Origin of the sequence: Planotetraspora sp. GP83 (assembly GCF_041262585.1) — a bacterium.
Lineage (GTDB): Bacteria > Actinomycetota > Actinomycetes > Streptosporangiales > Streptosporangiaceae > JAOEGB01.
In genome coordinates this window covers 113,910-171,580 of record NZ_JBGCBZ010000017.1, presented here as the reverse complement: position 1 = coordinate 171,580, position 57,671 = coordinate 113,910, and the positions used below count along the sequence as shown (strand labels likewise).

At 69.2% G+C, this 57,671-nt stretch carries 51 protein-coding genes (2 of these 51 cut by a window edge); 26 read left to right on the top strand and 25 right to left on the bottom strand.

Translation table 11 applies throughout. The annotated features are described in order from the left end of the window. The 3 genes from ABH927_RS23490 to ABH927_RS23480 all read right to left on the bottom strand — a co-directional run. Positions 1 to 558 carry the 5' portion of an ABC transporter substrate-binding protein gene (locus ABH927_RS23490; RefSeq protein WP_370024508.1) on the bottom strand. Its footprint begins 510 nt before the window's first position, so 558 of the gene's 1,068 nt are visible here — the first part of the coding sequence; it begins with the start codon at positions 556 to 558; its stop codon lies off the left edge, out of view. A gap of 269 nt (positions 559 to 827) precedes the next feature. Next, positions 828 to 2,312: an aldehyde dehydrogenase gene (locus ABH927_RS23485; RefSeq protein ID WP_370024547.1), complete on the bottom strand. Its 1,485-nt coding sequence runs from the start codon at positions 2,310 to 2,312 to the stop codon at positions 828 to 830. Between the two features lie 122 nt (positions 2,313 to 2,434). Then, positions 2,435 to 3,538 (bottom strand): ring-opening amidohydrolase, encoded by a 1,104-nt coding sequence (locus tag ABH927_RS23480; RefSeq protein ID WP_370024545.1) that lies wholly within the window; start codon positions 3,536 to 3,538, stop codon positions 2,435 to 2,437. Positions 3,539 to 3,853: 315 nt separating this feature from the next. Between ABH927_RS23480 and ABH927_RS23475 the strand changes: the two genes are divergently transcribed. The 12 genes from ABH927_RS23475 to ABH927_RS23420 all read left to right on the top strand — a co-directional run bounded on the left by ABH927_RS23475 (position 3,854) and on the right by ABH927_RS23420 (position 21,514). After that, positions 3,854 to 5,392: a TIGR02677 family protein gene (locus tag ABH927_RS23475; RefSeq protein ID WP_370024507.1), complete on the top strand. Its 1,539-nt coding sequence runs from the start codon at positions 3,854 to 3,856 to the stop codon at positions 5,390 to 5,392. After that, on the top strand, positions 5,385 to 6,884 hold the full coding sequence (locus ABH927_RS23470; protein ID WP_370024506.1) for a DUF2398 family protein: 1,500 nt from the start codon (positions 5,385 to 5,387) through the stop codon (positions 6,882 to 6,884). Before ABH927_RS23475 ends, ABH927_RS23470 begins: the two co-directional genes overlap by 8 nt. Beyond that, positions 6,881 to 11,107 (top strand): SbcC/MukB-like Walker B domain-containing protein, encoded by a 4,227-nt coding sequence (locus ABH927_RS23465; RefSeq protein WP_370024504.1) that lies wholly within the window; start codon positions 6,881 to 6,883, stop codon positions 11,105 to 11,107. Before ABH927_RS23470 ends, ABH927_RS23465 begins: the two co-directional genes overlap by 4 nt. Next, positions 11,104 to 11,262: a hypothetical protein gene (locus tag ABH927_RS23460; RefSeq protein ID WP_370024502.1), complete on the top strand. Its 159-nt coding sequence runs from the start codon at positions 11,104 to 11,106 to the stop codon at positions 11,260 to 11,262. Before ABH927_RS23465 ends, ABH927_RS23460 begins: the two co-directional genes overlap by 4 nt. 586 nt (positions 11,263 to 11,848) lie before the next feature. Further along, positions 11,849 to 12,757 carry a VOC family protein gene (locus ABH927_RS23455; protein WP_370024500.1) on the top strand — a complete coding sequence of 303 codons (909 nt, stop codon included), beginning with the start codon at positions 11,849 to 11,851 and terminating at the stop codon, positions 12,755 to 12,757. Positions 12,758 to 12,949: 192 nt separating this feature from the next. Then, positions 12,950 to 13,657: an alpha/beta fold hydrolase gene (locus ABH927_RS23450; RefSeq protein ID WP_370024498.1), complete on the top strand. Its 708-nt coding sequence runs from the start codon at positions 12,950 to 12,952 to the stop codon at positions 13,655 to 13,657. Positions 13,658 to 13,769: 112 nt separating this feature from the next. Then, positions 13,770 to 14,552, top strand: coding sequence for an enoyl-CoA hydratase (locus ABH927_RS23445; protein ID WP_370024496.1), 783 nt, complete (start codon positions 13,770 to 13,772; stop codon positions 14,550 to 14,552). Positions 14,553 to 15,291: 739 nt separating this feature from the next. Further along, a complete protein-coding gene (locus ABH927_RS23440) occupies positions 15,292 to 17,097 on the top strand; it encodes an FAD-dependent monooxygenase (protein WP_370024494.1) in 1,806 nt (601 codons plus the stop codon). Continuing rightward, a complete protein-coding gene (locus ABH927_RS23435) occupies positions 17,097 to 17,939 on the top strand; it encodes a fumarylacetoacetate hydrolase family protein (RefSeq protein ID WP_370024493.1) in 843 nt (280 codons plus the stop codon). Before ABH927_RS23440 ends, ABH927_RS23435 begins: the two co-directional genes overlap by 1 nt. Before the next feature lie 770 nt (positions 17,940 to 18,709). Further along, complete coding sequence (locus ABH927_RS23430) at positions 18,710 to 20,614, top strand: hypothetical protein (protein WP_370024492.1); 1,905 nt, start codon at positions 18,710 to 18,712, stop codon at positions 20,612 to 20,614. A gap of 20 nt (positions 20,615 to 20,634) precedes the next feature. Continuing rightward, a complete protein-coding gene (locus tag ABH927_RS23425) occupies positions 20,635 to 21,204 on the top strand; it encodes a hypothetical protein (protein WP_370024491.1) in 570 nt (189 codons plus the stop codon). A gap of 7 nt (positions 21,205 to 21,211) precedes the next feature. Next, positions 21,212 to 21,514: a hypothetical protein gene (locus ABH927_RS23420; protein WP_370024489.1), complete on the top strand. Its 303-nt coding sequence runs from the start codon at positions 21,212 to 21,214 to the stop codon at positions 21,512 to 21,514. 60 nt (positions 21,515 to 21,574) lie between these two features. On the opposite strand, the gene ABH927_RS23415 is transcribed toward ABH927_RS23420, so the two are convergent. Together ABH927_RS23415 and ABH927_RS23410 are read right to left on the bottom strand one after the other, a co-directional pair. Continuing rightward, positions 21,575 to 22,393, bottom strand: coding sequence for an SAM-dependent methyltransferase (locus ABH927_RS23415; protein ID WP_370024487.1), 819 nt, complete (start codon positions 22,391 to 22,393; stop codon positions 21,575 to 21,577). A 287-nt stretch (positions 22,394 to 22,680) separates the two neighbouring features. Further along, a complete protein-coding gene (locus ABH927_RS23410; protein WP_370024485.1) occupies positions 22,681 to 23,397 on the bottom strand; it encodes a hypothetical protein in 717 nt (238 codons plus the stop codon). Positions 23,398 to 23,549: 152 nt separating this feature from the next. Here ABH927_RS23410 and ABH927_RS23405 point away from each other — a divergent pair, with 152 nt between their 5' ends. Next, entirely contained in the window at positions 23,550 to 23,945 is a 396-nt protein-coding gene (locus ABH927_RS23405; protein ID WP_370024484.1) for a hypothetical protein, read from the top strand. Further along, on the top strand, positions 23,932 to 26,574 hold the full coding sequence (locus ABH927_RS23400) for a tetratricopeptide repeat protein (RefSeq protein WP_370024483.1): 2,643 nt from the start codon (positions 23,932 to 23,934) through the stop codon (positions 26,572 to 26,574). The genes ABH927_RS23405 and ABH927_RS23400 overlap by 14 nt, the downstream gene beginning before the upstream one ends. On the opposite strand, the gene ABH927_RS23395 is transcribed toward ABH927_RS23400, so the two are convergent. The 3 genes from ABH927_RS23395 to ABH927_RS23385 are packed head-to-tail and all read right to left on the bottom strand — an operon-like array spanning position 26,543 to position 29,586. Beyond that, the gene (locus ABH927_RS23395; RefSeq protein WP_370024482.1) at positions 26,543 to 27,730 is read right to left on the bottom strand and encodes a glycosyltransferase; all 1,188 of its coding nucleotides are present in this window, start codon (positions 27,728 to 27,730) and stop codon (positions 26,543 to 26,545) included. The genes ABH927_RS23400 and ABH927_RS23395 overlap by 32 nt on opposite strands. A 13-nt stretch (positions 27,731 to 27,743) precedes the next feature. Continuing rightward, positions 27,744 to 28,976: a glycosyltransferase family 2 protein gene (locus ABH927_RS23390; protein WP_370024543.1), complete on the bottom strand. Its 1,233-nt coding sequence runs from the start codon at positions 28,974 to 28,976 to the stop codon at positions 27,744 to 27,746. Continuing rightward, the gene (locus ABH927_RS23385; RefSeq protein ID WP_370024480.1) at positions 28,858 to 29,586 is read right to left on the bottom strand and encodes a class I SAM-dependent methyltransferase; all 729 of its coding nucleotides are present in this window, start codon (positions 29,584 to 29,586) and stop codon (positions 28,858 to 28,860) included. Before ABH927_RS23385 ends, ABH927_RS23390 begins: the two co-directional genes overlap by 119 nt. 383 nt (positions 29,587 to 29,969) lie before the next feature. Between ABH927_RS23385 and ABH927_RS23380 the strand changes: the two genes are divergently transcribed. Together ABH927_RS23380 and ABH927_RS23375 are read left to right on the top strand one after the other, a co-directional pair. After that, a complete protein-coding gene (locus ABH927_RS23380; protein WP_370024478.1) occupies positions 29,970 to 30,650 on the top strand; it encodes an FkbM family methyltransferase in 681 nt (226 codons plus the stop codon). Between the two features lie 87 nt (positions 30,651 to 30,737). After that, the gene (locus ABH927_RS23375) at positions 30,738 to 31,550 is read left to right on the top strand and encodes an SAM-dependent methyltransferase (RefSeq protein WP_370024476.1); all 813 of its coding nucleotides are present in this window, start codon (positions 30,738 to 30,740) and stop codon (positions 31,548 to 31,550) included. A 68-nt stretch (positions 31,551 to 31,618) separates the two neighbouring features. On the opposite strand, the gene ABH927_RS23370 is transcribed toward ABH927_RS23375, so the two are convergent. Together ABH927_RS23370 and ABH927_RS23365 are read right to left on the bottom strand one after the other, a co-directional pair. Further along, a complete protein-coding gene (locus ABH927_RS23370) occupies positions 31,619 to 32,524 on the bottom strand; it encodes a helix-turn-helix domain-containing protein (protein WP_370024474.1) in 906 nt (301 codons plus the stop codon). Positions 32,525 to 32,682: 158 nt separating this feature from the next. Further along, the gene (locus tag ABH927_RS23365; protein WP_370024472.1) at positions 32,683 to 33,357 is read right to left on the bottom strand and encodes a DUF4232 domain-containing protein; all 675 of its coding nucleotides are present in this window, start codon (positions 33,355 to 33,357) and stop codon (positions 32,683 to 32,685) included. Positions 33,358 to 33,864: 507 nt separating this feature from the next. On the opposite strand from ABH927_RS23365, the gene ABH927_RS23360 reads away from it, so the two are divergent. Together ABH927_RS23360 and ABH927_RS23355 are read left to right on the top strand one after the other, a co-directional pair. Continuing rightward, positions 33,865 to 34,638, top strand: a complete 774-nt coding sequence (locus ABH927_RS23360) for a hypothetical protein (RefSeq protein WP_370024470.1) — start codon at positions 33,865 to 33,867, stop codon at positions 34,636 to 34,638. Between the two features lie 397 nt (positions 34,639 to 35,035). Next, complete coding sequence (locus ABH927_RS23355; RefSeq protein WP_370024468.1) at positions 35,036 to 37,114, top strand: hypothetical protein; 2,079 nt, start codon at positions 35,036 to 35,038, stop codon at positions 37,112 to 37,114. A gap of 26 nt (positions 37,115 to 37,140) precedes the next feature. Here the strand turns inward: ABH927_RS23355 and ABH927_RS23350 are convergent, their stop codons facing one another. After that, positions 37,141 to 37,749, bottom strand: a complete 609-nt coding sequence (locus ABH927_RS23350; protein WP_370024466.1) for a flavin reductase family protein — start codon at positions 37,747 to 37,749, stop codon at positions 37,141 to 37,143. 176 nt (positions 37,750 to 37,925) lie between these two features. Between ABH927_RS23350 and ABH927_RS23345 the strand changes: the two genes are divergently transcribed. Continuing rightward, positions 37,926 to 38,447: a hypothetical protein gene (locus ABH927_RS23345; RefSeq protein ID WP_370024464.1), complete on the top strand. Its 522-nt coding sequence runs from the start codon at positions 37,926 to 37,928 to the stop codon at positions 38,445 to 38,447. 145 nt (positions 38,448 to 38,592) lie between these two features. After that, positions 38,593 to 39,189, top strand: coding sequence for a dihydrofolate reductase family protein (locus ABH927_RS23340; protein WP_370024462.1), 597 nt, complete (start codon positions 38,593 to 38,595; stop codon positions 39,187 to 39,189). A 164-nt stretch (positions 39,190 to 39,353) separates the two neighbouring features. Here ABH927_RS23340 and ABH927_RS23335 read toward each other — a convergent pair whose 3' ends face one another. After that, on the bottom strand, positions 39,354 to 40,010 hold the full coding sequence (locus tag ABH927_RS23335) for a 2'-5' RNA ligase family protein (RefSeq protein ID WP_370024460.1): 657 nt from the start codon (positions 40,008 to 40,010) through the stop codon (positions 39,354 to 39,356). A gap of 4 nt (positions 40,011 to 40,014) precedes the next feature. Further along, a complete protein-coding gene (locus ABH927_RS23330) occupies positions 40,015 to 41,514 on the bottom strand; it encodes a hypothetical protein (RefSeq protein ID WP_370024458.1) in 1,500 nt (499 codons plus the stop codon). 254 nt (positions 41,515 to 41,768) lie between these two features. On the opposite strand from ABH927_RS23330, the gene ABH927_RS23325 reads away from it, so the two are divergent. The 5 genes from ABH927_RS23325 (at position 41,769) to ABH927_RS23305 (ending at position 43,842) form a co-directional block, all read left to right on the top strand. After that, positions 41,769 to 41,987, top strand: a complete 219-nt coding sequence (locus ABH927_RS23325) for a hypothetical protein (RefSeq protein WP_370024457.1) — start codon at positions 41,769 to 41,771, stop codon at positions 41,985 to 41,987. Beyond that, positions 41,984 to 42,322, top strand: a complete 339-nt coding sequence (locus ABH927_RS23320) for a hypothetical protein (RefSeq protein WP_370024455.1) — start codon at positions 41,984 to 41,986, stop codon at positions 42,320 to 42,322. The genes ABH927_RS23325 and ABH927_RS23320 overlap by 4 nt, the downstream gene beginning before the upstream one ends. A 126-nt stretch (positions 42,323 to 42,448) precedes the next feature. After that, on the top strand, positions 42,449 to 42,691 hold the full coding sequence (locus ABH927_RS23315; RefSeq protein WP_370024453.1) for a DUF397 domain-containing protein: 243 nt from the start codon (positions 42,449 to 42,451) through the stop codon (positions 42,689 to 42,691). Positions 42,692 to 42,790: 99 nt separating this feature from the next. Then, positions 42,791 to 43,105 carry a hypothetical protein gene (locus tag ABH927_RS23310; RefSeq protein ID WP_370024452.1) on the top strand — a complete coding sequence of 105 codons (315 nt, stop codon included), beginning with the start codon at positions 42,791 to 42,793 and terminating at the stop codon, positions 43,103 to 43,105. A 272-nt stretch (positions 43,106 to 43,377) separates the two neighbouring features. Beyond that, positions 43,378 to 43,842, top strand: coding sequence for a hypothetical protein (locus tag ABH927_RS23305; RefSeq protein ID WP_370024451.1), 465 nt, complete (start codon positions 43,378 to 43,380; stop codon positions 43,840 to 43,842). A 6-nt stretch (positions 43,843 to 43,848) separates the two neighbouring features. Here the strand turns inward: ABH927_RS23305 and ABH927_RS23300 are convergent, their stop codons facing one another. The 12 genes from ABH927_RS23300 to ABH927_RS23245 form a co-directional block, all read right to left on the bottom strand. Next, on the bottom strand, positions 43,849 to 45,930 hold the full coding sequence (locus ABH927_RS23300; protein ID WP_370024450.1) for a DUF6571 family protein: 2,082 nt from the start codon (positions 45,928 to 45,930) through the stop codon (positions 43,849 to 43,851). 406 nt (positions 45,931 to 46,336) lie between these two features. Beyond that, on the bottom strand, positions 46,337 to 46,675 hold the full coding sequence (locus ABH927_RS23295) for a hypothetical protein (RefSeq protein ID WP_370024449.1): 339 nt from the start codon (positions 46,673 to 46,675) through the stop codon (positions 46,337 to 46,339). Between the two features lie 119 nt (positions 46,676 to 46,794). Next, positions 46,795 to 47,814: an N-acetylglucosamine kinase gene (locus ABH927_RS23290; protein WP_370024447.1), complete on the bottom strand. Its 1,020-nt coding sequence runs from the start codon at positions 47,812 to 47,814 to the stop codon at positions 46,795 to 46,797. Next, on the bottom strand, positions 47,811 to 49,073 hold the full coding sequence (locus tag ABH927_RS23285; RefSeq protein ID WP_370024446.1) for a 6-phospho-beta-glucosidase: 1,263 nt from the start codon (positions 49,071 to 49,073) through the stop codon (positions 47,811 to 47,813). Before ABH927_RS23285 ends, ABH927_RS23290 begins: the two co-directional genes overlap by 4 nt. Next, a complete protein-coding gene (locus ABH927_RS23280; RefSeq protein ID WP_370024444.1) occupies positions 49,070 to 49,948 on the bottom strand; it encodes a carbohydrate ABC transporter permease in 879 nt (292 codons plus the stop codon). The genes ABH927_RS23285 and ABH927_RS23280 overlap by 4 nt, the downstream gene beginning before the upstream one ends. Further along, complete coding sequence (locus ABH927_RS23275; RefSeq protein ID WP_370024443.1) at positions 49,948 to 50,922, bottom strand: carbohydrate ABC transporter permease; 975 nt, start codon at positions 50,920 to 50,922, stop codon at positions 49,948 to 49,950. Before ABH927_RS23275 ends, ABH927_RS23280 begins: the two co-directional genes overlap by 1 nt. A 6-nt stretch (positions 50,923 to 50,928) precedes the next feature. Then, on the bottom strand, positions 50,929 to 52,251 hold the full coding sequence (locus ABH927_RS23270; protein ID WP_370024442.1) for an ABC transporter substrate-binding protein: 1,323 nt from the start codon (positions 52,249 to 52,251) through the stop codon (positions 50,929 to 50,931). 67 nt (positions 52,252 to 52,318) lie between these two features. Then, positions 52,319 to 53,494: an ROK family protein gene (locus ABH927_RS23265; RefSeq protein ID WP_370024441.1), complete on the bottom strand. Its 1,176-nt coding sequence runs from the start codon at positions 53,492 to 53,494 to the stop codon at positions 52,319 to 52,321. Positions 53,495 to 53,858: 364 nt separating this feature from the next. Further along, entirely contained in the window at positions 53,859 to 54,146 is a 288-nt protein-coding gene (gene tatA / locus ABH927_RS23260; RefSeq protein WP_370024440.1) for a Sec-independent protein translocase subunit TatA, read from the bottom strand. 112 nt (positions 54,147 to 54,258) lie between these two features. Next, entirely contained in the window at positions 54,259 to 55,275 is a 1,017-nt protein-coding gene (locus ABH927_RS23255) for a hypothetical protein (RefSeq protein WP_370024438.1), read from the bottom strand. Positions 55,276 to 55,396: 121 nt separating this feature from the next. Further along, positions 55,397 to 56,284 (bottom strand): alkaline phosphatase family protein, encoded by an 888-nt coding sequence (locus ABH927_RS23250; RefSeq protein WP_370024437.1) that lies wholly within the window; start codon positions 56,282 to 56,284, stop codon positions 55,397 to 55,399. A gap of 529 nt (positions 56,285 to 56,813) precedes the next feature. Continuing rightward, on the bottom strand, positions 56,814 to 57,260 hold the full coding sequence (locus tag ABH927_RS23245; protein ID WP_370024435.1) for a nuclear transport factor 2 family protein: 447 nt from the start codon (positions 57,258 to 57,260) through the stop codon (positions 56,814 to 56,816). Between the two features lie 379 nt (positions 57,261 to 57,639). Between ABH927_RS23245 and ABH927_RS23240 the strand changes: the two genes are divergently transcribed. Continuing rightward, positions 57,640 to 57,671, top strand: partial view of a carboxymuconolactone decarboxylase family protein gene (locus ABH927_RS23240; RefSeq protein ID WP_370024434.1) — the start only. It continues 502 nt past the right edge of the window; the window shows 32 of its 534 coding nt (coding positions 1-32); it begins with the start codon at positions 57,640 to 57,642; its stop codon lies off the right edge, out of view.

Below are 57,671 nucleotides of genomic sequence, written 5' to 3'. Positions count from 1 at the left end.
CTTGATCCGGGTCACCTGCGAGGCGAGGGAGCTGTCGCCGTTGCCGAAGGTGTCGGCGCCCAGAACCGTGCCGCCCGCCTTCTTGAAGGCCTCGCCGTACCCGTCGCAGAGGTCCTTGCTGTAGTCCGTCGAGGTGTCGATCAGCAGGTATGTCGAGGTGTGGCCCTTGGACTTGGCCCACTGCGCCATCACGGCGCTGTCACTGCCGACCGGGGTGCCCAGGGAGAACACCTGCGGCCCGAACTTGGCCCACTGCGCCGATCCGCCGCCGATCGACATCGCCACCTTCCCGGCCGCCTGCACGACCGAGGCGGTGCCACCGCCGAAGTTCAGGTCGATCGAGGTCAGCACCACGTCGGCGCCCTTGGAGAGGATCTCCTGGCCCGCCGTCGTCGAGGCGTTGATGTCGGAACGGGTGTCCGCGGTGACCAGCTTGAGCTCCCGCCCGAGCACGCCGCCCTTGGCGTTGATCTCCGCGACGGCGATCTTGGCCCCCTCAAGGGCGGCCCCTTCGTAGGGCGCCAGAACGCCGCTGAGGCCCGCGGCGACACCCACCACGATCGGCTTTTCGCTCGATCCGGCGGCATCTCCAGCCGGGGCGCCGGATTCCGCCGTGCTACAGGCCGTCACCGCCAACGCGAGAGCGCCGGCCACCACCGATGCCGGCCATGCCCGCCGGCCAATGTGAGAGCGCCGTTTCCGCGCCCGCCCCGGCTGCCCCGCGATCGAAGTCCGCATCTCCGTTCCGTCCTCTCGGCTCTTGTGACGCCCGATCCCATCAGACATCTGATGACTGGTCAATGCTGGATTCCTGTCTCGAATGTCCTTCACAGCTGCACCCACGTCGTCTTGAGCTGGGTGTACTTGTCGAAGGCGTGAAGCGACTTGTCCCGCCCGAACCCCGACTCCTTGTAGCCGCCGAAGGGCACCGTGATGTCCGCGGCGTCATAACAGTTGACCCAGACCGTCCCGGCTCGAACCGCCTTCGCAGTGCGATGCGCGGTCGACAGGTCCTTGGTCCAGACAGAGGCCGCGAGGCCGTACGGCGTGCTGTTGGCGAGCTCGACGGCCTCGTCGACGGTGTCGAACGGCATGATCACGAGGACTGGCCCGAAGATCTCCTCCTGGGCGATGCGCGTGTCGGCGCGAACCTCGTCGATCACGGTCGCTTCCATGAAGAAGCCCTCGGAGCCGTCCAGGGCCCGCCCGCCGCCGGCGAGCACCGAGGCGCCTTGCCGAACCGCTCCGTCGACGTAGCCCAGCACCCGGCGCATGTGCTCTTCGCCGACGAGGGCGCCGAGCCTGGTGGACGGGTCGAGAGGATCGCCGGCGTGCAGGTTCTTCGCCGCCAGGACGACCGCCTCGGTCAGCTCTTCTCTGCGGGAGGAATGCACCAGCAGCCGGGATCCGGCCGAGCAGACCTCACCCTGGTTGAAGAAGATCCCCCCCGCGATGCCGGCGGCCACCTCCGCGGTGTCGGGAGCGTCGGCCATGACGATCTGCGGGCTCTTCCCGCCGAGCTCGAGAGAGACCTGCTTGAGGTTGCTGTCAGCCGAGTACCGCAGGAACCGGCGGCCGACCGGTCCCGAACCCGTGAACGTGACCGCGTCGACGTCCATGTGGAGCCCGATCGCGGCGCCGGCCGTATGACCGTAGCCGGGGACCACGTTGAGCACGCCGCCGGGCACGCCCGCCTCGGCCGCCAGCTCGGCGAGCCTCAGGACGCTCAACGACGACTGCTCCGCGGGCTTGAGGACCATGCTGTTGCCGGCGGCGAGGGCCGGCGCGATCTTCCAGGTCGCGAGCATCAGCGGGAAGTTCCACGGAACGACCGCGCCGACGACTCCGATGGGCTCCCGGGTGATCGTCGCCAGCGTGTCGTGGCCGGTCGGTGCGACCTCGTCGTACAGCTTGTCGATCGCCTCGGCGTAGAAGTCGAGAGTTTGGACCACCACTCGCATGTCGACGGCCAGCGCGTCCGAGACGGGCTTGCCCATGTCGAGGCTCTCGAGCAGCGCGAGCTCGTGCGCGTCCCGTTCGACGAGCCGGGCCAGCCGCTGGAGCACGACCCTCCGCAGACGTGGCGCCATCCGGCTCCACCTGCCGTCGTCGAAGGCCCGGCGGGCGGCGATCACGGCGAGATCGACGTCGGCTTCGTCGCATGCCGCGATCTCGGCGATGGCGCGCCCGTCCCTCGGTGAGACGGAGGTGAAGCGGGCGCCGCTTCGCGCGCCGACGAACTCGCCGCCGATGAAGGCGTCGGTACGGCTGACGAGCGATTCGATGGTGGCGAGGTTGGCCTCGTACGTCATGGTCACGGTTGTGCTCCTGCCTTGCAGCCTGGCGTCGCGGGTGTCCCGCGGCGTCGGGGGGTCGCGGGTGTGGCAGAGGTCGCGGCTGTCCGGGGTGCGACCTCGCCGGGCGGCGCCCGGGACTACGACTTGTCGACGATCACCGCGACGCTCCCGCCTCCCGGGGGCCCCTGGTGAATGGCGGCGCCCGAGATGTAGACGGCGGGGTCTCCGAGAGCAGCCGCGAAGATGCCCCCGACGGTGGCCTTGACCTGGGCGATGTAGTGAGGGTTCAGGTCCCCCTGCACCTGGCGCCGGCCCCTCAGCGTCTTGACGGGCGTGGCGCACTTCAGGAAGACCGCCACGACTTTTCGCCGGATCTCGTCAGGGACATGGGTCTCCGGCACTTCCAGCCCCGCGTCACGAATCGCGCGATTCAACGAGGACACGTCGAGGACGTCCTCCATGACTGCGCGGCCGATCCGCAGGGAGCCTCCCGCCCCGGGACGGTTTCCGAGGAGGACGACCTGGGTTTCCGCGTTCTCGTGGCCGGTGGACGTCGAGGCCCGGCCCGACCACAGCTCAAGGTTCGTCCCGATGTCGGCTTCCCGCGGCATGGCGACGTCGCCGATCGCGACACCGATGCCGAGGGCGGCCGCGCCGCTGGTGCGTAGCAGGGTGGGCATGTCGTCCGCCCGCGTGAGCGCTGCCGGGCCCCCCTGAGGAGAGGCTGCCTCGGGGGCGGCCGGCATCTTGCTCTTGGCCAGGATGTACGTCGCGTCCCGAGGCGTGATTCCGGCGCTCGACGCGGCGAATTCGACCGACCGGGCGACGGCCGACACCATGGGCAGGCGCCCGGCCTCGTCATCCCGGATGACCGGCGTCTGCGAGGTGCCGATCGTCAGGCGTGACTCGGCGGGGTCGCCGGGTTCACAGGGCTTGCGGACGAAGACCACGACGTTCGGTTCCAGCAGCCCGACGGCGCCACTGGAGAAGACCATGGGAAGACTCCGGATCTGAGCATCCGAGCGTGTCCCCCTCTCGCTCAGCACGGATCTCAAGGCTCGGTCGGCGGCCATGCGCGTCTCGTCGTCCGTGGCACCGGTGCCTTCGGTCTTCCCCGCGACAGCGACGACCTGGTCCGCCGTGAAAGCGCCCTGCTCGATCAGGTCCACGACTCCTGAGACATCGGACGGATGTCCGAGGGAGGTCTTGAACACCGAGACGGCGAATGACTGGTCGAGCATTTCCACGATCTCTCCGTCCTGTTCACGAAGGCGGTTCGCTGCTCCTGAACGAGGACTGGCTTGTTCGGGCTTGTTCGGGGGCTTGTTCCGGCTGTTGCGGGGGCCTCACGAGCGACGGGTTCCAGGCGAGTTCTGGACTGGCTTGGTGGCCGCGTCAGCGACTGGTCAATAGATATCAGACGTCTGATGAGTAGACAAGGGCCGTTAACAGGGCGGTCATGTTTCGAGCGTGTCCGCGCGTCCGGGCTGTGCGCGGCGTGACCGGGGGCGTGGCCGGCCTTTAATGTCGGTGACTTACGGCATACTCGCGGGGTCATGGCAGATTCACGGGGCGGCAGCCGAGCGCTCGACCTGGACGCGCTGGCGGTGGGCGACAGGTTCAAGCTGTTCAACTTCACCCAGAGGGACGACTACGTCGTCTATCTCTGGGTGCTCAGGGCGATGGACCGCCTGCGGGCGGTGCACCGCGTCCAGGTGGACAGCGACGACGTCGCGGCGGCGATGGCGGAGCTGGCGCTGATCCACGACGAGGTTCCCCTGGTGGACACGTCCCTGCGCGGCCGGCTCGACGCCTTGTCCGCCGACGGGATCATCCTCCGGCTGGAGGACGCGTCCCGGGCGGGATCGCTGGCGCGCTACCGCAACAGGCAGTCCGTCTACCAGTTCAGCGAGCTCGGCTACCGGGCGTTCACCGCGGTGGAGGACGTGCTGGCCGCCCGCGTCCGGGACGCGAACCTGTCCCGGCTGGTGTTCTCCGACATCCTGGACGACCTGAAGTCGCTGGCCGTGGCGAACCGCGGTGGCGACGACGAGCAGGTCTACCGGCGGCTCTCCCGCCTGGACCAGGTCATGGAGGACATGGTGCGCCGGTCCGCCCGGTTCCACGTCACTCTGGGCGAGATCGTCACCTCGACCGAGGCCTCGCCGGAGCTGTTCCTCCGCTACAAGAACGCCCTGCTCACCCACATGACCGACTTCATGGCGGAGCTCGACCGCTATCTGCCTCGCCTGCACAGAGCCGTGCTGGAGGTCGAGGCGACGGGGGTCAACACGATGCTCGTCAGAGCCGCGGACGCCGACGACAGGCCGTTCCTCAGCGCGGGCGAGCGGATAGAGGACTGGAAGCGCCGCTGGGAGGTGCTGCGCGCCTGGTTCACCGCGGAGCCCGGCGCGGAGTCCGGCGCCGCCGACCTGCGCCGCGCGACCCGGACCGCGGTGTCGGGCGTGATCGCCCTGCTCCGGCAACTGGCGGAGGCCCAGCGCGGCGGCGTGAACCGGGCCTCGGAGCTGCGGCATCTCGCCGAATGGATATGCGACACGCCGGACGAGGACGCGGCGTACGCGCTGATGTCGGCCGCGTTCAACATGGGGTCGGCGCGGCACCTCGGCGGCGCCCACGAGGACGTCGAGCAGATCTCACCGCGCGCCACGTGGTGGGCCGCGCCCGGTGTCGAGATCGCGCTCACTCCCTTCCGGACGGGACGGCAGGCCGGTCCCGGCATCCCGCAACCGGTCCGCGCCGACCTGCGGGCCCGGGCCGACCTGCGCAGGCAGCAGATCGCGGCCAGGGTGGCCGAACGCGAGGCAGCCCGCGGCCTCGTGGACAGTGGAGCCCACGGCCGGGTTCTGGACGAGGCCGAGACCCGCGTGGTGCTGTCCCTGCTCACCAGGGCGCTGGAGGCCCGTTCCGTCGTCTCGGGCCGGCTCAGGTCCGCGACCGGCAGCGACGACACCGTGGTCCTCAGGCTCGTTCCGCGCTCAGGGGGCAGCAGCGTCCGGACCGCTCATGGCCTGCTGCACCTGCCCGGCTTCGCCCTGGAGTTCTCCGCGCGTTCCGGGGCGGCGAATGGCTGAGCCCCGCGCGGCCGCCGATGTCCCGATCGGCGACCTCGGCGCCTACCAGGACGCGGTACGGCTGGTGCTCACCAGCGACCTCATCACGGCCGTTCACCCCCGCCCCGGCGTGCTGGAGCGGGTGCTGCCCTGGGCCGACCGGCTCACCCGCGACTTTCGCGACCTGTTCGGCTACAGCCTGATCGCGACGACCCGTCAGGTGCGGCTGGTCCGCCGGTTCGACGCCCTGAACCCGTCGCGCGGGAAGGTCTTCGCCAACAAGGCGGGCAAGGCCTTCGACCGGAGGCGGCTGGCGTATCTCTGTCTGGTGCTGGGCTCCTTCCAGAGGTCACGGGTGGAGATCAGCCTGGCCGATCTGGTGCGCCTGTTCGCGCCGGTGGCCAACTCCATCAAGGGTCTCGGCTTCGACCCGGTCGTCCCCGGGCACAAGGCGGCGGTCGTCGACGTGATCGGCTGGCTGGTGGACCGCGGAGCGCTGAACCTCTCCGACGGCTCGGTCGAGGCGTGGGCGCGCGGCGACGGCGGCGACGCGCTGTACGACATCGACCACGACATCTGCGCGACGATCTTCCGGCCGTCCCGTCCGATACAGCATCTGACCAGCGCCGCCGGCCTGCTGGACGGCCTCGGCGGCCCCGCTGAGAGGCGGGTGCGCAGGCTCCTGCTGGAGCAGCCGGTGGTCTACTACGCCGATCTCGACGCGGACGCGGCCGCGGTCCTGCGACGCGACGACGTCGTGGATAACCTGGCGAGGTTCACCGGCCTGGTCGTGGAGCGCCGGGCCGAAGGCGTGCTGCTCGCCGATCCGAGCGGCAGGTTCACCGACAGGGCGTTCCCCGGCAGAGGCGGGGCCGTCAACCGGGCAGCGGGTCTCCTGCTCGCCCGGATCGCCGACCTGCTCGAAGAGCAGGGCGTAACCCCCGTCTGGCCGAATCCGCCCGCTGACGCCCCCGGCCGTCGCGTTGAGCCGGCCGGGGCTCCTGGCCCGTCCGGTTCATCGGCGGAGGCCCTCGCGCGGATCGAGCCGCCGGTCGAAGCGCTCGGGCGGCTCGAGCCGCCGGTCGAAGCGCTCGGGCGGCTCGAGCCGCCGGTTGAGGCGGATCTGCAGCGGGATCTCCTCGAACGGATCGACTCCGCGCTGCCGCAGGCCGGCGTCGTGCGCGATCTCGCGTGGTCGTCCGAGCACCGCGTGCCGATGCCGCCGCGCCGTCCCGAGCCGCTCGTGCTCGTGGAACGGCACCGGCTCAGGGCGCTCGTCGAGGAGCTGTACGACAGGTTCGGCGCGGCCTCGTTCACCAGCGCCTGGCAGCAGGACCCCCATGGGCTGCTCGACGCCGCGCTCGCCCTGCTCGCGGACATGCGCCTGGTGCGGCCGGTGCCCGGCGGCGTGCTGCTGCTCCCGGCGGCGGTCCGCTACCGCAACATCACCTTGGCGATCCCGGCCCCGCCCAAAGGCCAACTGGACCTGTTCGAAGGAGGGGAGTCGGCGTGACCCGGTTCAAGCCGTCCCGTGCCGGTGTGATCAACATCTGGGACTACACGGACGAGGAGTTCGTGTTCGCGGACGGCAGGCTGGTGCTGCGCGGGCACAACGGCTCGGGCAAGACCAAGGCCCTGGAGGTGTTGTTCCCCTTCATCCTCGACGGCGTGATCGACGCCCGCCGGCTCGACCCGTTCAGCGGCGAGAACCGCACGATGAAGTCCAACCTGCTCTACCGGGGTCAGGAGTCGGAGTACGGGTTCGTGTGGATGGAGTTCGCGGGCGGCGGCCGCACCGTCACCTTGATCATCGCCATGCACGCCCACAGGGACCGGCCCGACGTGAAGAGGACCTACTTCGTCACGGCCAAGCGGGTCGGCGTCGACTTCGGGCTGCTGTCGGAGGAGTCCCGCCCGCTGACCGAGCAGCAGCTCAAGCGGGTGCTCGAATCCGGGGCGGCCCGCAACAACCCCAGCGACTACCGGGACGCGGTCGACGCCGCCCTCTTCGGCCTCGGGCGGGAACGGTACACACAACTGCTCGACCTGCTGCTCGCGCTGCGCAGACCGCTGCTGGCCAAGGACCTCGACCCCGGGAAGGTCTCCGACACCCTCACCGCCGGTCTGAGCCCCGTCTCCGACGACCTGATCGAGCAGGCGGCCCGGGACTTCGACAACCTCGCGGCGGTCCAGCGCCTGGCCGACGATCTCGTGGCCGCCGACGGCGCCGCCCGGGCCTTCCTCGCCTGCTACGCGGACTACCTCCAGGTCGGCGTGCGCGCCCACCTCGGCCGGATCGACGCCCGCGTCGAGCAGGTGGTCCGGCCGGCCGTCCAGGTCGGGGAGGCGTGGGCCGAGATGCGCCGCGCCGGCGCCGCGCGGCAGGAGGCCGAGGAGGCGCGCGGGGCCGCGACGATCGAGCAGAAGAAGCTCGAAGGCCGGCTCGACGCCCTCAAGCAACACGAGGCGTACACCGCCCAGACCGAGCTGGAGGGCCTGCGCGCGCGGGTCGCCCAAGGGGCGCGGGAGATCGCCCGGACACGGGAGGCGAACGCCAGAAGCTCCCTCCACATCACCGATCTCCGGCGCGAAGCCGGCGAGGTCGACCAGGAGCTCACCGAGGCCCGGGAGGGGGCCGCACGGCACGCCGCCGCGCGGGCGGAGGCGGCCGGGCTCGCCGGGATCCCGCGGAACGAGGACGCCGACTTCCAGGAGACCAGGGTGCAGGCCGTCGCCCGCCTCCAGGACGTCGAGGACGTACGGCTCGGCCTGCGAAAGGCCGAGGACGCGGAGCGGGAACGCGAGCGCGCCGGGCATGCCGTACAGAAGGCGCTGCAGAAGATCGAGGCGGTGGAGGACGCGTGCGGGCTGGCCGAGCGGGCGCTCGGTGAGGCGCTCGCCCGGGCGGAGGGGGAGCTACGCGCCTGGGCCGGCAGGTGGGCCACTCCTCACACGGCCGCTCACACCGCTGATCCGTATGGGCCGCTGGTGAGCCACGACGACGCCGGGGCCCTGTTCGAGAGCCTGGCTCTGCTCCGGGAGGCGGGAGCGCCCAGCCTGGGCGAGGTGTTCGGGGACCTCACCGAGGCGCGGCGCACGACGCCGGCCACCGAGGCGGCGGGACTTGACGCGACGCTGGAGCGCCTCACCGCCGAGATCGAACGGCTGACGGCACGGCGGGACGAGGTGGCGTCCGAACGCGACGACGCGCCTCCGCTGGCCGCCACCCGTCACGCCGAGCGCGACGGGCGGCCCGGGGCGCCGCTGTGGCGGCTGGTGCGCTTCGCGGAGGAGGTCTCACCGGCCGACGCGGCGGCGGTCGAAGGGGCCCTGGACGCCGCGGGGCTGCTCACCGCCTGGATCCACCCCGATCCCCACCTCACCGCCGAAGCGGTGAAGCGGGCGGAGGCCGACGCGTACCTGCTGGCGGCGCCGCCGTCGCTGCGGCCGGGCGGGCGAACGTTGGCGAGCGTGCTGGTGCCGGAGGAGCAGAGCCTCGTTCCCGCGTCGGTCGTCGCCGAGGTGCTCGGCTCGATCTCGTTGACCGAGGAGCTCGACGTCGCCTCCCAGGCTCCGGTGATCAGCACGCGGGGCCAGTTCGGCTACGGCGTTCACCTGGGCGCGCAGGCCAAGACCGCGCCGGAGTACATCGGCGCCACCAACAGGGCGGCCCGGCGGCGGGCCCGGATCGCCGAGTACGAGCGGGAGATCAAGGACAGATCCCAGGAGCGCGAGCGTGCCGAGGCGGCGCGTGACGCGCTCCGGCAGCGGCTGGACGATCTCGGCCGGGCCCGGGCGGAGCTGAGGCCGGTCGGCAGGGACATCCACAAGGCGGTGGCGGCGCTGGCTGAGAAGTCGACGCTGCTCGCGGCCGCTCGTGATGAGCACGCGGACGCGGCGACCGTCCTCGACGGCGCGACCGCCGAGATGGACGCCGAGCGGCGGCGCCTCCGGCAGACGGCCGCGGACCGGAACATGCCGTCCGCGCCCGCCGAGGTCGAGGCGGTCGCCAAGGCGATCGGCGACTTCACGGCTGCCGCCGAACGCCGTTTCCAGCACCTCGCCGCCATCGGAAAGCTGGAGAAGGACCTCGACGCGCGGCGCCGTACGATCGAGCGGCTCGAGGCCGAGCTCAGGACCGCGTCCGACGGCCTGGCGGAGAGGGAGGAGGCCCACCTGGGCCTCGCCGAGCGCCTGGCCGCCCTGGAGGAGGCGCTCAGCGCGCCGCTGAAGGAGATTCTGGACCAGATAAACGAAGCGGAGCTGTCGCTCGCGGCGGCGACGAGCACCCTGCGGTCCGCGGACCAGCGGGTCCGTGACGAGCACGACGCTCTGGTGAAGGCCACGGCAGCCTGCGAACACGGGCTCGCCTCGCTCGTGTCCGCCGTGCGTGAGCTGCTCGACCAGCTCGCGTCGTTCGCGCCGTTCACGCAGGCGGAGCTGCGGCCGGTGCTCGGCATGCCGTACGAGCCCGTCTGGCCGGACCGCGCCCGGTGGGCCGAGCCGGATCGGGCCGCCACCGAGATCGTCGAACGGCTGGCCGAGGCGGACGGGGCGGACGCGGCGCTCGCGGTCCGGTCTGTTCTCCCGGAGGGCGCGGCGGAGCTCCTCCGTCTGTGCGAGTCGGTCACCTCCGGTCGGCAGGCGGGGGAGACGGCCCGCAAGAGGGCGCGCGACCGGATGTCGGAGGCGCTCAAGGAGTTCGGAGAGGCGCTGAACGCCTGCGAGGAGGACTACCGGCTCGACTGGGAGCAGGGAGAGTCACTGGTCATGGTCCGGGTGCACGACGCCGACGGCCGTCACCCGGTCGCCGGCTTCGCGCGCCGGGTCGCCGAGCGTGCCGAGGAGCAGGGCGTCCTGCTGGAGGAGCGGGAGCGCAGGGTCCTGGAGGACGAGTTGCTGGCCGGTCTGGCCCAGCAGATCTTCGACCGGGTCTTCCTCGCGAAGGACCTGGTCAAGGGCATGGACGCCGACACCCGGTCCAGGCCGATGTCGACCGGCACCACCGTGGGCATCCGCTGGGTGGTCTCCGACAAGGTCACTGATGCCCAGCGTGAGGTCTCCGAGTTGCTGGGACAGGACGGCCTCGGGCCCGCCCAACTGGCCGAGCTGCGCCGGCTCCTCCGGCAGATGATCCACGAGTATCGGGCCGGCCATCCGCGGGCGACGTACAAGGAGGCGCTCTCCACGGTCCTCGACTACCGCGCCTGGCGCTCGTTCGAGCTGCGGCTCAAGGTCCCGGGGGAGGAGGAGGTGAAGCTGAGCAGGAAGCGCCACTCTCAGATGTCGGGCGGGGAGAAGTCCGCCGCGATCCACCTGCCGCTCTTCGCGGCCGCCAACGCCCTGTACGGCTCGGCCGCGGCGACCTGCCCCCGCATGATCGCGCTCGACGAGGCGTTCGCCGGCATCGACGACGTCTACAAGCCGGACCTGCTCGGGCTCACCGTGCGCTACGACCTCGACGTGTTCATGACCGGTCACGACCTGTGGGTCCGGTACGACACGGTCCCCGCGGCGGCCCACTACGACATGCACAGCGACAAGGCGTCCCACACGGTCTCGGCCATGCTCGTTCTCTGGGACGGGTGCGCGCTCGTCGACTCCGCGGCCGGGTTCTCCGGCAACGACGAGCTCGCCAGGGAACTTCTGGGGTTCACCCCGACCCGGCGCGGCCCCATCGAGGCCGTCCTGGTGCCGATCGGCGGGGAGCCCGACGAGGACCGGGACGACGCATGACCGACCTCGCGAGGTTCGCTCGGCCGGATGCCCAGGCCAGCCCGCTGCACGAGGCCGAGTGGTTCCGGGCGTGGGTCGCCGGGCTGCGCCGCGACGGCGGCTTCACCAGGCTCCGGGACGCCGCCGAGGAGCTGAGGCCGAGGTCGCTGCCCTAGCGACCTGCTTGTGCCGCGCACGCATGGATGCACGGGAAATTCCGCTGAAATGGCGGGCGCTACCATACGGTGAAACATCTGCAAGGTAGGAAAATTCCGCGGCGTCGTCCAACACCAAAATAATCCACTTTGATTCACTTGGGCTACACAATCGGCTCTGACCAGGGGCGATGAAGATCGATTTGCCCCGTCCCCGCCCCCGTGATCGCCATTCGGCGGAAGGATGGCCGGCAGTTCTTTTGACCTCCGCAGTCTGGTCGACGCAAAATGGCTAAAGCGAGACGACTGCGGAATCGGGTGACAGTCATGCCGTATTCGGGCCGATGCGCCTGTGGCGGGGTCGGCGCCGCCGCGGCCGGGCGGGTCCTGATCCTCGCCCGGCCGCTTGACTGTCAGGCAGGGCCTTACCGTGCGGGACTCTGCGGATTCGGGCCGGCGTCCCCGACGTCGGCCCGGGTGACCGGGGCAGTCTGAGTACTCGCAATCGGAGGGCGCCGTCCGGACGGGCCGCGAGCCCGGGCCCTCCCCATTGCGCGTGGCGCACCCGTCGCCGCGTCATACCGGTTCGACCATGAGGAGAAGTCCCGTGTCGCTACATCGCCTGACCGATATCACCCTCGGCGTCCCAAACGTTGAGGAGACAGTCGAGTACTACACCACCTACGGGCTCATCCCCCAGGAGCCGGTGACTCCCGGGGAGCATTGGTTCGGCACCGTCGACGGAGGTCCGCGGCAGCTGCGCATCGTGGAGACGCCGGTCCGCAGGCTGCTCGCCGTGGGTATCGGCGCCGACGATCAGGACGACCTCGGCCGTATCGCCGCGTCCCTGAAGCGCTTCGACGTGACCAGCGATGTGGACGGCGACCGGCTCACGACCACCGAACCGGTGACGGGCCTGACCGTGACCATCTCGGTCGCCCCCCACATCCGCCCGAAACCCGCTCCTGATCCTCATCTGCCCAACCACCGGGCGCGATCGGTGCTCGCGATGTTGGCGGACGAGCCCGTGCGTCCGCGCAAGCTCGGCCATGTCTTCCTCGGATCGACCGACGCCGAGACCACGCAGCGGTTTTTCACGGACGGCATCGGGTTCAAGGTCAGCGATGAGGTGCGCAACGCGGCGACCTTCATGCGCTGCTCGACGGACCACCACAATTTGGTGGTGGGCGCGTCGCCGGTGAACTACCTGCACCACAGCTCGTGGGAGGTCGCCGACGTGGACTCGATCGGCCGCGCGGCGAAGGCGGTCCTGGAGGGCCACCCCGAGCGGCACACCTGGGGTTTCGGACGGCTCGCGGTCGGCTCGAACTACTTCTACTACCTGCGCGATCCCGCAGGGAACCAGTGCGAGTACTACTGCGGGATGGACGAGATCACCGACGACCAGGTGTGGGAGCCCGGCGTGTTCGAGGTCGGAGCCGTCTGGGGTCCGCCCATCGCCCCTTCGCTCATCAAGCCCGACGACCTTGCCGAGCTGATGGCCAGTTCGCACTGACGGACCGCACCAAGCCCGGGTGGAGCGCGGCCGGTTCCATGAGCTGCTGGATCCACGCGTTCGCAGAGTGACGCCCAGCTGGCTGCGTCTGGCGGCACCGCCGCCGGGCGCAGCCCGTCCTCCATCGCCGGCCCCGCTCACCCCTCCGCTCCCTGAGCATTCGCCGCATCGCCCCCAGGAGACCAGGAACTGATGAAGAGCGACACCATGTCTCGGCAGATCCAGCTCTACCCCGAGCTGTCCCTGACCCTAACGAAGGCCGGTTCCGGCCGACCGATACTCGTCCTGCACGGCGGCCACGGCCCCGCCAACACGGTTGCGATCCTCGACCACTTCGAGGCGACCTCCACCGTCATAGCGCCGACCCATCCGGGCTGGGACGGCACGCTCCGGCCGGCCTGGTTCTCCGGCGTGGACGACCTCGCCAACGCCTACCTGGACCTGCTGGAGGACGAGAACCTCGGCGACGTCGTGGTCATCGCGACGTCCTTCGGCGGCTGGGTCGCGTCCGAGATGGCGGTGCGCGACCGCGGCCGCCGAATCAGCCGGATGGTGCTGATCGACCCCATCGGTCCCGAGATCCCCGGACATACGATGTCTCTGGATTGGGAGCAGCCGGGGGGCCGCCCCATGCCCGCCAACATGCACGTCGTATACGCCTACGCCGGGCAGTCGCTGAGGGACCCGAAGCTGCTGCGGCGCCTCCGGCGCGTCCAGACGCCCACCCTGGTGCTGTGGGGGGAGAACGACCCGGTGTACCCGCCCGAGTACGGCAAGGCCTTCGCCGAGGCCTTTGCCGACGCCCGGTTCGAAATCATTCCTGGCGCCGGGCATATTCCGGTGAAGGAGGCCCCCGAGGCCACGTTGGCCGCCATCGACGCCTTCCTCTCCGCTTCGTGAGGCGCTCGGATGCCGGCGCCCGCGGTGCCGGCCCGGCCGGAGACCATTCCGGGCGGAGCCGTCGTGGCCTTCAGTCCGGTGGCCCGCGACAGCCCACCCCGAAAGGCCGGCAGTGAGTATCCGATCCGACCTGCTCGTCGAACGTCTCGACCCGGTCCTCCGAGTGACGTTCAACCGCCCGGACACCCTCAACGCGCTCACCCCGGAGATGCTCCACGCAGCGGCGGATGCGGTCGAGGCGGGCGGCGGAGACCCGGACCTCAGGGCGGTCGTGATCACCGGTGCGGGCCGGGCCTTCAGCTCCGGGGCCGACCTGAGCGTGCGTGCGGATCCGTCCTACAAGGGCGGATCGGGCACTCTCGACGGCGTGAACCGGCTGGTCCGCGCGCTGCGGGAGGTGCCCAAACCCGTGCTGGCCGCCGTCAACGGCCCTGCTGTCGGGGGTGGTTGCTCGGTCGCACTCGCCGCGGACGTCATCCTCGCCCGCGAGTCGGCCTACTTCCTGCTCGCCTTCGCCAACGTGGGCCTGATGCCCGACGGCGGCGCCAGTGTGCTGGTCCCCAACGCCATCGGCCGTGCCCGCGCGGCCCGGATCGCGATGCTGGCGGAGCGGGTCCCGGCGCCGCTCGCCGCGGATTGGGGGCTGATCACTCATGTGGTGCCGGATGAAACCTTCGACTCCGAGGTGGAGCAGCTGGCCGCACGGCTGGCACAAGGCCCGACAGTGGCCTACGCGCAGACCAAACACGCCCTCAACGCCGCGACCCTGGGCCAGTTGGAGCAGGCGTTCGCCATCGAGATGGCGGGGCAGACCATGTTGACCGGTACGGCCGACTTCGCCGAAGGCGTCGCGGCGTTCCTGCAGAAGCGGAAGCCCGGCTTCTCCGGCAGGTGACGCCCGGTGGCGTCCGGTCGAGCGGGTGGCCGTTCCACCATGCGTCCAGCCGGATCAGGATGAGCGGGAGCGCGGACCACGCTGACCGCGCCAGGCAGGGCCGGGCAGACCTCGCCGGGGAACTCGCCCACGATCGCTTCACGCCCCTGATTGACGCCTTGGTCGCCTTGACATCCGGCACGGTCTCGTCCGCGGCGGGAGCCCTTCCCCGCCGTCGTCGAAGGAGACCCAGCCGTGTGCGGCGGCCGAGATCGCCTCCGGCGCGGCGCGCACGCACTCCCCGGCCGACTCCAGCCGGTTGGGATCGCGGATCGCGCCCAGCACGTGTGTAGAGTCGGTGGGCTGGTTCCGTGTGCCTTGACCAGGCATTTCCCGCTCAGCTGGGCCAGCGGCACATCCAGCGCCCGCTCCTCCAGCGCATGGGCGACCACGCGGGACCGGAACTTGGACACCCCCCGTGTGGTCGAACCGCCGGTCGGTCAGGTTCCCCGCGAACCCGGGGCCGCCGCAACAATGTCGGCCGCGGATATCAATCACGGAGCCTTTTCGTATTAGACGGGAAACACCCGGTTAACCTAACGTTTCCCACGCCCGGGTGTGAGACGGCGACGAGAAGCCGTCACGCCTCTTCGATTTCCGCGCCGACCGGGTCGGCGCGCCCGGCCGGGAAATGGTTCCGGCTGAACTCTCCTCAGCTTCGTTTCCTCCGAATGACACAAATGCCAGGGAGTGGTGCCACGTGTCACAGAAGATCGATGTTCAAGTTCCGGTCCTGATAGTCGGTGGTGGCGGGGCCGGACTGACCTCGTCGATCCTGCTGTCCAGACTGGGCGTCCCCTCGTTGCTTGTCACCCGCTACCCGGGGACGACGAACCTGCCTCGGGGGCACATCCTCAACCAGCGGACCATGGAAATCTTCACCGACATGGGGATCTCCGACGAGGTCAAGGCCAAGGGCGCGCCGCCGGAGCACATGAGGGGCGTCGCCTGGTATTCGGGGCTCGCGGGCGGCGGCCCGGAGGACGGGCACGGCCGCCTCCTCGGATTCGTGGAGGCCTGGGGCGGGGGCTACACCGACCCCGACTACATCGCCGCGAGCCCGGAGGCGATCGCCAACCTTTCCCTGCTGCGTACGGAGCCGATGCTCAAGGCGCACGCGGAAAGCTACCCCGAGGCGACGGTCCGGTTCAACCACGAACTGGTCGGCCTCGAACAGGACGCCGACGGGGTGACCTCGACCATCCTGGACCGGGGCTCCGGCGAGACTTACACCGTCCGCTCGTCCTACCTTCTGGGTGCCGACGCCGGCCGGACGGTGGGCAAGTTGGCCGGCATCAAGGTGACCATGCATGAGCGTCTCCGCAAGCTGGTCAGTCTTTACCTGTCCATGGATCTGTCGCAGCACCTCCCCGGCGACGACTCGATCCTCACCTGGGTTTTCAACCCCGAGTACCCGGAGCACCTGGACTACGGAGCCGTGCTCGTACCGCAGGGCCCCGAGCGGTGGGACCGCCACTCCGAGGAGTGGCTGCTCGCCGTGTCCCGGCCGGACCTGGACGCGTCGCAGCCCGAGCTGATGCTGCAATGGGCGAGTGAGGCACTGGGACTCCCTGACCTCGACCCGGAGATCATCGGGGTGAGCGAGTGGCATCTGGAACGGTTCCTGGTCGAAGACTTCCGGGCCGGCCGCGTGTTCCTGCTGGGCGACGCCGCGCACCGCGTTCCCCCGTCGGGCGGCCTCGGCCTCAACAGCGCGATCCAGGATGTCTACAACCTTTGCTGGAAGCTCGCCGCGGTGCTGGCCGGGCGTGCCGGAGACGGTCTGCTCGACACGTACACCGTCGAGCGCCGGCCGGTCAATCTGAACAACATCGAGGCCTCGACCGCGAGTGTCGGCAATCAGATCAACATGGCCTCGTCGCTGGGAGTCTCGCCCAGCAAGAGCGCCGAGGAGAACTGGGCGGAGCTGCGCAAGTTCTGGGACGACGATGTTCCCGGCGCCGCCGAGCGGCGGCACGAGTTCAACGAGTGGCTCGGTATCAGCACGCTCGAATACCACCAGCACAACGTTGACTTCGGCTACACCTACGACTCCGCCGCGGTTGTCGGTGACGGATCCCCAGCCCCGGTTTCCCCGGACGAGACCCGTCTGTACCAGCCCAGCACCAGGCCGGGTCACCCGCTGCCGCATGCCTGGGTGGAGCGTTCCGGTCAGCGGCTGCCTCTCCGATCGCTGATCCACGATGGGCACTTCGCCCTCATCGCGGGGGAGAACGGCCAGGCATGGGTTGAGGCAGCCGAGAAGATCGCGCAGGAACGGGAGATCCCGCTTCGCGCCGCCCGGGTGGGCCTCGGCAAGAACGTCGATTTCATCGACATCCGGTTGGCATGGCAGCGGAACCGCGCGATCTCGCCGGAAGGCGCTCTCCTTGTCCGTCCCGACGGATACATCGCCTTCCGCTCGATCGAGGCGGCCGACGACCCCCTGGCGACGCTGACGGCCGCCTTCAACCAGATCCTTGCCACCACCGACCAGGAGCACTGATGCGCGTCGGCAACCTGTCCGGCCGGCTCACGGTGTTCACCGATGCGGGAGCCGTCGACGTCGAGAAGGTCAGTGGCGGGCGATTCAGCGCTGACCCGCGGAGTGTGTACGAGCAGTGGGACGCGTTCACGGTGTGGGCAGCGGAGGCGGTCAGCGCCGCCGACGCGGTTCCCTACGCGATCGAGGACCTGGGCGCCCCTTCGCCCCGGCCTGCCCAGGTGTTCGGGATCGGCGTGAACTACCGGGCCCACGCCGCCGAGGCGGACATGTCGACCCCTGAGTTCCCCGTCGTGTTCACCAAGTTCCCCACGTCGATCACGGGCCCCTTCAGCGAGGTCGTGCTCAGCGGGCCGAGGGTGGACTGGGAGGCCGAGCTCGTCGTCGTGGTCGGCAAGCCGGCCCGCAACGTCCCGGCCGAGCGGGGCTGGGACCACGTGGCCGGACTGACCGTCGGTCAGGACATCAGCGACCGCACCGAACAGATGAAGAACCAGATGCCGCAGTGGAGCCTGGGCAAGTCCTTTCCCGGCTACAGCCCCATGGGGCCATGGCTGGTCACCCCCGACGAGTTCGCCGATCCGGACGACCTCGACCTCGGTTGCGCCCTCAACGGAGTGGAGATGCAGCGGTCGGCTACGTCCGACCTGCTCTTCCCCGTACCGGCCCTGATAGCGGAACTGTCGGCGAAGCTCCCGCTTCTCCCCGGCGACGTCATATTCACTGGTACTCCGGGCGGAATCGGAGCGACGCGCAAGCCGCCTGTTTTCCTCAAGGAGGGTGACGAGCTCGTCACCACCATCGAGGGCATCGGCGAGATCAAGCAGCGCTTCCGCTCCGCCTGACGCGTACGCTCTCGGCCGAGATCCTGACCCAGGAGCTTTGCTGCCCGGTGGTCACCAACCCGCAGGCCGTCTCGCTGCGCAAGGAGCCGCCGGGCCCGCCTCACGCCGAGGCGGGTTCGAAGCGCGGACCCACGGCCGCCTGCCCGTGATCACGCCACAGCCGTGCAGTCACAGCGGCCGCACCCCTGCCACGGCCTCGCCCTCCATGGCAGGGGTGCGGCCCCGTTCATCCCCGCCGATCCTGACCTCACCGTCCCCGGAAGGCCGGCGCGGATCGCGGTCCGGGAGATCATCCGGCATACCATGGCCGGTATCCGAGGAGGCCGTCTGCTGCTGGCGGACCGGTCCCCGCCGGGCTGACGCCGGCGATGGCCGCGCCTGCGGCCGGCGCACACCCCGCTGCGGGAACCGGCAGGCGGGTGCGTCAGCGCTGGTGGAGGCGATCGGCAAGGGCGCCGAATGCGGAAGAATTAATTACCATATCGGCTTCAAAGGGATCTTTACTAAAAGGCGGATGCAAATTAATCTTGCCGCCTGAGTTGTCGCGTTTCGTTCAACCGACCGCGCTGGAGTCCGCTGCTCTCATGACTCATCCCTTACCCCGGCCGTCCCCGAGCCCTCAGCCGTCCGCGAGCCCTCCGCCGGCTCCTGCTCCGCGAACCGGTGGCCCCCAGCCGTCGCCTTCCGCCGTACCGCCCGTGGGCCCGCAGCCGTCTCCCGCTCCGTCGCAGGGTGTAGACGGCGGGTATTCGGGGATCAACCCCGTCTTGATGGACGACTTCGAGAGAGGGCTCGGCAGGGCGGAGGAAACGCTGGGTCGCAACGAGCCGCAGATTCGCCGTGTGCTTCAGCGGCTCAATCTAGACACCTCTGGACTGGGCGTGCTGCGCGAGGCGCAGGGCTGGATGGGAACCAGCCGTCCCGATCTGCGACGCCGTAGTGAGACGATCCGCAGGCAGACCACGGGGTGGAGCGGTTCCTCCCGCGTGCCCGGCGGGTTGTCGTCGTTCGATGAGGCGTTGTACGGCAAGGCCGCCCATGATCCCGACCTTTACGCCGCCGTCGTCGCGGTGAGCGAGGCCGCCGAGAAGGGCGAGGTCGACGAGAAGACGCTGGCGGAGCTGGAGAAGCGCACAGGAGATGCGACGTTCGCCACCGCGTTGATGAACGCGTTGGGGGCGGCGGAGTTCCGCCGGCTGATGGCCAAGACCGTGGAGCACCAGGACGGCAAGGGGGTGACGCGGCTGCAGGTAGCCCTCGGCAAGACGCTGGGCACGGCCAGTTCGCAGCTGAGCGGCACCTGGCGGGATCAGCTCACCTCCGGCCTCGCCGCCGGATGGAACGAGGCGTACGGGATCGCGCAGGCGCTGCAGCACGGCACGTTCGCCACCGCCGTCCTGCTGGATGTGGTCAGGAAGATCGACGCTTGGGACCGTGAAGCCGTGAAGGCCCCCGTCGGACGGGACCCGGGTGTCATGGTGTCGGTCATGGAGACGCTCAGCCGTGATCCGGCGGCGGCTCAGGACTTCTTCGCCGGTGATCCCACCGCGTTGAAGCACTTCCTGACCGAGCGGGGCATGGCCGACCGCGGCGTGGCGCTGAGCAAGGCGCTGGAGGCCGCGACGCTCACCTTCCGCGATCACGACGGCTCGCCGCAAAATCCTTCGCGCGGCTACCTGTCGGCCAAGCTGGTCTCCGAGTTCGTGCACGTGGAGGCCGAGCGGATCGAGAAGGGTTATCCTCCCACATCGTTCATACGGCCCGTCACCACCGGCCGTATCCTCGCCGGCTACATCAGCGACATCGACCACGTCGCGCAGTCGAATCACGGCCTCGTCACGCCCGGAGTTCGAGGTGCTGACAATCCCAGTACACGTGGACAGGACCTCTGGGGGGCGCAGTTCAACAGGGAGGAACTGCGCAGTGTGATGCGGGAGGCGTTCGCGGATTCCTCGGCATTCGCTCCCGTCGCGGCCGCCCAGACAGCTTTTGCCGGATGGCTGCTTGACTACGGCGCCGCCGAAATGGCCGCCGGACGAGGTGACGGCACGCTGATGACCAACGCGAAATGGATCGGCGCGGGTTTCGGCTTGATCACCGATGCGGCGGGGCTGGCCAAGATCGAAGAAGGGAAGACGCTGGACGAGGCGCAGCAGCGGAACGTGAAGGTGCTGACGGCGGTGCTCAACACCGGGCTAGCTTTTCCGCAGATGGCGGCTGGGGCGATCACCGCCGGTGTCGTCGGGGCGTGGACCGGCTTGGTCGAGGACAGCGTCAAGGGCGACGCGGAGACCAAGGCTCGTAGCGAGGCTAACGCCGCTGTGGATCAGACGCGGACCCTCGTGCACGATCTCACCGTCCAGGCGATGCTCAAGCACGGTTTGTTCGGGGCGGCCGAGCCCGCCGCCCCCACCCATCCCTGGGCCTCGCTGGAAGGCCTGCGCAAGGGAGACGATCCCCGAGACAATCCCAGCAACTTCCTCAAGGACGACGGCCGAACGCTCATGACCAAGGAGGAGATGATCGACAAGACGGCGACCAACAGCACCGACGCATATCGGCGGGTGGAAGCCTATGATCGGTGGCTCTACGAGGGGCCGTCGGGCAAGCCCTGGCGGGATGTAGAGGATCGGCTGGACCAGGGCTTTGCCAACGGCTTCGCGCAGTACGGATGAGAAGGACCCGGCTCGCCATCGTGACGGCGCTGGCCTGCGGAGCGGTCATGTTGACCGGCTGCCAGGGCGAAGACCGGCCGGTCGACCGTACGCCCTTGCCGGCAGTGGCGGCTCCGCCGTACATCTGTGACTACATCCCGATGCGTGCCGTGGAGTTGATGACGGGGGTGCGCAATCCGCTCGTCCGCGGTTACTTCAACCTCACCAGTTCTGGAGGGCTGGGCGACGGAACCTGTGGGGTGTATCAGCGCAGCGGTGACCGGTTGAAGGTGCTGCTGGTCGACCTCACGCCAGTAAGGGTTCCGGGCGAGGTGGAGGAAGATCTCCGAGGCGCTTCCCCGTTGCCTGCAATCGTCCCCGGGGCCATCGGTTATTACTTCAACGGTCGGCACAGTGAAAACCACGCCGCATATGCAGTGCTTGCTCGCGGCACGGTGGAGCTCAGCGTCCAACTGGAGATGGGTGTCCCGGGGCGGGACAACGCGGCGGACGTGGTGGCGTTGATGAAGCTGATCGCGCCGAAGCTGATCACGGCGGCCAGCGCCCCTTCGGCAAGCCCATCCGCGTCCCCCTCATCCAAGGAGGGTTGATCAGGTCATGGCCGTGCTGGTGCCCAATCCGCTCTACGTGGCGCTGGAGGATGCCCTCCGCGTGGTGCAGCCGCTGGTCCACGAGATCGAGGCGGGCGTCGAGGCGCCCTATCAGGCATTCCACTCCGGCCACGTGTGGACGGGGCCGACCGCCAAGGCCTTCGACGCGCAGCTCGCCCACTACCGCACATATGTCCGCAGCTCGGGAGACAAGATTCTCTCGGACCTGCACGAGGCGCTGGCCCGCACACCACATGAGGTGACCGCCGAAGAAGCCAAGGTCATCATGAGCAGGTACGGCTTGCTGTGACGCAGTCAGGCCCGGGGCCAGAACCTCGTCCGATATCCCCCTATTTCCGGCTCAGCCCCTTTACGGCTTGCGCGCCACCGCGCCGTACGCGTCGATCGGCTTGGCGTCGCCGACCTCGGCGGGGTCTGCCCGCCAGAGAGTGATCGACTCCAGCCCGGGGTCCACCAACTCCAGCCCCTCGAAGTACTGGCCGAGTTCCTCCAGGCTCCGCAGGTTGTAGGGGATGGCACCGGTTTCCGCGAGTTTCTCGCCACCCTCATTGATGGCCTCGCCGGTGTTGGAACCGTCCCACGCCACCAGGTAACTACCGGAGGGGACCGCGCCCATCACCCGGGCGATTATGGAGCGCAGTTCGCCGAAGTTGGCGACGTAGCCCAGCACGCCCATGAACATGACGACGATCGGCTTCGTGAAGTCCAGGACGTTCCGGGCGTCCGCGATGATGAGGTCCGGGTCGTGCAGGTCGGCGTCCACGTACGTGGTCACTCCCTCGGGAGTGGTGTTGACCAGCAGCGCACGGGCATGCGTCAGCACCAGCGGGTCGTTGTCGACGTACACGATGCGGGACTCGGGGACGAGTCGCTGAGCGATCTCATGGGTGTTCTGCATCGTCGGCAGCCCCGTGCCGATGTCGAGGAACTGATGCATCCCGAGCTCACCGGCCAGGAAACTCACGGCACGGACGAGGAACTGCCGCGACTGCCTGGCCATCGTGACGATGTCCGGATACACCTCGGCGACGGCATCCCCGGCCACACGGTCCACCTCGTAGTTGTCCTTGCCGCCCATCCAGTAATTCCAGATGCGCGCCGCGTGTGGCACGTCAGACCGGATCTTCAAGGCTGACTCTACGCCCGGCTCATACGGCCCATCAGTCATGTTCAGGCTCCCTGTCCGCGGATTTCCGGGGGAAATGCGGGGTGATCATACAGCTTTGCCATATTCCACGCCGGAATTCCCCCCATGCCGCGCGATACCGGTCAGGGTGACCCGCGGAGTCATTCGAGGTCGCCTCTGTCCCGGGAGAACTCCTGCGCTTTCAGGCGTGGTCTCGGGCCCGGGTGGTCGCCCGCGGTCGCGACCGCCCCGCGTGCCGGGAGGGCTTACAGCTCAGCCGCACGAATTTCGGCTTCCGGCCGTGACACCGATCCCGGAGCCGAGGTGCGTCAATCGCTGCTTTCGCGCCGGCTCCAGACGCGGTGGACTTCCCGTGCGTCTGAGAGTTCCTGAGCCACTTCGGGGGAGCCGGCGGAGAAGAACCCGGTCTCCAGGATCGCCGCTGGAGCCGGCCCGGTGATCCAGCTCTCCAGGAGCGCGTACCACTCGGCGTCGTGGGCGACAGCGGTGGTGAAGTCCTGCATGAGCCAGGCCATGTGGCGGGCCGCCGCCTCGGTGGTGTTCGACTCCCACTCGGCCAAGTGGGGGGCCAGATCAAGCTCAAGACCGTCCGCGATGATCTCGATCAGCGTCATGACGTGGACGTCACGCGGATAGTGGTTCAAGGTGTGCCGCCACCACGCGCCGACGATGGCGACGATGGCGTCCTGTTCCGCCTGTCTCCAGCTTCGCCAGCTGACGGTGACCCACCTCATGAGCGAGTCGGCGAACAGAGTGCCGTCGAGCTCCTCGAGGATGAGCAGTTCAAGTAACCGTGGCAGGTAGTGCTTGAACTCCTCCATGTCTCCCCAGGTGGACACGGCGTTCCAGGCGTACGCGTCCAGGGCTGATGCGGTGAGCATGCGGAGGGGAGCGGAGCGCGCGGCCTGAACGTCCTCCGGTGATACGCAGTGGTCGCACACCTGCGTCTTGGCCGGAAGCGTATACCGGGAGAAGGCCACGTAGAGACCGTCCAGCGCGCGGCCGAGATCCGACGACGTGTCCACGCGTGGATGCTAGTGCCTCCGCCTGTGGGCCGGCGTGAGCGGACTCCTGATGAGCTCGTCCAGAGGACCGGCGGCGTTCCCCGTCCGCCGTCCGCGCATGGCCCGCCGCGCGGAATCGTGGTACCGATAGGGGGACCGTGAAGGGGGAGTCTGTGGAACCGCTCTCATTGGTACTGGCGGCTCTCGCGGCGGGGGCGACGGCCGGTCTCTCGGACACCGCGAGTGCGGCCGTCAAGGACGCCTACGAGGGGCTGCGGGGACTCATCGCACGCAAGCTGGGCGACGGCGACGGCGACGATGCCGAGCTGGTCGAGTACGAGGCGGATCCCAGCGAGGAGAACGCCGCCGTCCTTCGCGCCAGGATCGCCGAAATCGACGCGCACCACGACGAACCGATCGTCGAGGCCGCCAGATCCGTGCTCGTCCTCGCCAAGGCGGATCAGGCCGGCTCCGGCAAGTTCGTGAACAACATCGAGGGCGGCGTGCGCGGCTTCGTCCAGGGAGACCATGCCAACGTACGCATGACCTTCGGCGATGACGACGCCTGAGCCGACCGCCGAAGTCCGGCAGACGCACATCCACGGTTCGGTCTACGGGTTCGTCCAGGGCGACCACAACACGGTGACGATCGTCTTGAACGGCGAGCCCCGTACGGTCCCGTTCCTGGCCCCGCCTCCCGCGGCGCACCCTTTCATAGGGCGCGATGACGTGGTCGCAACGGTCAGGGAGCGGCTCCTGGCCGGCGGCACCACCGCCCTGAGCGCCCTGAACGGCCTGCCCGGCGTCGGGAAGACCGCGCTGGCGGTCGTCCTCGCGCACGACCCCGCCATGCTCTCCCGGTACGCCGACGGCGTGCTGTGGGCGGGCCTGGGACGGACCCCCGACGTGGTCGCGAGCCTCGCGGCCTGGGGCGCGGCGCTCGGGGTGGCGGCACACGATGTGCCGGCCCCGGCCGGCGTCGAAGAATGGGCGCGCGCCGTCCACGCGGCGATCGGACTGCGGCGCATGCTGCTCGTCGTGGACGACGCCTGGACGGCCGAGGCTGCCTTGGCGTTCCGGCTCGGCGGGCCCAACTGCGCCCGGTTGCTGACGACCAGGGTCCCGGAGGTGGCCGCCCGATTCGCCGGCGACGCGGTCTGCCGGATCTCCGAGCTCGAGGAGGCGGACGGCCTGCTCCTGCTCGAGGCGCTCGCCGGAACGGCCGAAGACGAGCGGGACGCGATGCGCGAGCTGGTCCGTCTCGCGGGCGGGCTGCCCCTGGCGCTCACGCTCATGGGCGGATACCTCCGGGTTCGCACGGCGGGTGGCCGCCGGGAGCGTCTGCGGCGGGCCATAGAGGAGTTGGGGACGGCACGGGAGCGGTTGCGCCTCGCCCAGCCGCAGAGCCCGATCGAGAGGCATCCGAGTCTGCCCCTGCACGTCCCGCTCTCGCTGCTCGCCGTGCTGGAAGTGAGCGCCGCCCGGTTGCGCCCGTCCGCCAGGAGGACACTCACCGCGCTGGGCTGTTTTCCGTCCAAGCCGAGCACGTTCAGCACCGCCGCCGCCCTGGCCGTCGGCGGCGGGACCGAGGATGACCTCGACGAGTTGTCCGACGCCGGTCTGGTGGAGGGGAGCGGCGCCGACCGGCACACGCTGCACCAGACGGTGAGCGACTACGCCAGGGACGGCCAACCCACGGAAACGGAGGCGGCCGGGCTGCGGCTCATCCGGTTCTTCGTCGCGTTCTTGGAGGGCGAAGTGGGCGGGGACCCCGACGGCATCGACCAGGAGCTCTCCAACATCCGGGAGGCCCTGCGGCTCGCGGACGAGCAGGGACGACGCGAGGATCTCGTGCGCGGGATGCGCGCGGCCTTCCCCCTCCTGGAGGGGCGCGGCCTTTACAAGATGGCGGAGACCCATCTGCGGCGTTCGATCGCCGCCGCGCGGGAGCTCGCCGACCCCGCCGCCGAGGCCTTCCTGCTGCTCGGCCTCGGTACCGTACTGGAGCAGCGCGGTGACCTCGACGGGGCGGAGCCGCACCTCAGAGAGGCACTGGCGCTGATCCGCACGGCGGCGGGCCAGGCCGATCCCGCCGAGGAGGGCGCGGTCCTGACCAAGCTTGCCTGGCTGGTCGGCATACGGGGAGACCTCGAGGAGTCCGCCTCGCTGTTCACCGAGGTCGGCTCGGCCGGCAGCGGCTACCAGCGAAGCCGGTCGCTGCAGGGTCTCGGCTGGGTGGCCGGTCAGCGCGGAGCCCACGAACAGGCACGGGCCCATCTCGCCGAGAGCCTGGAACTCGCCCGTGGCCTGGGCGACCAGAACCTCGTCGGTGACGTGCTCCACGTGCTCGCCTGGTCCGCGGGCGGGGGTGGCGACTTCGCGACCGCGGAGGCGCACTTCACGGAGGCGCTGTCCATCGCCAGGCGCTTCTCGCGCCGTGACCAGACCATCTCGGCGCTGCAGGGCCTCGGCTGGGTCGCCGCCATGCGCGGCGCGTTCGCGCAGGCGCGGGGGCCGCTCGGCGAGGCGCTGGCCCTGGCGCGCGAGGTGGATCATCAGGAACGCGTGCCCATCCTGGTCGCCCTGGGATGGGTGACGAGGGCCGTCGGTGACCTGGACGCCGCCGAGACGCACCTGACGGAGGCGGCGGAGAGCGCGGAGCGGTCGGGCGCGAGCGAACGGCTGGGGCGGGTTCGCCTGGAGCTCGGGCAGCTCGCCCTGCAGCGACATGATCACGCGACGGCCGAGATCAGGATCCGGGACGCCCTGGCAGCCGGACGCCAGTTGGGCATCGTGGACCTGGAGGCGGGGGCACTGCTGGCCCTCGGGCGTACGGCGAGGGAGGCGGGCCGTACGGACGAAGCGCGCGACGTGCTGGCCGAGGGCCTGGGCTCGCGGGCCGCGGAGAACGCCAACACGCGCGCGCTGTTCCTCCACGCGATGGGCGAGGTGGAACTGGACCTCGGCCACGCGCACGCGGCTCTGGAGTGGTTCACGGACATGACCCGCGCGGCGCGCGACGCGGGCAACGACGAGCAGGCCGCGGTCGGCCTGTACTGCCAGGCGCAGGCCGCTCTGGCGGACCGCGACGCCGGCGAGGCCCGGCGGCTGGGCGAGGCCGCCCTGCGGGAGCTGACGGCGCTCGGCAGTCATCGCGGCGCGGAGGTCACGACCTGGTTGGAAAGCCTTCCCGGCTGACCGCCGCAGTGGTCAGCGCCACCTGCTTGACCTTCTCGGCGATGTCCACCCATCGAAACCGGTCCCGGTACAGCCGGTGGGCCTCACGGACGAGCCGGGCGCGCAGGGCCTGGTCCCGGAGCAGCGCCACGCAGGCGTCCGCCAGCTCGGCCGCGGTCTCCCCGATCAGCAGGTGCCGGCCGTGGATCGCGTCGAGCCCCTCGGCGCCCAGCGCCGTCGACACCACGGGGATCCTGTGCGCGAACGCCTCGATGATCTTGGTACGGGTCCCGCTGCCGTAGCGCAGTGGCGCGACGATGACGTCCGCCCGCTCCAGTTCGGACGCGACGTCGGAAACCCACCCGGTCACGGTGACCGCCGGGGGCAGGTGCAGACTCGTCACATCCAGCCCGGCCTGGCCCACCAGCCGGACCCGGGCGTCCGGGATCACCTGGTGGATCCGCGGGAGGATCTCGCGTACCAGGAGCCGCGCGCCGTCGGCGTTGGGGCCGTAGCGGAGCAACCCGACCAGTGTGATCGTCGGGGGCCGTCCCGCGGCGGCCGGGCCGGTGGCGCGGCCCATCGGGACCGTGTCCTCGTACCCGTTGGGAACCACCCAGATGTTGCCCATCCCCAGCCGGTCCCGGTCCAGCGTGCTGCACAGGACCACGGCGTCCGCGGTACGGGCGACCCGGCGCTCCAGCATGAGCCAGCGAAGCGTCTCCGCCAGCCCCGGCCGCTCCGGACCGGTGGCGCGAGCCCGGCGCTGGGCCATCAGCTTGCGGTGTTCGAGGTCGTCGAGGTCGACGACATGCGGTGCGGAGAGCAGGTCGGCGAGCATGACGTAGCCGTTGACGCGGCTGAACCAGACAAGGTCGTACGGCGGCGCGGCCCACGTCAGGAACGCCTGGCGCACCGCCTCGTCCCGCGCCGCGGCGAGCTCTCCCGGGATCGTCCGCAGGATGCGCCGGCGCCGGCGGCTCCGGGGGAGCTGGATGACGCGCGTCCGCGGGAGCCGGAGATCCTCCGCCGCCGGCGCGGGAGTGGCCCACTCGGGGTCCACCACCGAGAAGAGGTCCACCCGTGCGATCTGGGCCAGGGCGTTGAGTGTGTGGTACAGCCGCCTGCGCAACCCGGTAGCCCGTTCCGACGGCGTCTCGTTGGAAACCACCAGCACGCGCACTGGCGTCCTACGCCGCGCCGCGCGGAAGTTCAAGTCCGAAGTGCGTGGTTTTGGCCCAGGAACGGTCGCCCCGCAACTCTCGCAGCACCGCGACCATGGCCGCCGCCATCAGCGCGGCGTGGAAGAGGGGAACGGTGACGGCCAGCCGGAGTCTCGCCCATTTCGGCATGGTGAAGGGGAAGTCGTCGTGGAGCGGGTGTACCAGTGCCGTCGTCAGGAGGGTGTTGACGAGGCCGGCCGCGGTCAGAGAGGAGAGCAGGACGATTCCCGGCGGCCCCAGCGCCAGGGCCGCGAACACCGACAGCGGCAGGACCGGAAGATAGGCGGCCCGGAAGAGGTTGGCGAGCAGGACATTGCGCATCTTGCGGCGCTCCGGCCGGGGGAGCAGGCGCCACTCCCCGTTCAGCAGGACCTGGATGAAGCCCTGGTTCCATCGGGCTCGCTGACGGATGAAGGCCGTGATGCCCGAGGGGGTCTCCTCGATGGTGGCGAGCGTCGCATCGGGCAGGAAGCTCAGCTTCTTCCCGGCGAGCATGAGCCGTATCGTGAGGTCGCAGTCCTCGGCGAGCTGATCGGGTTTCCAGGCGCCGATTTCGGTCAGCGCGTCGCGGCGGACGAAGCAGGAGTTTCCGCTGAGCCTGACGTCCAGCAACCCGATCTCCACCGCGCGCGGCTCGTTCAGGAACATGAAATACGTCTCCACCATGTGCTGCGACTGGTACCAGCGAGGCGAGTTCCTGAGCGGCTGGTTCTGCGCCTGGATCGCGTCGGCCTCGGTTCGCCGCAGATGGGCGTCCACGGCCCGGAGGAGACCCGGGTGCGTCCAGCCGTCCGCGTCGAAGACCCCGATGACGTCGTGGCGGCAGTGCGCCATGGCCCGGTTGAGCGCGCCGGATTTCATGTCTCCCCCATCGTCCACGAGCACCGTGATGAGGTCCGGCCTGATGGCCGCCGCTCGCCGCGCCGCCGCCACGGTGGCGTCGTCGTCGGCGTCCACGACCGCGAGGATCTCGAAGGCCGGGTGATCGGACAGGGACAGGCGCAGCAGGTTGTCCTCCAGCACCGCCGCCTCCCTTCGCGCCGTGACCAGGAGGGAGAAGCTCAGCGCGGGTTCGGCTTCCTCAGCGGCGGCGCGCGGTGGGTTCCGCAGGCGCAGCCGTACTGATCGGGTGAGCGCCCGCATCCGGCCGAGGGTCGTGCGGCACAGCCAGAGCAGAGGGATGGTCGCGATCACGAGGATGAGGTCCATGGGGGCTCTCCAGGGGCGGTTCCGTGTCCGGCTTACGCAGCACGAGGAGTTGGGCGAGCTGGGGGTAGAAATCGTTCACCTCGTACCGATCCAGCTCGGCGAGCACCCGCTCCGGGCTGAACTCTGGAAACCCCAGGAGCTCCCGCCGGTCACCGGTGATCAGGCGCAGGCCGGACGCCGCCACGAGGTCGGCCAGGCGGACATTGCGTCCCCACTGGTTGCGCGTGGTCCCGGTGAACGGGTGGATGTCGAGGAAGAGATCCACCGTAAGCACGAGGTCGCCACCCGGACGCAGTATCCGGCGCGCCTCAGCGAGCACCTCATCCACCTCCGCCGCCGCGAGGTGCTCCAAAGTCGAGATGCAGTAGACGGCGTCGGCCGAGTCGCTCGGCAGTCCCGCGGCGCCCAGCCTGCTCCTGCGCAACTCCACCCGGGTTCCGAGAAGACGGTTCAGCGCCTTATGCGACTCGACCGGGTCGGGCCAAGGGGCGTCGGCTTCGCCGTACCCGACGAAGGGATCGACATTGATCACCCGCGCGCCGGACCGGTCCAGGGCGAACTGGAACCCGGACATGCCGCCGCCGATTTCCACGGCACGCATGCCCGGACGAACCGGCGACGCGTGGAACGCCCACGGGAACTCGACCCGCCGGGTGCTGCTGTTGGGTTGTGCTCCGAACATGCCGACGCGACGGACGACGCTTTCCTGTAATGCGCCCGGGCGGCACAGTTCGGCATATCCGTGAAATCCGAACGGCGCTCCCCATCGGCGATTCCAATGCTGGAATTCCCCGGCCATCGCTTTACGAGCCAGCATGCACGCTCCGCTCGTGGACCCCAGAACACGATCAGTGTCTCAGACGAGACGGATCATGTACATAACCGGTTTCCCGGCCATTCGGCAGCATAAGGAGGCGATGGTTCCCGGCGTCACCAGGTGCTTCAATGGAGTCGCCGGTGACCATTACCAGCCAAGGAGAAGGCGTGCGCGAGCGGCATGCGCGCTTCCTGCGCGAGCGGGATCACATGGAGCATTCGGCCATCCGCACGTTGCTGTCACAGGTCCTGCGGCCAGAGGACAACTGTGTCGACATCGGCGCGAATAGCGGCGACATCCTGCGAGAGATGGTCGACCTGGCGCCGTTGGGCCGCCATCTCGCCTTCGAACCCATCCCGGCTCTGGCGGAAAGGCTGGTCCGGGACTTTCCCGGTGTCGACGTTCGTCAATGTGCGATCGCCGACCGCGGGGGCAGGATGCCCTTCTTCCACGTCATCGAGGAGCCCGCGCTGAGCAGTTTGCGCGTGCTTCCCTATTTCCAAGGGCACAGGTTCGAGCGCATCGAGGTCGACGTGGTCGATCTGGACTCCTCCCTGCCGGACTCGTATACGCCCCGGGTCATCAAGATCGACGTCGAGGGCGCGGAGATCGAGGTGCTGCGGGGCGCCATGGGGACCATCACCCGGCACCGGCCCATCCTCATCATCGAGTTCCAGCGAGACGGCGCTGGCGCCTTCGAGGTGGGCCCGGCCGATCTCTACGACCTCGTCTGCCGGGAGGCCGGGATGCGCCTGTTCGACGTGTTCGGCGAGGGCCCCTTCGGAAGGGACGACCTGCGGAAGGTCTTCCACGCCCGCCGTCTGATCAACTACGTGGCACACCCCTGACCGGGCGTCGTCGACGTCGCGGGGGCGGGACTTCGGCAGAATGTGACTGCGCCAACCGATGCGGGACACGACAGGAAGGCTCCCCCTGTGAAAGAAGACGTGCCCACCGCGGGCGATCAGCCCCCGGCCGCGATCGACACCACCGTGCCGCACTCGGCCCGGATCTGGAACTACTGGCTCGGTGGCAAGGACAACCATCCCGTCGACCGCGAAGCGGGTGACCAGTACCGCGAGGTCTTCCCGCGCATCGCCGACATGGCCCGTGCCTCACGTTACTTCCTCGTCCGCGCTGTCCGGCACCTGGCCGGCGAGGCCGGGGTCCGCCAGTTCCTCGACGTCGGCACAGGCCTGCCGACGGTGGACAACACGCATGAGGTCGCCCAACGGGTCGCGCCGGAGTCCCGGATCGTCTACGTGGACAACGACCCCCTCGTGCTGACGCACGCGCGAGCCCTGCTGACCAGCACCCCGCAGGGCGTCACCACCTACATCGACGCCGACCTTTACGAGCCCGAGAAGATCCTCGAAACGGCGGCCAAGACCTTGGACTTCGCCCGGCCGGTCGCCCTCATGCTGATGGGCATCATGGGCCACGTCGCGGACGGCGAGGCGCAGGCGATCGTCAAGCGCCTGGTGGACGCCCTGCCGTCGGGTGGCTACCTCGTGCTGTATGACGGCAGCGACGTCGACGAGTCGTTTGTCGAGGCGCAGCGCCACTACAACGAGGGGGGCGCGGTGCCCTATCACCTGCGCAGTCCCGAGCAGATCACCCAGTTCTTCGACGGTCTGGAGCTCCTGGAGCCGGGCGTGGTCTCGACATCGCTTTGGCGCCCGGAGCACAACCCGTTCGAAACCGTGACGGCCGCGGAGACCTTCGGAGGCGTCGGGCGGAAGCCGTAGAGCCGTCACGAACTCCGTCTCGCCGGTCCCTCCTGACCGTGCCGGCGTGCGGCTGAGGCGTCGCGTCCTCACATGTCCCTGAGAAGGCGGTCGATAAGGGCCCGAGTCTCGCGCTGTGTGTGGGCTTCGATACCCAAGCGGTTGAGAACATGCCAGTAATGCGCGATATCGGCGGACTTATCGATATAAAGCCCGCCGGTGAGCTGCTCCAGAAAGACGACGTCAGGCAACGCGTCCTCAGGGAACCGCAGGAAGGTGATGGGCCCGGCCGTGGCGGCGTGGCCGCCGCGGCTGAACGGCATCACCTGCACGGTGACCTGAGGAAGCTGAGCGATGTCGATGAGGTGCCGTAGCTGGTCGCGCATCGTCGCGGTGCCGCCGGCCGAGCGACGCAACGCCGCCTCGTCGATGATGGTCCAGAGCTTGGGGGCGTCGGGCCGGCGCAGGATCCGCTGCCGCTTCATCCGGAGCTCGACACGGCGGTCGATCTCCGTCTGCGGGGCTTCATGGTGAACGGAACGGATCACCGCGCGGGCGTAGCCGGGTGTCTGCAGCAGTTCGGGGACGAACGTGGGCTCATAGCTCCGGATGACGGTGGCCGCCTGCTCCAGCTCAAGGTACGCCTGCCGCCACGGGGGAACGACGTCCTGGTACGGCTGCCACCAGCCGGGCATGCCGGCCTGCTTCGCCATGGCCAGCAGCGTCGCCCGTTCGGCCTCGTCGGTGACGCCGTACAGGGTGAGGAGATCGGCCACGTCACGCCGTTTGAAACTGGTGCGGCCCAGCTCGAGGCGACTGATCTTGGAGTGGGACGCCCGGATCGTCTCGCCCGCCTCTTCGGCCGTGATGCCCCGTGCCTCACGGAGCCGCCGGAGCTGCGCACCCAGCACCATCCGCGGCAAGGTGGGCCCCATATGCGCGGAGTCCGGCACGCCGGCGTCGCGCTGGTGGCCTGCCGCCTCGATTGTTTCCATTCTTGCTCCTCAGCAGCAGCCGCATCGGGCACGGACTTAATCCACCTTTTCACATAAATGGACGGTGCCGTGAGCCTTTACGGAGCGTTCCGTGAGGTCCCCGAGTGCGGACGGCAGGGCTCTGGCGGGCGCCGTTCCATCCAGGACCGGGTCAGCGGTCAGGCGCCGTCGTCGGCCTGGAAGGGGCCCAGCTGAGGAACGGAGGCCTTGCCGGTGTTGGAGACCGGCCCGCCGGTCCAGCGCACCTTGAGCGGTGCGGTCTCATCGGGAGGCGTGATCAGCAGCGCGGCCGGCGTCACGGTCGTCACCCCGGTGAGCTGGGGATTCGAGTACGTCAAGGCGGCCCACGCGCTGTGGCCCGGGGCCAGCGGCACGCGCCGCTTCTCCACTCCGGTCAAGCGCTCCGGGTTCACCGTGACGGCCTGCCCGGCGTCGTTGACGAACGCGGCACCCGGGAAGCCGTAGACGGTGCAGGTGTGACCCGACTTGTTGGTCAGCACGATCGCGAAGTTCTCCTGGCCCGCGCCGGGATGGTTGGGGCCGACGGAAGCGCGCAAGTCGGAGGTGTGGCAACGGCCGCCGGGCGCGCCGCTGGGCTGGTTGCCGCCGGTCGGCGCGGGCGTACGGGTGACGGCCGGTGTGCCGCCCCCGCCGGGCGGGAGGGTCGTCGCCGGAGCAGCGGGGGAGCTCGTCTGGCCCCCGATCCCTTGCCCCCCGCTGGCGTGGCCCCCGTTTCCCGGGCTCGTTGATCCGGGCGGGGCGGCGGCGCCCGTGCCACCGCCGCCCGCGCAGCCGGTCAGCACCGCGAGCAGGACGGCTCCGCCTGCGAGCACCAAGCTCCTGGCGAAGGCCGGTCGCGCAGGCCCACCCCGGCCACGGACTCCCTCCCGCTGACGTAGCCCGTCCCGGCCGCGGACCGCCTCCCTCTCACGTCGCCCGGCGCGGAATCCCTGCTGGTTCGTCACGTCGGTCCCCCTCTGGCTAGTCGTCGCATTGCTTTCCGGCGTCGTGTGCGTGAGCGCCTTCGAAGCGTCACGTAGAACACGGCGCCGGCGCTCGGCGTTCCCGCGCCCTTCCGGCGCCGTCCCGCGCCGGAGCAGGGCGGACGCGCTCGATGTTCCGCTCCCAGCCGGTGCGGTCTCCTCGCTGTGTTCCCCCATGGCATTCACGCTCGCATCTTCCGCGCCGCCGGGCATCAGTCATTCGACCGTGCTGAGCACCGTGATGAGCTGGGCCCTTCCCGCCGCCGCGACGCCACACCCTCAGGTTCGGAGACGCGAAACCTGTGGGATCTTCCGGCTGACGCTGAACCGCGGATCCCCGGCGATCGTCATGGTGTTATGACGATAAGAGCTTTCGTGCTGGTCATCGCGGTGCTGCTCCTCGGGACGGCCTGCGGGCGGGCCGACGACACCGCTCAGGCGACCGCCGCGTCGCCTGTGGTGGACGACGATCAGCCGGTCGCCCTGTGGCAGATGGAAGACGGGTTCGTCACTCCCGGGTGGCTGGCCATCCGGCCTCCGCACGTCGTGGTGTACGCCGACGGGCAGGTGGTGGTGGACGCGGCCCGGCAACTGCGTCTGTCCCCTTCCGAGGTGGGCGACGTCGTCTCCGCCTTGGACCATGACCTCGCCGGACAGCCTCCGACCGCCACGCCCCATCCCGGTGCGCCGGCCGTGGCGGACGCCCCGACCACGATGCTCGGCGTGCGGGCGGGCGGCGGGAAGATGCGAGAGGTCCGCGTGCCGGCCTTGGACGAGATCGGCGGGGCGTATGACAAGCCGCTCTATGACGCACGGGACCGCCTGGCCCGGCTTGCGGAGCGCGTGACCGCCGAGGGTCAGGACTACACCGCCGACCGTGTACGGCTGGTAGGCGAGGACGCGACAGGTCACACCGGCAAGGTCCGCGACTGGCCTAAGGACGTGCCTGTCCCTCCGCAGTCGGATCCGCAGTCACCGGTTCGCACCCAGGACCTCTCGGGGCAGGCCGCGAACGCGGTCATCCGGCTGGTGCCGCACGACAGGGCGCAGCCCGGTAGCTGGCCGGTGTTCGCGGACACGTCAGGCGCGCGACTCGCGTTGTCCTGGAGGTATCTGCTTCCGCACGAGTGAGGTGCGTTTCATGCCGGGCTCACCCCGTTCAACGTCCTGTCCGCGTCGGGCGCCATCTCGCTGTCCGACCAGCCGCCGTCGCCGTGATCATGCAGGGTTTCCCGGGAAGCTCGGGGACGTGGGGTTCCCTGGGGTTCCCCGGATCGTGATCATGCACGGATTCCGCCGTACGCGGTCTGATCAGGGCCGGCACCATTTGTGATCATGCGGTGGCTGTCCCTCGGGCGCACCCTCGTCATGCATGATCACGCTACACAAAAGCGCCAGGTAGGACGGTGCGCGCGGGAGCATGTGCATGATCACGCGGCAAGGGCGGGGCGGAAGGGAGGTCCGAACCATTTCGCGGTAGGGCAGACATCAAGATAATTACCCTCGGGCATCGGCGAGGGTGGTGGGGATGCGCGGGGTATGGCGGGCCGGGGCGATCGTCGCGGCAGTCGCGGTCGGTTCGGTGCTGCTGCCGGTCGCGACGAACCTCGCCACCAGCGAGCCACTGCCGTCCTGGCTGGAGCCGTATCGGAGTTGGGCGTGGCCGGCTGTGGTGACGCTGGGGCTGGTGGCGGCGTTCCTGGCTCTCGCCGCAAGCCGTCCAGCGGGTGTCGCGACAGGGCCCCGCATGTACGGCAAGACCCGCCCGGCGGCCAGAGAATGGGCGCTGGAGAACATCCGGGATTACGTGACACAGCAGCTCACGATCAAGCTGGGGGACATGGTCCGTGCCGACACGCGGATCGAGCAGCGCCCTGGTGCTGTCACGCCGGCGTTGAGCAACCACGTGCGGCGCCTCGGCGCGTCCGCCGACGCCGCCCGGCTCAGCGTGCGTGAGGCTTTCGACGAGAGCGGGCGCTCGCTGCTGCTGCTCGGCCCGCCGGGCGCCGGGAAGTCCACCCAGCTCCTCGAACTGACCGCCGCATTGCTCGACGAGGCGCGGGACGATGCGGGCAGGGCCAAGCCGGTCCCCATGCTCATCCACCTCGGCGGCTGGGGGCGCAAGCGGCCGTTGCTGCCCTTCCTCAAACGTGAGCCCACCGTCCACGACCTGCGTGACTGGCTGCTGGCCCAGGCCCAGGAACGGTACGGCGTCGGTGCCAGGATCAGCCGGGCCTGGCTCGAGCAGGACGACCTCGCGCTACTGCTGGACGGCCTCGACGAGGTGGCCGACGGGATGCGCGAGGGCCTCGTCCATCTGATCAACGAGCTGTACGACGCGCATGGCGGCATGGTCATCGTGGTGTCGAGCCGGACCGCCGAATACGAGCGCTCGCCGCGGCTTCAATTGGGAGGCGCGGCGGCGATCCTTCCGCTGGGCCGTCCCGAGGTGACGGCGTACCTCGCCGCCGCGGGGCCCGCTTTCGCGGACCTGGGGCGCGCGCTCGAGGCCGACGAGTCACTGTGGGAGGTGATCGACTCGCCGTTCTGGTTGCAGGTCCTCGCGGCGGTGGCCCGCGCTCCCGGCGTCGGCGGGCTGGCGGCGAGCGCCGACCCCGCCGTGCGGAGGAGCCATATCTTGGACGCCTTCGTCGCCGAAGCGCTGCGGCAGCCGCGATGGGAGGCAGGCGGATATACGCACGAGCAGACGGTCAGATGGCTCGGCCAGTTCGCCCGCAGTGCCAGACGGCAGGGATCGACCACGATCCGGTCTCCGATGACGGCGCCCTCGACTTTCCATGGGACGGTGCCGGGCCGGGTGTTCACTCCCGTCCTGCCCGCGCTCGGCATCGCCCTGTGGGCGGCGTCCCTGCTCTCGACGGCGGTGCCGCTGGCGAGGGAGCACGGGGCGCTCGTGGCGGTGGCGCTGTGCTGGATTCCGGGCATGGTGACATCCATGCTCGCCGCCACCGCGGTCGTCGGCGGGCACGTGGCGTGGCCTCCCACACCGCGCGCGTCGATCGGGGGAGCGCTCGCGGCCCTGCCCATCGCCGCGGGCGCGTTCGCATTGCGGACGTTCTTGTCCGATCCGTTCCCCGACCCCTCCGTGTTCGCTTCGGCCCTCGGTATCGGCGTCTCCTCCGCTTTCGTCAGTGCGTTGGGGATGGGCGTGGCCGCGGCCCTGTTCGGGGCGGGGTTCTTCGAGAGAGACGAGAGCGAGGTCGTCGACCTCGAGATCAAGTTCTTGTTCTCCACATCCTTCTTCGGGATGGCCTCGGTGGCGGCCATAGCCCTGCCACTCGCCGTGTTCGGTGTGGTGAATTGGACGGGTCCCTTCCCCGCCGTCTTGGCCGGCGTCTACCTCGGCACCCTGCTGGGCGTGGGAACCGGCACGGTCTGTGGAATCAGTGCGATCGGGACCTGGCTACCCGTCGCCGTTCTGGTCGCGGCACGGCTGCTCCCCGTCAGAGCGAACAGGTTCTGCGGGTTCGCCGCGTCGGCAGGGCTTCTGGTCCCCGTCGGCTCCCGCCCGCACGAGTACCGCTTTCTTCACATGATCTTCGTCGATCATTTCGCCGACCGGGAACTTTGCACGCATGCCGGCTGATCAGTGGCGGGGCGCCGGCCTGACGGCTATTCGGCCTGCGGCTCCTCGTAGGGGATGCGGCTCAGGTGCAGGATGCCGCCGAGGGTGCCCCATTCGTCGGCGCCGAGCTTGGTCAACGGGCGCAGCAGTTCGGCGCTGGGCCGGCCCTCGACGATGTACTCCTCGCGCACCGCGGCGAGAAACACCCGCCCGAAGACGAGGGTGGAGTTGCCCATGCGCAGAGTGGTGTGCGAACGGCACTCCAGGACGACAGGGGACGCGGCGACCCTCGGAGGCCGGACGTGCCGGCTGGCCTCGCGATCGATTCCCGCGAAGTCGAATTCGCTGACAGTCCGCGGGAAGTCGGTCGCGGTGGCGTTGATCAGGTTCAAAAGCGGTTCGGAGGAGAAGTTCACGACGAACTCGCCGGTGTCCTCGACATTGCGCAGGGAGTCCTTGCGGCCGATCGAGGTGAACTGCACGATCGGCGGATCGGTGCTGGCGATGCTGAAGAAGGAGTGGGGGGCGAGGTTCTCGATGGATCCGTCCGGCGTGACCGTGGAGACCCACGCGATCGGACGAGGGACGACGACCGAGGTCAGGAACCTGTAGAAGGCGGCCCCGCCCACGGCCCCGGGATCGAAGTCGACGCGCATGACGCTCAGTATCCATCACGATCACTCCGCGTGCCGATCGCCGCGCGGAGGCCAGGACGCGGCTCAGCCGGAGCCGGGCGGATGCTCGCCGAAGAGCGGGCGAGGTCCTCCGGGGGTGAGCACGATCACACGTGAAAACGGCCAACCAAATGCCGAGTCCCGCACTCATATACCGTGTGAAGCTCTCGACATCTCTCACCGCCGTTCTCTCCGCCACCGCCGTCGCCGCGACGCTCGCCGTGGGGGCGTCCCCCGCGGACGCGGCCGCCATGCCGAAGTTCAAGCAGCCCAAGGTCTTCGGGACGTCCTTCCAGACCGACCCGAAGCATGACTTCACCAAGGGGATCAGCCCCCGGCACGACGGCATCCTGCGCGGCTGGGTCACCCACTACAGCGGCGGGGTGGCCGAGTACACGCCCATCAAGTGGGTGAAGGACAAGTCCGGCAACACGGAGGGCCATTTCACCGGCCCGCCGGAGGGCGACGTCACCGCGTACGCCTCACCCGTCTCGGCGAAGGTCGCGTTCTACAGCGCCACCGGCTGCAAGGGCACCGACGTGACGGCGAGCGACCAGAGCCTGGGCACCAAGCGCTGCTCCCGCAAGGTCCTCATCTCCCGCCTGAAGGACAAGCGCCCGGCGCTCATCACGGTGTACAAGGGAAAGATCGTCAAGTTCCAGGAGATCTACACCCCCTGACAGCGGGCGGCCATCGCCGTTCGGGCCTGCCGTACCTCCTGTCGTACGGCAGGCTCGGGAGGCGAAACGGCCGCTCTCGCCCGCGGCATGTTACAGAATCGCCATCGACAGGGCTTCCGCCCGGCCTGGCCGGGTGGAGCCTTCTATGGGCGACTTCGAAGGGACCGCGATGAGGAAGATCGTTGTGCAGATGTCGGTGTCTCTCGACGGATTCTTCGAGGGACCAAACGGCGAGCTCGACTGGCACCTGGTCGACGACGAGCTGCATCGACATTTCAACGAGCAGCTCAGCCGGATGGGCGCCTTTCTCAACGGACGTGTCATGTACGAGCTGATGGCCGAATTCTGGCCGACAGCCGACAAGGACCCGTCGAGCAGCGAGCCCGTGGTGGAGTTCGCCCGCATCTGGCGGGACATGCCGAAGATCGTCTACTCCAAGACCCTGGAGCGGGCCGACTGGAACGCCACGGTGGTCCGGGAACTCGTCGTCGAGGAGATCCTGGACCTCAAGGCTCAGCCCGGCGGAGACCTGGCGCTCGGAGGGGCCGACCTCGCTGCGGCCTTCATGCGCCACGACCTGATCGACGAGTTCAGGCTCTATGTCCACCCGATCGTCCTCGGACAGGGCAGGCCCCTGTTCCAGGCGTCCGACGCCCGGGTCGACCTGCGCCTCGCCGAGACCCGGACCTTCGGCAACGGCGTCGTCCTCCTCCGCTACCAGCGCCCCGGAAACGCGGGCTGAGCCTGCAGTTTCTCCAGCCCCCGTCGCCGGATGGTTCACAGCTCGCTGCTGCCCGTCACGAGCGGTGGCCTCGCCAGGGCCATCGCCCTGTCTTCGAGTGCCAGAGGTTCACCTTGGTGTACGCCAGGCGTGCTGCGCCTTCCTCAAACTCGGTGGCATCGCCGTCAGACCCTCGGTTGTGCCCGACCGTCGGTCTGGCCGAGCGGTGGTGTCATGACGACGTTCCATTGGTATGTGCCCTCGTCCCGGTTGAGGTCGATCAGCGAGACGTGTGTGAGAGTCATGGGCACGATCTCGGCATGCTGGCTGAGGGTCTCCCGGATCGGAGCTAAGGGAGATCCAGAGGTGTTGGCATAAGCGAGGCTGACGTGCGGGTAGAAGCGGTCTTCGGCCTCGGGCACACGATCCTTGCCCCATACCTTTGCGATGCCGTCGCGGATGCCCCGGCGAACGGCGGCTACGGCTTGGACTGGCCGCACTGGCAGGTGTACGCCCTCCGCGTCCGCGACCACCGGACCCAGCTCTACCGAGATAGGGCGTAGTTCGGCCACGTGGCTGGCTGTCGCCGTACCGATCGCAGTAATGTCATCCTCGCTCACCTCGTCCGCGAAGCCCACACCCTGAAGGGTCATGTGCAGCCACTCGAAGGGGATGGGATCGAGGACGTCCGCCTCTTCGAGATGGGGGCGCAGCCGTGCCGCGAACTCACGCAGGGCGGGTTGCTCGCCGACAAGGAAGTGCCAGGTGTAGAACGACCGGCCTTGCCGCCAGCCTGGGCGCCACCACCAGTGATTACGCGTCCGCTCGTCAATTTCCGTCACGGGATCACCCTTCCAGAGGCGGTCGGCTCTCGGAACAGAACGCCCTGATCCCCTCGCGGATGTCCTTCCCGTGGCCACTGGCTGGCACGCGGTTGGCGATCTCACCAAGCTTGAACAGCAGGGGCGCCGCCCGGAGTTCCGGCGGTGTCTCCAGCACCCGGCGCAGCGCCTCGCTGGCCCCGTCCAAGGCTCCCGCGTCGATGTGGGCACGGACGATGTGCAGCGCGGTCATCCGCTCGGTGCCGAGATTCCGGTCCCGCATTGGCCGACCTTGGGAGATCGCGACGGAGCGACTGGCCGCGGTTAACGCGCTGCCAGGATCGTTCAGCATGAGATAGGTATCGGCCCAGTAGCTCAAGGCCCGCTCCGAGGAGCAGCTCAGTGGCCCGCCAGGGAAATGCTCTGAGGTTGTCGGATCGATCTCCTGAGCACGGCGCAACAACCTCCGGGCATCGTCCGGTCGCCCGAGCCGCGCGTAATCAAGGGCAAGCGTGCTGGCGAGCATCAGTTCGGTTTCTCCGCCCGCACCTCGGGCGTACTCGAGTCCGCGCTCGGCGTGACGTACGGCTTCCACTTTGCGTTCGTCCCAATAGGCGGCTACCTGCTGAGACTTGCAGACCCACGCGCGGAGAGCGTCGTGCCCCGTCTCCTCGGCGAAATGCGAGGCCGCCTGGGCATGACTGATCGCCGCGCTGGGTCTCCCCAGGTCAGTGCTGATCCACGCGAGAAGCGTCATGGCCCAGCCGGCAACCAGGTAGAGGTCCTTGCGATACCGCAGCGGTTGATGCCCTTCCAGCAGCCGAAGCGCTTCGTCACGGATACGCCGTACGTCACGGAGGAGAGGGCCGGTCGGGGCCTTCAGGTAATCGGCCGCGATGCGCTTAAGGTCCGCGTTCAGTCGCTCGATCGTCGATGAACCCACGTTGCTGAACTCTGCCTCGCTGAGAATGTGGGAGGACTCCCTGGCGTAGAGTTCGAGCTGCTCTTGAGGCGATAGGGCACGGCGGTCGCGCATCTGTGATGTGGCCGGATGAGATACCTCAGCGGTCCCCGGGAACTGCGGCACCTGGCAGGACGCGGGGACATTGTCGCGGAAGTTTTCGTCGAGCCGCCGGTAGTCGATCCGGTCGATTTCCTGTCGGTCCTGTGAGCTGTAGAGCGCGTATTCGGTGTCGCTGAGCAGGCGATGTGCGTGAACCTGGTAGATGCGGGCGAGCGTGTGCAAGGCCGAAAGGCTGGGCCGCCGCCCCTTCGCAGGCCAGTGCTCGAATTGGTAGATGCGGGCCTTGACCATCGTCGGCTCGCCGATGTCGAGCGCGTTCCAGTGGTCCGCGACCTCCTGGTGGCTGAGATTGTGGGCCCAGCGGAGGGCGACTCGTGGGCCGATCTCGGGGCAATCCGTTTCCCAGACGGCAGCGATCTGGTCCCACGTCAGTCCGCGCGCCCGAAGTTGCTGGGAGCGGTGGGCGCGCTGCTGGCCGCTTGGACCTGTACGTCGGTTCATGGCGAGATCCACCTCGGGGTGCGAACGAGTACGCAGCCAGCCTATATCACTTTTAGTAGTTGATCTGTTACGGCTAACCGGATGATGTCGCCTCGGTTGAAATGCCAGGTCACAGGGCTCAACTCGCGCTAACTCTTCTGGCTCTCTATACGCTCGGTCTCTGTTGCGACACTGAGGGTTACAAGCAGAAGAGCGGGGCTCGTAGGCGCTGGAACCGCCGTACGAGCCCTTGATCAGGATGGTGGTCCTGACCCATGACACAGAGTAGGGCTGTTGCCGCCGTTCGTCCGGTCTTCGCCGGGTGGCGGATCATGCGCAGCGACGCCGGGCGGCTGTGGGCGACGCGTGAACGGCCGTTTCCTTCGGCCGTGGAGGAAGCGGGCGCACACCGGACGGTCGACGGCGACGACCTGGTGGCGTTGTGCCAGGCGATCGCGGCGCAGGAGGGAATCGCCGGGGGGAGGGCCCGGTGAGTGCGTCCGCCGCGGACCTTGCGCTGGACGACATCGCCGCCGACCAGGATGACGAGGACTGCCCGGGAGTTTCGCCGCACCCCGCCGTGCCGCGTCCAGGGCGTACGGCGTTGTGGTGGATCGAGGAGAGCCTCGGGCGGGGCCGCGTCGTCGCGCACACCTGCCCCTGCCGGATGACCGCCTATGAACTGGTCTGCGTCGGCGGCGTCTCTCAGATCTGCCGCCGCACCCTGCCCCGTCCCGAGGTGCCCGCCGTGACGTGGACCGCGCGGTGGTGGCGCCGGGAGGAGGCGTACGAGTGGTGGCGGCGCCTGCTCGCTGGGCAGGCCCGATGAGTCGCCCCGCCGGTCGCAGTTGGCTGCGGTCGGCGGGGCACGGGAGGCCTCCGTACGCCGTGGGGGCTGGGGGGAGGCCGCCCTCTTCGAAGACCCGCCTGGCACGCCCTGTCCAGGCGGGACGCCATGAAAGGAAAGGACGAGATGGACGACCTGTACGAGCGCGACCTCGCCGGAGCACGCTTCCGGCGACTGTGCGGCGGCAATCAGCAGGAGCAGGAGCAGGACCAGGAGACCTGTGTCGAGATCGCCCCGATCCCCGGTGCCGGCGACGCCTTCGCGCTGCGCGACAGCAAGAACCCTGGTGCCGGGACGCTCCGGTTCGCCAGTGACGAACTGCGCGCCGCCGGACTGACCGCCCTCCTGTAGCCCACAGGCGTGCGGCCCCTGCCCGGTGCAAGCAGGCAGGGACCCGCACCCCAACTGTACGGGTACCCCCTCCGCAAGCACTCCCAGATGAGGAGTCCGATGCACCTCCACTGCTACTCCTGGACGGGGGTCGGCGACGACCGGCGCAACGAGGCCGAGCGCCGTCCGCCTCCGTCGTCCGGCGATCCGGGGCCGTTCCTGGCTTCGCCGCTGCCGCCGATGCGGACGTGCGACTGGTTGTTGAAGCCTCGGAACCGGATCGACGCTTCGCCGGGCTCGGTGGGGGAGGCGCTGGAGTGGCTGACCGAGCGTTACCGACCCGCCGAGCCGTCCTTTCTCCGGCAGGTCGACGAGGGGCGCATCGGGTGCTGCTCCCCGAACCGGGACGCCGGCCACCGCTGCCCCGTCACCTGAGCCGCCCGCCTGCCGGAAGCCCCCGTGACGGCAGGCGGGCCATGACCGGCCCCGAGGTCTGATGGCGCGCGCCTCGGGGCCTCCACCCGCCCAATAGGCGGCCAGAAATCAAGCGCGAATTAATCATGCCGCTAGGAGGTGGTGCGGTAATGACCCATGTCCTTGCGGCGTGAAGAGGCTGGACCTATGTATTTCTCTAAAAGGAACGTACGATGAGCCGGTCGGTTGACATCATGGAGTGTGACCGTGGACCAGGTTGTCTGGAGGATCGCATGACGCTTCGCCCCTGGCGCATCATCTCGATTTCCCTGGCAGCCGGGCTGATGCTGTCCGGATGTAGCGATCCCCCCACCTCCAAGGAGCCCACCGCCGCTCAAGTAGAGCCAATCCTCAAGAGCCATATCGATCAGACCATGAAGTATGCTTTCGCGACCGATATAACGGTGACTGATCCCGGGGGAAAGGATATCCCTTGCGGCGATGGGAGATCCAAACGGACCTATGCCGTGAAGGCTAAGGCTGGTGTGGGCTCAGGGAACTCTGAAATGGTCACTCTGACCCTCATCGGGGGTCTGCACCAAGTTGCAAAGTATAAGCTTCCCAGCTACGCGAAAAGCTTGACCGAACAGGAGGCCGTTGGAGAACAATATCGGACACGGATCCTGCTTTCCTCGCCCACTAAAGGTGAGATGGTGGTCCGGGGTGAAACGGACTGCCTGCCGTTTAAAATGAGCTAAGGCATGTCATTGATATGCTAAAGTTCCCGCGTCTTCCACTCCGCTTCGCGGCCCGTTGAACGCTATCTTTAGCGCTATCTGAGCCTCGCCAAGCTGGGTTTTGTCTGTCCCGCCGGAGCCGTTGGCTATCAGCCAGTTGTCGAAGTTCTTCACGGCTTTCTGGTTCTTGGCGATCTCGTTGAAGGGTAGGAGTTTGCCGTCGCGCCCGGTGATGGGAGGGTGGGAGAAGCGGGCATCGGTCGGGGGAACCTGGGCCTTGAAGCCATTCGACATCAACAGGTTCGCCAGCCAGGTTTCCCGGGCCAGCGCGGCGGCCCTGTCATTCTCCTTAAGAGCATCTACCCGGGTCTTATCTGGCGTCAGTATCCCTTCCAGGCCAGGCGGCGTAAGGGTGGAAACTCCTAACCATAAGACCTGCCCGCCCATACCTGGGATGGCCAGGCCGCCCACGCCGAGGGCGAGACCATAGGTAAAGAGCTGGGTTTTGATTCGCAACTGGTCTTCGGCGTCGAGCGCACCCTGCACCTCGCGCTCTGCCATTAATTGCATCCCGGCGACATATCCGAGCGCTCTCATCGCTCGCTCAAGATGCTCCGTGCTCGCGCCGTGGTCCTTTTTTGCGGCGATGTTCACGATTTTGTTGGTGAGGTTGCCCATTCCTTCTTCGAAAGGCTTGATGTGCTCGGGGGAGTCTGCGAACGTTTTGACGAAGGCGTACGTGTCCTTCGGGCTCAGCCGGAAGGACGGGTTCAGGCCGGGGATGATGGTCTTCACCGGGCCGAACGCGCTGGGCTGCGTGCGGTTGGCGTCGCCGAGGTTGGCTCCCTCGACGATCTCGGTCGCGTACGACCCGGCGATCTCGGCCAGATGCACGCGGGTCGGCTCCTGGATGTCGAGCTTGGGCAGCTCGCGCATGAGCTGGAAGGCGAGCATCGCGGCCTCGGCGGAATGCGCCCCGTCCTTCTCGTCGTACGCTCCGGACGCCGCGGCCAGCATGCGGCCGAAGGCGTCCCCCCGAGAGTCCTCCTTCATCTGCATGTCCGGCTGATTCGAGTACGTGCCCCACACTCCGACTTTCTTGTTGAGGGCGCTGAGCGCCTTTGAGAGCGAGCCGTACTCCTTGGTCGCGGTGGAGATCGCTGTCCTGGCCGCCTTAGAGTTGTTGCCCAGGGCGTTCAGTAAGCCCGCCAGGTCCGTCCCGTTGACCGTGCTCTTCTTGCCGAGCGCGTGCATGCTTACGACCGCGGCGAGCCAGTCGGCGGGGAACTCGCCGGCCCGCAGCAGGTCGCCCAGTCGCCGTTCGCCGTTCTCCGATACGGGCACTTGGCCGTCCCGGAGCTCCGCGAAACCGGCATGCGTGGGCGGCTGAGGACCGGCGGCCGACTTCGAGAACGGCTCCAACGCCGCACCAGCCGGAGCCTTGCCGGTCACAAGCTCGTACCTGACCGCGGCGAAGCCCGGCACGCCGGCCCCCTCCCGGACCGCCGTGCCGAAGGCCCGGCTCACCACGTCGATTGCCTTTTCGGGATCGTCCATCCCGGCTCTGAGCTTCTCGGCGAGCCCGAGGGTTCCCTTGGCTCCGAGCGCGGCGAAGAAAGCGGCGACAAAGTCGGCGTCGTTACGGTGCGCGTTCAGCTCGGCGACCAGACGGGCGAAGGCGTCGTTGGCCGTCTTCCCGATGGGGAAGCCGTAGTCGCTCGCGTTGGTGGCGGTGAACCGCTCTGCCAGCGCCCGGCCCTGACGTTGCGCTTCGGATGTGGCGAGCACCGCGCTCTCATCCAGCGGCACCAGCCCGGACGCCACGCCCGGCAGCCATGCCGTGATGTCGTTCGAGGCGAGAATGGTCGCCTGCCGCCGCCGCAGCGTGGGGAGCTCCGTCTCAAGCCAGGCCAGGATCTCCCCAACGGGATTCAGTGCGGTGGCAGAGACGTTCACCGAGCTCAGCAGGCTCCGGATGGCGTCCGTTTCCTGCCGGATGACATCGTGGCCGTGCGTGAGGGAGTTGATGAATTGGTGCATTCTGTCCGGATCGATGCCGCTGAATTCCGGCGATAAAGGACCTGTTCCAGGAGTTGCCGGTTCCGTCATCGATGGCCCCCCGTTCCCCCGTACATATGCGCACACCTGTAGCCCCGGGTCGCGCCGGCTGGACTCAGTCGCTCACGGCGTGCTGGCTGCTACGCCGTTAGGAGCTCCATCCGGCCGCTTTTTCGAAGAACCCATAGAGAGTAGAGCACTGCCGCACCGCTGAAAAGGTGGGACCCCGTTGCCCAATCGGCCAGGAACATCGAGGTGGGTTTGCTCATCCGCGGCGGCACGGCCCCGGAACGGGCCGCCCAGCACGTGGCGCGCCTGCGCGCCCGAGGGGTGCTGCGGAGTCTCCAACAGGGCGCTCAGCCGTTGAACTATACACAGCGCAGAAGACGGCCGGCGTGGAACGCCGGCCGTCCGGGAGGTCCTCACGCTGCCGGTGCCAGTGCCGCGCCCGCGCAGGTCAGAGAAGCCGCAGGCGCAGGCCAAGAAGTACCAGCGCCCGCGGGGTCACGGCGGTGGGCCGGGTCACCGGGACGCAGTCGACCTGGGGGCACGGTGTGGTGAAACACTGCTTTGGCGACGGCACGCACATAGTGCCCGCCGGGCACAGCACCGCGGCGCACGGCGTGGCCGGGTCACCGGGAGTGCAGCCGGCGGAGATCGGCCGGTCGGTGGCCCAGGCGGCATGCGCGGGCATGGACGGCATGGGGCCGACGGCCCAGGCGGCTGCCGACGGAACGGTCATCCCCGCCGACACCCCAGCGGCCATGGCCGCCGCCACTACGAACGTGCGAAGCATTTCTCCCCCGAAAACTCTGGAGCCCCCCGGCGATCATGCTCGCATATCCGGACGGCGCGGCCTGGTCGCGCCGCGCGGAGCGCGTACCGGACGAGCCTTCCGGGGATGAGAACCGCCGGCTACGGGACGTTGGCGGCGGCGACGACGGATCGGGTAAGGGGAGCGGTGCGGTAGCTGTCGCGCAGGCGGTCTTCCGCCTCGGCTCGTGAGCCGATCTCCTGCAGGCCGAGCAGCGCGGCGCCGACGGCCGGCGGCACGTCGGCCACCAGGGTCTCCGCCTTCGGAGCCGTCTCACGGCACCCCGCGCGGATGCGGTCGAGCAGGCGCTCGTCGCCGGACGCGAGGACCCCGCCCCCGAGCACGATGTCGACCGGGACGTCGAGCAGATCCAACCGGCGCAGCGCCGCCGACGCGAGCAGGACCACCTCCTCGGCGAGCCGGTCCACGACCTTTCTCGCCACGGCGTCCCCGGCCCGCGCGGTGGCGAACAGCAGCGGTGTCAGCTCAACCAACCGGCTCCGGCTGACCTCCCCGAAGTGGAGCCGCTCGACGAGCTCGGCCGCGCGGGACACGCCGAAGTGGGCGGTCACCGCGGGGAGCAGCGCGGTGTCGGGGCCGCGGCCGTCTTCCGCCCGCACCGCCCGCCACAGCGTCTCGTCGCCCAGGAACAGGCCGCCGCCCCAGTCACCGGACAGCCGGCCGATCGCCGGGAACCGCAGGGTCCTGCCGTCCGGCGCCACGCCGACGCAGTTGATGCCCGCCCCGCAGACCACCGCGACCCCGTGCTCGCGCCGAGTCCCCGCGCGCAGCAGCGCGAAGGTGTCGTTGTCGACGGTGATGCTCTCGGACCAGCCCAGCTCGGTAAGCGCCCGCGTCAGCGCCTCCTGCTCCCGGCCGAAGTCCACCCCGGCCATGTACGCCGCCGTGTGCCGGGCGTACGGGGGCCGCGCGTGCGGATCGGCCTGCCGTACGGCCTGGCGGACCAGGGCGTCGAGGGTGGCGACGCCGGTGGCGAGGCCCTCCCGCTGCGCGGACGCCCCGGGGCCGCGGACCTGGGACAACACCGTGCCGTCGGAGGCGACGAGGAGCACATCCGTCTTGGAGTTGCCGCCGTCGAGCGCCAGTATCCCGTCGATCACGCGTCCGCCCAGGGCAGGAACGCGCGGTTGACCGCGACCAGCCGGTCGGCCAGGGCCGACGCCTGCTCGATCTGGCCGATGAGCGGGTGCGCCAGCAGCGCGTCGAACACCCGGTCACGGCCGCCGTGGACGGCCGCCTCCAGGGCCAGGTTCTCGTACGCGGTGACGTGGGCGACGAGTCCCGCGATCGCCGGTGAGAGGGGGGCCACCGGGAGCGGCTCCGCGCCGGCGCCGGTGATCCGCGCGGGGACCTCCACCACGGCGTCGGCGGGCAGGAACGGCAGGGTGGAGCCGTTGCGGGCGTTCACCACCTGCACGTCTCCCCGGTCGTTCAGGAGGGACGCCACGAGCTGCACCGCCGCCTCCGAGTAGTAGGCGCCGCCCCGCTGCTCCAGCAGCGCCGGCTTGGAGACCAGACTCGGGTCGCGGTACATCTCAAGGAGGCCGCGCTCCAGCTCGGCCACGGTCTCGGCCCGCGACGGGCGGGTGAGCTCCTCGGCCACGATCTCGTCGTGACGGTAGTAGTACTTCAGGTAGTAGGACGGCACCGCGCCGAGGCGGCGCATCACCATGGCGGGGAGCCCGACGTGCTCGGCGAGCTGGTCGCCGTGGTCGGCCAGCAAGCGGGGGAGCACGTCCACTCCGTCGACGCGTACGGCACGCACCCAGGTCAGGTGGTTGAGCCCCACGTGCTCCAGGGCGACCGAGTCCGGGGCGACGCCGAGCAGCCCGGCGACCCAGCGCTGGAAGGTGATGGCGACGTTGCAGAGCCCGACCGCGCGGTGACCGGCGTTGAGCAGGGCCCGGGTGACGATGCCGACGGGGTTGGTGAAGTCGACGATCCAGGTGTCCTCGCCGGCGATCCGCCGCACCCGTTCGGCGACGTCGAGGACCACGGGCACCGTGCGCAGCGCCTTGGCGAGGCCTCCCGCGCCGGTGGTCTCCTGGCCGAGGCAGCCGCACTCCAGTGGCACGGTCTCGTCCGTGGCGCGGGCGGCCTGGCCGCCGACGCGCAGCTGGAGCAGCACGGCGGACGCCCCGTCGACGCCGGCTTCGAGATCCGAGGTGAGCCGCAGCTTGGCGGGGTGACCCGCGTGGTCGAGGAGACGGCGGGCGAAGCCGCCGACCACCTCGAGACGTTCCTGGTCGGGGTCGACCAGCGCGATCTCGTCGATGTCGAGCCCCGCGTGGCGGTCGGCGATGCCGCTGACGAGTTCCGGGGTGTAGGTGGAGCCGCCCCCGATGACGGTGAGTTTCAACCTTTGACTCCTGTGAAGGTGATGCCTCGGACGAAGGATTTCTGCGCGATGACGAAAAGGAGGATGACGGGCAGCATGACGAGCACGGTCGCGGCCATGGTGAGGTTCCACTGGACCTGGTGCGCGCCGCGGAAGGACGCCAGCGCGAGCGACAGCGTCCAGTTGTCCGGGTTCTCCCCGGCGTACAGCAGCGGCCCGAAGTAGTCGTTCCAGGTGTACATGAAGCAGAACAGGGACACCGCTGCGATGCCCGGCCGTGTCATGGGGAGCAGCACCCGGAGCAGGGCCCGCAGGTCTCCGCAGCCGTCGACCCGGGCCGCGTCCAGGTAGGACTGGGGGATCGTCAGGAAGAACTGCCGCAGCAGGAAGATGCTGAACGCGTCGACCAGGAAATACGGCAGGATCAGCGGCCACAGGGTCCCGGTGAGGTGGACCCGGGCCCACAGCACGTAGAGCGGCACGGACAGGACCTGCGGCGGGATCATCATGGCGGCGATCACGATGAGGAACACCACCTGGCGGCCCCGCCAGCGCATCCGGGCCAGGGCGTATGCGGCGGGCACGCTGGACAGCAGCATCCCGGCCGTGGCCAGCAGCGAGTACATCAGGCTGTTGCCGAAATACCGCAGCAGGGGGGCGGTGCGGAAGACCTCGGCGAAGTTCTCCGGGTGCCAGGAGCGCGGCCACAGGTCGGACGTCAGGGCCTGCCGGTCGGACATGAACGCGGTGAGCGCGACGAAGACCAGCGGCAGGACGAACATGAGCCCGATCGCCAGCGCGATGCTGTGGGTCGCGATCCAGCGCAGGACGCCACGCCGATCCTGCCGCGACGACCCGCGCCGGGACGCGGCACCGCTCGTCGTGAGAGTCGCCATCAGGCCTCCTCAGCGTGGGAGCCGCGGCGCAGACGGTAGACGAAGACCACGGTGAAGACGGTCGAGACGACGAACAGCGCGATTGACATGGCCGATGCGTAACCCATGTTGTAGTAGTGGAACCCCTGCTGGTAGAGCCAGACGGGGAAGGTCAGCGTCGAGTTGTCCGGGTAGCCGATGACCCGCTGGCTGCCGGCGATGTCGGCCGACCCGGAGGCCACCGACGCCGCCACCACGGCCTGGGTGAAGTACTGCAACCCCAGGATGATCGAGTTGATCACTCCGAAGAAGAGCACCGGCGCGATCGACGGAAGCGTGATGTGCCAGAACCGCCTGATCGAGCCCGCGCCGTCCAGGCCCGCCGCCTCGTACAGCTCAGCCGGCACGTCGAGCATCCCGGCCAGCAGAATGATGATCAGCTCTCCGGAGACCCACAGCGTGAGCAGGGTCAACGCGGGCTTGGCCCACGCGGGGTCGCTGAACCAGAGCGGTCCTTTGACGCCGACCCAGCCCAGCACCGTGTTCACCGGTCCGGTGCCGGGGTTGAACAGGAAGGTGAAGACCAGGGTGGCCGCCACAGGCGGGGCCAGCGCCGGAAGGTAGATGAGCGTCCGGAACAGCCCGGCGCCGTTCCTGATGCGGGCCAGCACGGCGGCGACACCGGTCGCGAAGATCAGGCGGAGGACGGTGATGACCACCACCAGCCACACGGTGTTGTAGGCCGCCTTCCGGGCGAGCGGATCCTGGGTGAGGAGGAAGGCGTAGTTGCGCAGACCGACCCACACGGGCGTGTTGAGCAGGTCGTAGCGGGTGAACGAGTAGTAGAGGAGCGCGCCGAGGGGGTAGGCGAAGAACACCGCGAAGCCGACCAGAGCGGGCGCCATGAAGGCCAGCGGCCGGATCCAGTGCCCCGGCCGCGGCCGGATCCATCTGAGGGACCCGGCCACGGGCACGGCGTGTGGCTTGGCAGACATCGGTGGTCAGCCGCCGAGTTGCGCGTCGGCGTCGATCTGCGCGGCGGTCTTCGCCAGGCCGGCCTTCAGGTCCGGCACGCCGCCGCTCTGGTAGGAGGTGGCGAAGTCCTCCGCGCTCTTCAGGTAGGCCCCGCCGTTCGAGCTGGCCGGGTTCGTGGACAGGTTCGGGTTGGCGAAGATGTCGAGGAAGGTCTTGAAGTGCTCGTCCTGCTGCAGCGTCGGGTCCTGCAGTGAGGGAACCGTGGACGGGACGTTCTTGAGCCCCTGGGCGAGGCCCTGCAGGGCGCCGGTGTCCGTGGACATGTACTTGACCAGCTCCCAGGCGGCGCCGGCGTTCTTGGCGCCCTTCGGGATGCCGATGATCGTGCCCGTGGTGTAGCCCCCGCCGTACAGGTCGGGCTTGTTGTCCGCGACCGGGAACGGCGCGGTGGCGTAGTCGAGGTCCGGCGCCTCGGCCGCGATGAACGCGGTGCGGTACTCACCGTCCATCGCCATGGCGATCTGGCCCTTCTCGAAGGCGTGGTCCGGCGAGTACTCCTGGCCGAGACCGGCCGTGAACTTGGCCAGCTTGTCCTTGCCGTAGAAGTCGGTGAACTTCTTCGCCCATTCGAGCATCGTCTGCCACTGCGGGTCGGTGCCGAGGGCGGACTTGCCGTCCTGGCCCTTCCACTGCACGCCCCAGTTGGCCGCCCACATCTGCACGTGGTTGGAGTAGAAGCCGATCGTGGGGACGAACCCGGCGACCTTGATGGACCCGTCGGGGTTGAAGACGGTCAGCTTCTTGGCGTACTCGAACAGCTCCGACATCGTCTTCGGAGGCGCGGTGATGCCGGCCTTGGCGAACATCGCCTTGTTGTAGTAGAGGCCGTACACGTCGGCGAGCAGCGGCATCGCGCAGCGCGTGCCCTTGAACTCCGTGTAGGTCCGCGTGGCCGCGGGGATCTGGTTCAGGTCGAGCTTGTCGCGCGTGATGTAGGGCTTGAGGTCCTGCCAGGCTCCGCTGGAGCAGAACTGGCCGATGTTGTCGGTGGAGAAGGAGATGGCGACGTCGGGCGGGTTGCCCCCTCGGATCGCCTGGGCGACCTTGTCGTCGTCCTGGCCTCCGCGGTTGTCGACAGTGATATTGGGATGCTTTCCGTGGAAGCCGTCCAGCGCCTTCTGGAGCAGCCCCAGCTCACGACCGCTGAACTTGCTCCAGACGCTGAGGGACACCTTCTCGCCCGCGGCCGGCGCGTCAGCCGTACCGGATGAGCCTGTCTCCACGCCGCCACACGCACCCGCGGCCAGGGCGAGCGCCAGACAGGCCGTCGCGACACCGATTCGTCGCATTGAACCCTCCAAGGGGGTGAAACTGCCGACCCGCCACCGTGGCCGGGTCAAAGGGGCGAGGCCGCCATCAGGAGGGGATGGCGAACACCTCTTCACGCGCTCCGGCCAAGGCCAGCCGCAGCGCGCCTGAGCGGACCGGGTTGCCGGTCACCAGGCTTGGTTGGATCCGCGGGCGGGGGAGGACCAGCTCGCCCAGCTCCCCGGCGACCAGGTCGCACAGGGCGCTGCCGCCAGCCCGGCCCACGTCGCCCGCGAGGACCACGAGTTCGGGATCGACGACGGACACCACTCCGGCCACCGCCAGCGCCACCCGCCGGGCCACCTCCCGCAGGAAGGCGGCACGGGTGGCGGGGTCCACGCCGAGAGCTCCGGAGACGACCCCCTCCAGGTCGTCTCCGGCCAGGCCGTGCGCCCCGGCCAGCTCCTTCAGCGCGTCGTTGCTCAGCAGGTCGCCGACCCGCTGCCGGGGTGGTACGGCATGGGCGCCGGGCGCCGGGGGAGTGGGGGAGGGCATCCAGTCGATCTCGCCGGCTCCGCCGGACGCCCCGCGCAGGAGGCGCCCATCGGAGACCACGGCGGCGCCGGTGCCCTGCCCGATCCAGATCAGCGCGAAGTCGTCGACCCCCGCCGCCTGTCCGGCCGCCATCTCGTCGAGAGCGACCAGGTTCACGTCGTTCTCGACCGCCACCGACGTGCCGACCGCTCCGGCCAGCCGTTCCAGGACGTCGAAGCCCTGCCACGCGGGCAGGTGCGGGGCGAAGCCGAGATAGCCGGTCCGCCTGTCCACGGAGCCGGGCAGCCCCACGACGACCCGGCGTAGCTGCCCCGGGGTCAGGCCCACCTCGGCGGCGGCGACGGACACCGACAGGCGAAGATCCTCCACGCCGAGGTCCACGTTCTTCCTGGCGCGGTGCCGGTGCTCGGCGACGATCTCGCCGCGGATGTCGGACACCGCGACGTCGAGACCCTGGGGGGTGAGGTCGACGGCCGCCACGTGGGCCAGCGCGCCGTTGACCGACCAGAGCTGCGCACGCGGCCCCTTGCCACCCTCGCGGAACCCCGCGCGCTCCAGATGGCCTTCCTTCTCCAGGCGGAGGAGCAGGTCGGCGGTCGCCGGCTTGGACAGCCCGATCTGCGACTCCAGCTCCAGCCGGGTCAGTGGCCCTCGCTCGAGCAGAGCCAGCAGCGCCGCGCGATCGTTGATCTGCCGCAGCAACTGAGGGCTTCCCGCGCGGTGCTCCACGGTCTTCTCCCTTACTGTCTGGGAACTTCCCAGACAATTTCGTGGAAATGTACTTGCGCACATCAATCCACGTCAAGGGGGTCAGTGGGCGTGATCATGCACGGATTCCGTGTCGGCCGCGGTGACCGGGCCGAACTTCGGGTGTGATCATGCACGGATTCCCCGCTGGTACGGCTGACCAGGTCTTCGCCGCTTGGTGATCATGCGCTGTCGTTCAGCGGGCGCGTGCCGCACGAACCGGCGCTCACCACGTCCAGGGGCGGCGATCACGCGTCCGCACGTGTGGCGGGGGCCGCGAGCGGCAGCCTGAGGACGAACCGCGCCCCGCCGGCCGTTCTCATCATCAGGCTGCAGTCGCGGGCGCTCAGCCGGGTTGCCGGCCCTGACGTTGATCGCCCTGAGCGCGCAGCCGGGCGGCCTGCTCCTCCAGTTGACGCGCCTGTTCCTCTATCGAGAGAGCGGGAGCGGGGGTGGACGGCCGGTCGCGGGTCGCGGTCTCCGCGTCGTCGTCTGCGAGCCTGCTCGTCTCCCTCTTGAACAGGCGGAGCGCCTGCCCCAGAGATCTCGCGGTGTCGGGAAGCCTCTTCGCGCCGAACAGCATCACCAGCACCAGGGCGACGATCAGCCAGTGCCAGACGGACAGCTCTCCCATGCGCCTTCCCCCTTCCCCATGGTGCCCAGAGCCCACCTTACGGCCCCTGACCTGCGGTGACAGCGGCGCCCTGCCGACCGGCGGGCGCCGCGTAGCGCCCGAGCCCGCCGTCTCAGCCGGTGAAGGCGGGGTTGAGCGCGGAGGCGGCGACCTGCTTCGGGGCCCCGGTCCCGTCGGCGGGGACGGACCACAGGTCGGCGCCGAAGTCGCCCGGCAGGCCGTACAGCACCGTCCGCGCGCCGGCCCAGACGACCTGGTCGTCGACGCTGCGCGTCTCGGCCAGCGGCGTCTCGCGCATGGTCCGCAGGTCCAGCGCGTACAGCCGCCACGGCGCGTCCGGGCTGAGGCCGGGGACGCGCTTCTTGAAGACCAGGCGGGTCCCGTCGGGCGACAGCGACGGGCATTCGACGTTGGGGCGCAGCGTGGTGACCGTGCGCGCGGCGATGTCGCCGCGGACGAGATAGGTCTGCCGTTTGGTGGCCATGGTCGCGTAGAAGTGGCCGTCGTCCGCGAAGGTGACGCCCCAGAAGTTCACGTCCGGAGCGCGATACGGCCTGCCGTCCTTGACGATCTCGTACGTCTCCAGGCTCGTGGTGAGCGTCCACGTCCGCGTGTCGACGATCGAGGTCCGCGTGGAGAAGTCGCTGCCCGCGTAGGAGTCCCCGCCCACGAAGACCGTCCAGGCGGCCAGGTGGCCGGAGGGCGCGACCCTGGCCCGGGACGGGACGCCCGCGACGGGGTAGTCGCGCAGCGTCCGCAGCCGGCCGTCGAGGACGGACGCGAAGTAGCTTTCCCCGGTCGGGCCGTCCACCTTGCGCAGGCAGACCCCGGTCTGGGCCGCCGCGTGGAAGCGCAGGCAGCGGACCGGCGCGGCGGTCCGGGCGCCGCCGAGGTCGGAGGCCGCCACCGAGACCAGCTGGTCCCGGTACGGCCCCCAGGCCATGTTGCGGAAGATCATGTGCCCTCCGCCGCCGAGCGTCACGACGCCGGGCGCGATGCTCGGCCCGCCCGGCTGTGGCCGGTTCCGCTCACCCGCCCGGTCCGCCGCGTACAGCACCGAGGCGAACGCGACGGAGCCCAGCACCGCCACCGAGACCAGCAGCGTGACCACGCGCGCCCGCGGCGTCATCGGACCTCGCGTTCGCGGAGGACTGCGATGAAGCTGAGGGCTGCGCCGATGTGGAGAGCCGCACTGCCGGGGAGGGTCGCTCCGATGCGGAGGGCCGCGCCGCGTTCTGCCAGGGGCAAGCTCAGCTCCAGATCCCGGTGATGTCCGAGGCCGTCGCCGCGTTGCCCGCGTGGGTCGTCAGCCCGGCCATGTCCTCAAGCGTCCGGAGCAGGTTGTAGTGGTTGTAGGTGGTGGACGACGAGCTGCCCGGGATGACCGGCTGGCCGTACACGACGGCCGCGATGCGGTTGCCGCTGAGCCTGTTGTCCTCGTCGAAGGTGACGATGAGCAGGCTGTTGTTGGACTTGGCCCAGGTGGCGTACGCGCCGAGCTTGTTCTTCACCCACGTGTCGCCGGTCGAGACCGAGCAGTCGTGCATGTCGTTGCACAGGTTCGGGACCACGAAGGAGACCTTCGGCAGCGTGGTGAAGTTGGTCGGGAACTGCGTGAACGTGTAGGCCGTGGAGGTCGGGACGTTGCTGAAGCCGAACCAGGGGTTGTGCTTCTGGGCGTACTTCCCGCTGCTGTTGGTGCAGACCGTGGAGCCCTGGCTGGGCAGGCCCTCGTTGTAGCTGCCCCAGGTCTGCCCGGCCGCGATCAGCTCGGAGCCGAGGTTGGCGGCGGAGCTGAAGCCGATCGTGACGCAGGCGTCGCCGGTGATGCCCTGGGTCTTGCCGGAGAACAGGGCGTAGTAGTTCGGCTGGCTGGGGTGGGTCTCCGCGTAGAACTGGGTGAGGTTCGCCCCGCCGGTGGCCAGCGAGTTGATGTACGGCGCGCTGGAGCTGCCGATGACCTGCGAGTAGGCGTGGTTCTCCAGGACGACCACGACCACGTGGCTCGGCGAGGGCACGGTGGCGGCTGAGCTCGCCTCGGTCCCGGTCCACAGGCCGAGCGCGGCGGTGACGCCGAGGGCGGACACGATCGGGACGAGTTTCCCGCGGATGCGGGACTTCGCAGCGGACACGACCATGGATGTCCTCCGTAAGGGGGGATGACAGGCTCCGTCAGGGTAGATCGCGATTGCGACCGTCCGGTGAGCCCAGGTGAATGACGGCCGAACAGTAGGTTCTCTTTTCGTCGGCGGCGTCCGGACGCCGCGCTGAGTGCGCCGGTCGTCTGGAGGGCGGCGACCACGGTTTCCAGCTACTGCGCCGGCGGCACCGGAGAACACCAGGTCGCGGTCACCGTGCTCCATGTCAACCCGATGGTCGGGTACGTCTACAGCGTGGGACCGTGGCAGCCGGTGGGCGCCACGTCCACGGCGGGCCTTCCTCCGGGGACGATCGTGTCTCTCCGCGTGAATAAGCGCTGAACGCCACGCGCGGCCCCCGCCGTCGCGGTCAAGCCGCCGCGCTCACGGGGGTCGCGCCCCACAATGCGTGGCGCCTCGGAGGCCCCTCCGTCACAGCATAAATCTTCGCATAGCGGCTAAATACGGATAAACTCGGAGTCTCTGCGCGTGACAGCCCTGCCGACAGCGCTCTCCCATCTGGGTCATGTCATGTCAGGCCCGTGGCGTTCGTCCAATGAATCGCCAGATCGAGCCGGGCGATCTTCCAGCCGGCGTCCACCCGCGAATAGGCGATCTCGTACGAGCCGGTCGCACGGAGAACCGGCTCACCCACCGCGCCCGCCAGGGCCAGTGCCACGAGAGACCAGTGCCCGATCGCGCTGTCTCCGTCGATCTGGATGACCGGGCTTCCCAGCATGTGCACGGAGGGGTGGGAGATCTCCGGATCTCCGTTCTGTGAGATCAGGATCACCTGCGTCAGACCGGCCGTCAGCTCCTGCCGGCCGCGGTACGTGACTTTCATCGGGGTGGAGGCGGACCACGTCGCGTCGTCGGTGAAAAGGCCGACGAGTGCCTCCAGGTCCGGCTCGTCGACGTAGCGGGCATAGTTGGCCTGAAGCTGATAGATCGCGATCCAGTCGTCTGCGAAGGACATGACGTCACCTGATTTCTGAACTCGTTGGGATCGGTGTCTGGCGGAAAGCCGAGAACGACTGTGCTTGCCCGGCGCACAGGGATCAGCGGCCGTCTACCTGGTGAGCCCGGCGACCTCGTATCACCCGGGGGGACTGCCTCGTGATAGACGGGGGCTACAGCATCTTCCAGGGGTCGGCATCTTCAGGGACACGGCCCCGAGTGGACGCCGGACCCTGATGCTCGAAGGTGCGTTGCGTGCGGCAGGAATCGATTTGCTGTTGACGAATCGATCGTAGCAGGCGTAGAACCGGAAGGCCCGGCAGCACACGGCCGGCCCCGGTCCTGTGCCGGCCGAGCCGGTCGATGGAACGCTGCCCAATCAGAAGGGGAGGGTGATCATGGCCCGCGTGCCTTACCCGGAGACGTCGGA

Bases quoted from the DNA above. Each gene is read 5' to 3' on its own strand.
- ABH927_RS23400 (WP_370024483.1), top strand. From the start codon at position 23,932: ATGACGACGCCTGAGCCGACCGCCGAAGTCCGGCAGACGCACATCCAC.
- ABH927_RS23275 (WP_370024443.1), bottom strand. From the start codon at position 50,922: ATGTCTGCCAAGCCACACGCCGTGCCCGTGGCCGGGTCCCTCAGATGG.
- ABH927_RS23245 (WP_370024435.1), bottom strand. From the start codon at position 57,260: ATGTCCTTCGCAGACGACTGGATCGCGATCTATCAGCTTCAGGCCAAC.
- ABH927_RS23430 (WP_370024492.1), top strand. From the start codon at position 18,710: ATGGACGACTTCGAGAGAGGGCTCGGCAGGGCGGAGGAAACGCTGGGT.
- ABH927_RS23460 (WP_370024502.1), top strand. From the start codon at position 11,104: ATGACCGACCTCGCGAGGTTCGCTCGGCCGGATGCCCAGGCCAGCCCG.
- ABH927_RS23370 (WP_370024474.1), bottom strand. From the start codon at position 32,524: ATGGAAACAATCGAGGCGGCAGGCCACCAGCGCGACGCCGGCGTGCCG.
- ABH927_RS23475 (WP_370024507.1), top strand. From the start codon at position 3,854: ATGGCAGATTCACGGGGCGGCAGCCGAGCGCTCGACCTGGACGCGCTG.
- ABH927_RS23280 (WP_370024444.1), bottom strand. From the start codon at position 49,948: ATGGCGACTCTCACGACGAGCGGTGCCGCGTCCCGGCGCGGGTCGTCG.
- ABH927_RS23360 (WP_370024470.1), top strand. From the start codon at position 33,865: ATGACGATAAGAGCTTTCGTGCTGGTCATCGCGGTGCTGCTCCTCGGG.
- ABH927_RS23350 (WP_370024466.1), bottom strand. From the start codon at position 37,749: ATGCGCGTCGACTTCGATCCCGGGGCCGTGGGCGGGGCCGCCTTCTAC.
- ABH927_RS23330 (WP_370024458.1), bottom strand. From the start codon at position 41,514: ATGAACCGACGTACAGGTCCAAGCGGCCAGCAGCGCGCCCACCGCTCC.
- ABH927_RS23415 (WP_370024487.1), bottom strand. From the start codon at position 22,393: ATGACTGATGGGCCGTATGAGCCGGGCGTAGAGTCAGCCTTGAAGATC.
- ABH927_RS23340 (WP_370024462.1), top strand. From the start codon at position 38,593: ATGGGCGACTTCGAAGGGACCGCGATGAGGAAGATCGTTGTGCAGATG.
- ABH927_RS23450 (WP_370024498.1), top strand. From the start codon at position 12,950: ATGAAGAGCGACACCATGTCTCGGCAGATCCAGCTCTACCCCGAGCTG.
- ABH927_RS23355 (WP_370024468.1), top strand. From the start codon at position 35,036: ATGCGCGGGGTATGGCGGGCCGGGGCGATCGTCGCGGCAGTCGCGGTC.
- ABH927_RS23385 (WP_370024480.1), bottom strand. From the start codon at position 29,586: ATGCGTGCCGTGGAAATCGGCGGCGGCATGTCCGGGTTCCAGTTCGCC.
- ABH927_RS23470 (WP_370024506.1), top strand. From the start codon at position 5,385: ATGGCTGAGCCCCGCGCGGCCGCCGATGTCCCGATCGGCGACCTCGGC.
- ABH927_RS23485 (WP_370024547.1), bottom strand. From the start codon at position 2,312: ATGACGTACGAGGCCAACCTCGCCACCATCGAATCGCTCGTCAGCCGT.
- tatA (WP_370024440.1), bottom strand. From the start codon at position 54,146: ATGGGAGAGCTGTCCGTCTGGCACTGGCTGATCGTCGCCCTGGTGCTG.
- ABH927_RS23300 (WP_370024450.1), bottom strand. From the start codon at position 45,930: ATGACGGAACCGGCAACTCCTGGAACAGGTCCTTTATCGCCGGAATTC.
- ABH927_RS23305 (WP_370024451.1), top strand. From the start codon at position 43,378: ATGACGCTTCGCCCCTGGCGCATCATCTCGATTTCCCTGGCAGCCGGG.
- ABH927_RS23315 (WP_370024453.1), top strand. From the start codon at position 42,449: ATGAAAGGAAAGGACGAGATGGACGACCTGTACGAGCGCGACCTCGCC.
- ABH927_RS23310 (WP_370024452.1), top strand. From the start codon at position 42,791: ATGCACCTCCACTGCTACTCCTGGACGGGGGTCGGCGACGACCGGCGC.
- ABH927_RS23480 (WP_370024545.1), bottom strand. From the start codon at position 3,538: ATGCTCGACCAGTCATTCGCCGTCTCGGTGTTCAAGACCTCCCTCGGA.
- ABH927_RS23420 (WP_370024489.1), top strand. From the start codon at position 21,212: ATGGCCGTGCTGGTGCCCAATCCGCTCTACGTGGCGCTGGAGGATGCC.
- ABH927_RS23295 (WP_370024449.1), bottom strand. From the start codon at position 46,675: ATGCTTCGCACGTTCGTAGTGGCGGCGGCCATGGCCGCTGGGGTGTCG.
- ABH927_RS23255 (WP_370024438.1), bottom strand. From the start codon at position 55,275: ATGACGCCGCGGGCGCGCGTGGTCACGCTGCTGGTCTCGGTGGCGGTG.
- ABH927_RS23250 (WP_370024437.1), bottom strand. From the start codon at position 56,284: ATGGTCGTGTCCGCTGCGAAGTCCCGCATCCGCGGGAAACTCGTCCCG.
- ABH927_RS23325 (WP_370024457.1), top strand. From the start codon at position 41,769: ATGACACAGAGTAGGGCTGTTGCCGCCGTTCGTCCGGTCTTCGCCGGG.
- ABH927_RS23435 (WP_370024493.1), top strand. From the start codon at position 17,097: ATGCGCGTCGGCAACCTGTCCGGCCGGCTCACGGTGTTCACCGATGCG.
- ABH927_RS23270 (WP_370024442.1), bottom strand. From the start codon at position 52,251: ATGCGACGAATCGGTGTCGCGACGGCCTGTCTGGCGCTCGCCCTGGCC.